At 69.5% G+C, this 49,455-nt stretch carries 49 protein-coding genes, 1 tRNA gene and 8 pseudogenes; 29 read left to right on the top strand and 29 right to left on the bottom strand.

What is annotated here, in order from left to right; translation table 11 throughout:
- Positions 1-94: 94 nt before the first annotated feature.
- Complete coding sequence (gene istA, locus ACIBTS_RS44780) at positions 95-1,516, bottom strand: IS21 family transposase (RefSeq protein ID WP_399327074.1); 1,422 nt, start codon at positions 1,514-1,516, stop codon at positions 95-97.
- A 181-nt stretch (positions 1,517-1,697) separates the two neighbouring features.
- Positions 1,698-2,177 (bottom strand): annotated as a pseudogene (gene istB / locus ACIBTS_RS44775) (IS21-like element helper ATPase IstB); the annotation flags it as partial.
- Positions 2,178-2,191: 14 nt separating this feature from the next.
- Here istB and ACIBTS_RS44770 point away from each other — a divergent pair.
- A complete protein-coding gene (locus ACIBTS_RS44770) occupies positions 2,192-3,322 on the top strand; it encodes an NAD(P)/FAD-dependent oxidoreductase (protein ID WP_399327076.1) in 1,131 nt (376 codons plus the stop codon).
- A gap of 1 nt (position 3,323) precedes the next feature.
- Positions 3,324-3,647, top strand: a complete 324-nt coding sequence (locus tag ACIBTS_RS44765) for a 2Fe-2S iron-sulfur cluster-binding protein (protein ID WP_399327072.1) — start codon at positions 3,324-3,326, stop codon at positions 3,645-3,647.
- Between the two features lie 280 nt (positions 3,648-3,927).
- Here ACIBTS_RS44765 and ACIBTS_RS44760 read toward each other — a convergent pair.
- Together ACIBTS_RS44760 and ACIBTS_RS44755 are read right to left on the bottom strand one after the other, a co-directional pair.
- Positions 3,928-4,200 (bottom strand): annotated as a pseudogene (locus tag ACIBTS_RS44760) (transposase); the annotation flags it as partial.
- Positions 4,201-4,282: 82 nt separating this feature from the next.
- Positions 4,283-4,555, bottom strand: coding sequence for a hypothetical protein (locus tag ACIBTS_RS44755; protein WP_399327070.1), 273 nt, complete (start codon positions 4,553-4,555; stop codon positions 4,283-4,285).
- A 7-nt stretch (positions 4,556-4,562) separates the two neighbouring features.
- Here ACIBTS_RS44755 and ACIBTS_RS44750 point away from each other — a divergent pair, with 7 nt between their 5' ends.
- Genes ACIBTS_RS44750 through ACIBTS_RS44735 form a run of 4 tightly spaced genes read left to right on the top strand, consistent with a single transcriptional unit; the run spans position 4,563 to position 7,585 of the window.
- Positions 4,563-5,033, top strand: coding sequence for a hypothetical protein (locus tag ACIBTS_RS44750; RefSeq protein ID WP_399327068.1), 471 nt, complete (start codon positions 4,563-4,565; stop codon positions 5,031-5,033).
- Positions 5,030-5,185 carry a hypothetical protein gene (locus ACIBTS_RS44745; RefSeq protein WP_399327066.1) on the top strand — a complete coding sequence of 52 codons (156 nt, stop codon included), beginning with the start codon at positions 5,030-5,032 and terminating at the stop codon, positions 5,183-5,185. The genes ACIBTS_RS44750 and ACIBTS_RS44745 overlap by 4 nt, the downstream gene beginning before the upstream one ends.
- A gap of 46 nt (positions 5,186-5,231) precedes the next feature.
- Complete coding sequence (locus ACIBTS_RS44740; protein ID WP_399327064.1) at positions 5,232-7,166, top strand: integrase; 1,935 nt, start codon at positions 5,232-5,234, stop codon at positions 7,164-7,166.
- Positions 7,163-7,585 (top strand): hypothetical protein, encoded by a 423-nt coding sequence (locus ACIBTS_RS44735; RefSeq protein WP_399327062.1) that lies wholly within the window; start codon positions 7,163-7,165, stop codon positions 7,583-7,585. The genes ACIBTS_RS44740 and ACIBTS_RS44735 overlap by 4 nt, the downstream gene beginning before the upstream one ends.
- Before the next feature lie 101 nt (positions 7,586-7,686).
- Here ACIBTS_RS44735 and ACIBTS_RS44730 read toward each other — a convergent pair.
- From ACIBTS_RS44730 to ACIBTS_RS44720, 3 genes and pseudogenes are all read right to left on the bottom strand, one after another.
- A pseudogene (locus ACIBTS_RS44730) lies at positions 7,687-8,215 on the bottom strand (MFS transporter); the annotation flags it as partial.
- Between the two features lie 165 nt (positions 8,216-8,380).
- Complete coding sequence (locus ACIBTS_RS44725; protein WP_399327060.1) at positions 8,381-9,619, bottom strand: MFS transporter; 1,239 nt, start codon at positions 9,617-9,619, stop codon at positions 8,381-8,383.
- A gap of 191 nt (positions 9,620-9,810) precedes the next feature.
- On the bottom strand, positions 9,811-10,728 hold the full coding sequence (locus ACIBTS_RS44720; RefSeq protein ID WP_399327058.1) for a LysR family transcriptional regulator: 918 nt from the start codon (positions 10,726-10,728) through the stop codon (positions 9,811-9,813).
- Positions 10,729-10,860: 132 nt separating this feature from the next.
- Here ACIBTS_RS44720 and ACIBTS_RS44715 point away from each other — a divergent pair, with 132 nt between their 5' ends.
- The 9 genes and pseudogenes from ACIBTS_RS44715 (at position 10,861) to ACIBTS_RS44675 (ending at position 19,725) form a co-directional block, all read left to right on the top strand.
- A complete protein-coding gene (locus tag ACIBTS_RS44715; RefSeq protein WP_399327056.1) occupies positions 10,861-11,187 on the top strand; it encodes a hypothetical protein in 327 nt (108 codons plus the stop codon).
- A complete protein-coding gene (locus tag ACIBTS_RS44710) occupies positions 11,184-12,176 on the top strand; it encodes a cyclase family protein (RefSeq protein WP_399327054.1) in 993 nt (330 codons plus the stop codon). The genes ACIBTS_RS44715 and ACIBTS_RS44710 overlap by 4 nt, the downstream gene beginning before the upstream one ends.
- Before the next feature lie 22 nt (positions 12,177-12,198).
- The gene (locus ACIBTS_RS44705; protein WP_399327052.1) at positions 12,199-13,326 is read left to right on the top strand and encodes an FAD-dependent oxidoreductase; all 1,128 of its coding nucleotides are present in this window, start codon (positions 12,199-12,201) and stop codon (positions 13,324-13,326) included.
- Positions 13,326-14,132 (top strand): annotated as a pseudogene (locus ACIBTS_RS44700) (amidohydrolase family protein). Before ACIBTS_RS44705 ends, ACIBTS_RS44700 begins: the two are co-directional and overlap by 1 nt.
- A gap of 13 nt (positions 14,133-14,145) precedes the next feature.
- A complete protein-coding gene (locus tag ACIBTS_RS44695; RefSeq protein WP_399327050.1) occupies positions 14,146-15,081 on the top strand; it encodes a VOC family protein in 936 nt (311 codons plus the stop codon).
- Between the two features lie 116 nt (positions 15,082-15,197).
- Positions 15,198-16,100 (top strand): fumarylacetoacetate hydrolase family protein, encoded by a 903-nt coding sequence (locus ACIBTS_RS44690; RefSeq protein WP_399327048.1) that lies wholly within the window; start codon positions 15,198-15,200, stop codon positions 16,098-16,100.
- Between the two features lie 113 nt (positions 16,101-16,213).
- Entirely contained in the window at positions 16,214-17,194 is a 981-nt protein-coding gene (locus tag ACIBTS_RS44685; RefSeq protein ID WP_399327047.1) for an ornithine cyclodeaminase family protein, read from the top strand.
- Positions 17,195-17,202: 8 nt separating this feature from the next.
- Positions 17,203-18,681 carry an NAD-dependent succinate-semialdehyde dehydrogenase gene (locus ACIBTS_RS44680; protein WP_399327045.1) on the top strand — a complete coding sequence of 493 codons (1,479 nt, stop codon included), beginning with the start codon at positions 17,203-17,205 and terminating at the stop codon, positions 18,679-18,681.
- 24 nt (positions 18,682-18,705) lie between these two features.
- A complete protein-coding gene (locus ACIBTS_RS44675; RefSeq protein WP_399327043.1) occupies positions 18,706-19,725 on the top strand; it encodes a dihydrodipicolinate synthase family protein in 1,020 nt (339 codons plus the stop codon).
- Here the strand turns inward: ACIBTS_RS44675 and ACIBTS_RS44670 are convergent.
- From ACIBTS_RS44670 to ACIBTS_RS44650, 5 genes and pseudogenes are all read right to left on the bottom strand, one after another.
- On the bottom strand, positions 19,703-20,593 hold the full coding sequence (locus ACIBTS_RS44670; protein WP_399327041.1) for a hypothetical protein: 891 nt from the start codon (positions 20,591-20,593) through the stop codon (positions 19,703-19,705). The two genes, ACIBTS_RS44675 and ACIBTS_RS44670, sit on opposite strands and share 23 nt — an antisense overlap.
- Positions 20,594-20,708: 115 nt before the next feature.
- Positions 20,709-20,877 (bottom strand): annotated as a pseudogene (locus tag ACIBTS_RS44665) (LysR family transcriptional regulator); the annotation flags it as partial.
- Between the two features lie 111 nt (positions 20,878-20,988).
- On the bottom strand, positions 20,989-22,617 hold the full coding sequence (locus ACIBTS_RS44660) for a bifunctional 3-(3-hydroxy-phenyl)propionate/3-hydroxycinnamic acid hydroxylase (RefSeq protein WP_189787525.1): 1,629 nt from the start codon (positions 22,615-22,617) through the stop codon (positions 20,989-20,991).
- Between the two features lie 120 nt (positions 22,618-22,737).
- A complete protein-coding gene (locus ACIBTS_RS44655; protein ID WP_189787524.1) occupies positions 22,738-23,001 on the bottom strand; it encodes a cytochrome P450 in 264 nt (87 codons plus the stop codon).
- A 13-nt stretch (positions 23,002-23,014) separates the two neighbouring features.
- Positions 23,015-23,251, bottom strand: a pseudogene (locus tag ACIBTS_RS44650) (hypothetical protein); the annotation flags it as partial.
- Here ACIBTS_RS44650 and ACIBTS_RS44645 point away from each other — a divergent pair.
- Positions 23,187-23,546 (top strand): hypothetical protein, encoded by a 360-nt coding sequence (locus ACIBTS_RS44645; protein ID WP_399327039.1) that lies wholly within the window; start codon positions 23,187-23,189, stop codon positions 23,544-23,546. The pseudogene ACIBTS_RS44650 and the gene ACIBTS_RS44645 sit on opposite strands and share 65 nt — an antisense overlap.
- Before the next feature lie 432 nt (positions 23,547-23,978).
- On the opposite strand, the gene ACIBTS_RS44640 is transcribed toward ACIBTS_RS44645, so the two are convergent.
- The 3 genes from ACIBTS_RS44640 to ACIBTS_RS44630 are packed head-to-tail and all read right to left on the bottom strand — an operon-like array spanning position 23,979 to position 26,205.
- On the bottom strand, positions 23,979-25,034 hold the full coding sequence (locus ACIBTS_RS44640) for a fumarylacetoacetate hydrolase family protein (RefSeq protein ID WP_399327037.1): 1,056 nt from the start codon (positions 25,032-25,034) through the stop codon (positions 23,979-23,981).
- A 5-nt stretch (positions 25,035-25,039) separates the two neighbouring features.
- Positions 25,040-25,324, bottom strand: a complete 285-nt coding sequence (locus tag ACIBTS_RS44635) for a hypothetical protein (protein ID WP_189787522.1) — start codon at positions 25,322-25,324, stop codon at positions 25,040-25,042.
- The gene (locus ACIBTS_RS44630) at positions 25,321-26,205 is read right to left on the bottom strand and encodes a 2,3-dihydroxybiphenyl 1,2-dioxygenase (protein ID WP_189787521.1); all 885 of its coding nucleotides are present in this window, start codon (positions 26,203-26,205) and stop codon (positions 25,321-25,323) included. The genes ACIBTS_RS44635 and ACIBTS_RS44630 overlap by 4 nt, the downstream gene beginning before the upstream one ends.
- 253 nt (positions 26,206-26,458) lie before the next feature.
- Here ACIBTS_RS44630 and ACIBTS_RS44625 point away from each other — a divergent pair, with 253 nt between their 5' ends.
- Positions 26,459-27,436 (top strand): LysR family transcriptional regulator, encoded by a 978-nt coding sequence (locus ACIBTS_RS44625; RefSeq protein WP_399327035.1) that lies wholly within the window; start codon positions 26,459-26,461, stop codon positions 27,434-27,436.
- A gap of 172 nt (positions 27,437-27,608) precedes the next feature.
- Here the strand turns inward: ACIBTS_RS44625 and ACIBTS_RS44620 are convergent, their stop codons facing one another.
- Positions 27,609-28,001 carry a hypothetical protein gene (locus tag ACIBTS_RS44620; RefSeq protein WP_399327033.1) on the bottom strand — a complete coding sequence of 131 codons (393 nt, stop codon included), beginning with the start codon at positions 27,999-28,001 and terminating at the stop codon, positions 27,609-27,611.
- A gap of 29 nt (positions 28,002-28,030) precedes the next feature.
- Positions 28,031-28,795: pseudogene (locus tag ACIBTS_RS44615) on the bottom strand (IS5 family transposase).
- A 196-nt stretch (positions 28,796-28,991) separates the two neighbouring features.
- Between ACIBTS_RS44615 and ACIBTS_RS44610 the strand changes: the two are divergent.
- The 10 genes and pseudogenes from ACIBTS_RS44610 to ACIBTS_RS44565 all read left to right on the top strand — a co-directional run bounded on the left by ACIBTS_RS44610 (position 28,992) and on the right by ACIBTS_RS44565 (position 37,009).
- A complete protein-coding gene (locus ACIBTS_RS44610) occupies positions 28,992-29,369 on the top strand; it encodes a hypothetical protein (RefSeq protein ID WP_399327032.1) in 378 nt (125 codons plus the stop codon).
- Positions 29,370-29,409: 40 nt separating this feature from the next.
- Positions 29,410-29,580, top strand: coding sequence for a hypothetical protein (locus ACIBTS_RS44605; RefSeq protein ID WP_189787561.1), 171 nt, complete (start codon positions 29,410-29,412; stop codon positions 29,578-29,580).
- A gap of 218 nt (positions 29,581-29,798) precedes the next feature.
- A pseudogene (gene aspA / locus ACIBTS_RS44600) lies at positions 29,799-30,185 on the top strand (aspartate ammonia-lyase); the annotation flags it as partial.
- A gap of 137 nt (positions 30,186-30,322) precedes the next feature.
- Positions 30,323-31,693, top strand: coding sequence for a four-carbon acid sugar kinase family protein (locus ACIBTS_RS44595; RefSeq protein ID WP_399327030.1), 1,371 nt, complete (start codon positions 30,323-30,325; stop codon positions 31,691-31,693).
- Positions 31,693-32,556: a ketose-bisphosphate aldolase gene (locus ACIBTS_RS44590; protein ID WP_399327028.1), complete on the top strand. Its 864-nt coding sequence runs from the start codon at positions 31,693-31,695 to the stop codon at positions 32,554-32,556. The genes ACIBTS_RS44595 and ACIBTS_RS44590 overlap by 1 nt, the downstream gene beginning before the upstream one ends.
- A 164-nt stretch (positions 32,557-32,720) precedes the next feature.
- A complete protein-coding gene (locus ACIBTS_RS44585; protein ID WP_399327026.1) occupies positions 32,721-33,470 on the top strand; it encodes an aspartate/glutamate racemase family protein in 750 nt (249 codons plus the stop codon).
- Between the two features lie 48 nt (positions 33,471-33,518).
- Positions 33,519-34,337 (top strand): 2-oxo-tetronate isomerase, encoded by an 819-nt coding sequence (gene otnI, locus ACIBTS_RS44580; RefSeq protein WP_399327025.1) that lies wholly within the window; start codon positions 33,519-33,521, stop codon positions 34,335-34,337.
- Positions 34,285-34,653, top strand: a complete 369-nt coding sequence (locus ACIBTS_RS44575) for a hypothetical protein (RefSeq protein ID WP_399327078.1) — start codon at positions 34,285-34,287, stop codon at positions 34,651-34,653. The genes otnI and ACIBTS_RS44575 overlap by 53 nt, the downstream gene beginning before the upstream one ends.
- Positions 34,646-36,076 (top strand): aldehyde dehydrogenase family protein, encoded by a 1,431-nt coding sequence (locus ACIBTS_RS44570; protein WP_399327023.1) that lies wholly within the window; start codon positions 34,646-34,648, stop codon positions 36,074-36,076. The genes ACIBTS_RS44575 and ACIBTS_RS44570 overlap by 8 nt, the downstream gene beginning before the upstream one ends.
- Before the next feature lie 579 nt (positions 36,077-36,655).
- Complete coding sequence (locus ACIBTS_RS44565; RefSeq protein ID WP_399327021.1) at positions 36,656-37,009, top strand: hypothetical protein; 354 nt, start codon at positions 36,656-36,658, stop codon at positions 37,007-37,009.
- Here ACIBTS_RS44565 and ACIBTS_RS44560 read toward each other — a convergent pair.
- On the bottom strand, positions 36,991-37,344 hold the full coding sequence (locus tag ACIBTS_RS44560) for a cupin domain-containing protein (RefSeq protein ID WP_399327019.1): 354 nt from the start codon (positions 37,342-37,344) through the stop codon (positions 36,991-36,993). The two genes, ACIBTS_RS44565 and ACIBTS_RS44560, sit on opposite strands and share 19 nt — an antisense overlap.
- A 125-nt stretch (positions 37,345-37,469) precedes the next feature.
- On the bottom strand, positions 37,470-38,870 hold the full coding sequence (locus ACIBTS_RS44555) for a DEAD/DEAH box helicase family protein (RefSeq protein WP_399327017.1): 1,401 nt from the start codon (positions 38,868-38,870) through the stop codon (positions 37,470-37,472).
- 175 nt (positions 38,871-39,045) lie between these two features.
- Between ACIBTS_RS44555 and ACIBTS_RS44550 the strand changes: the two genes are divergently transcribed.
- Entirely contained in the window at positions 39,046-40,089 is a 1,044-nt protein-coding gene (locus ACIBTS_RS44550; RefSeq protein WP_399327016.1) for a TniQ family protein, read from the top strand.
- Positions 40,090-40,142: 53 nt separating this feature from the next.
- Here ACIBTS_RS44550 and ACIBTS_RS44545 read toward each other — a convergent pair.
- The 9 genes from ACIBTS_RS44545 to ACIBTS_RS44505 all read right to left on the bottom strand — a co-directional run bounded on the left by ACIBTS_RS44545 (position 40,143) and on the right by ACIBTS_RS44505 (position 46,784).
- A tRNA-Met gene (locus ACIBTS_RS44545) sits at positions 40,143-40,216 on the bottom strand.
- 67 nt (positions 40,217-40,283) lie between these two features.
- Positions 40,284-40,859, bottom strand: a complete 576-nt coding sequence (locus ACIBTS_RS44540) for a transcriptional regulator (protein WP_399327014.1) — start codon at positions 40,857-40,859, stop codon at positions 40,284-40,286.
- Positions 40,860-42,410 (bottom strand): helix-turn-helix domain-containing protein, encoded by a 1,551-nt coding sequence (locus tag ACIBTS_RS44535; RefSeq protein WP_399327012.1) that lies wholly within the window; start codon positions 42,408-42,410, stop codon positions 40,860-40,862. It lies immediately after the preceding gene.
- Complete coding sequence (locus tag ACIBTS_RS44530; RefSeq protein WP_385670935.1) at positions 42,407-42,694, bottom strand: helix-turn-helix domain-containing protein; 288 nt, start codon at positions 42,692-42,694, stop codon at positions 42,407-42,409. Before ACIBTS_RS44530 ends, ACIBTS_RS44535 begins: the two co-directional genes overlap by 4 nt.
- Before the next feature lie 149 nt (positions 42,695-42,843).
- Positions 42,844-43,227 carry a hypothetical protein gene (locus ACIBTS_RS44525; protein WP_399327010.1) on the bottom strand — a complete coding sequence of 128 codons (384 nt, stop codon included), beginning with the start codon at positions 43,225-43,227 and terminating at the stop codon, positions 42,844-42,846.
- 328 nt (positions 43,228-43,555) lie between these two features.
- The gene (locus tag ACIBTS_RS44520; protein ID WP_399327008.1) at positions 43,556-45,025 is read right to left on the bottom strand and encodes a UvrD-helicase domain-containing protein; all 1,470 of its coding nucleotides are present in this window, start codon (positions 45,023-45,025) and stop codon (positions 43,556-43,558) included.
- Complete coding sequence (locus tag ACIBTS_RS44515) at positions 45,022-45,504, bottom strand: hypothetical protein (RefSeq protein WP_350819991.1); 483 nt, start codon at positions 45,502-45,504, stop codon at positions 45,022-45,024. Before ACIBTS_RS44515 ends, ACIBTS_RS44520 begins: the two co-directional genes overlap by 4 nt.
- On the bottom strand, positions 45,501-46,352 hold the full coding sequence (locus tag ACIBTS_RS44510; RefSeq protein ID WP_399327006.1) for a DUF6083 domain-containing protein: 852 nt from the start codon (positions 46,350-46,352) through the stop codon (positions 45,501-45,503). The genes ACIBTS_RS44515 and ACIBTS_RS44510 overlap by 4 nt, the downstream gene beginning before the upstream one ends.
- A 168-nt stretch (positions 46,353-46,520) precedes the next feature.
- Positions 46,521-46,784 carry a helix-turn-helix transcriptional regulator gene (locus ACIBTS_RS44505; RefSeq protein WP_266675562.1) on the bottom strand — a complete coding sequence of 88 codons (264 nt, stop codon included), beginning with the start codon at positions 46,782-46,784 and terminating at the stop codon, positions 46,521-46,523.
- A gap of 219 nt (positions 46,785-47,003) precedes the next feature.
- Here ACIBTS_RS44505 and ACIBTS_RS44500 point away from each other — a divergent pair, with 219 nt between their 5' ends.
- Entirely contained in the window at positions 47,004-47,510 is a 507-nt protein-coding gene (locus ACIBTS_RS44500) for a hypothetical protein (protein ID WP_399327004.1), read from the top strand.
- A gap of 15 nt (positions 47,511-47,525) precedes the next feature.
- On the opposite strand, the gene ACIBTS_RS44495 is transcribed toward ACIBTS_RS44500, so the two are convergent.
- A complete protein-coding gene (locus ACIBTS_RS44495; protein ID WP_399327002.1) occupies positions 47,526-48,995 on the bottom strand; it encodes an SAVED domain-containing protein in 1,470 nt (489 codons plus the stop codon).
- Between the last annotated feature and the right edge of the window lie 460 nt (positions 48,996-49,455).

Genomic DNA, 49,455 nt, shown 5'->3' with positions numbered 1-49,455 from the left:
GGACGACAAGACCCCGCGGACCCCAGACCGCAGATCGGCACCGCCAACGACGCGCCCAGGTCACACATCAGCAGAACGAAAGACGCTCAACAGCTCAAGACGATTCCTTCGCGCTCGGCTTGGTAGTGAAGGGACGGGTGCCGGTCAGTTCGTCATAGACCGACAGAGGCCGGCGGCCGACCTCAATCTGGGTGACCGCGGCCCGGTTCAGCAGGGCCGCCAGTGGCCCGGCTTGCGAGACCGGGGCATCGTGGCGGCGGGGCCGCGGCAGGCTCCCATCACCGGTAGTGACGCGGCGGCCGGCTCCCGTGGGCAGGCCGTCCCAGTGCTTCTCATCCACGATGCGGGCGCCTCGGCCGACCGCCCGCGGGTGGGCGGCCAGCAGGGTTTCGCCAGTGCGATCGGGGGCGGTGGCATGCAGCATGACCTGGGACTTCGTGGCCCTGACTTCGACCAGTTGACGGGGGCGGACCTTGCGGGCCGGCACCGAGTAGAGATTCGCGTCGAAGGCGACGAGGCAGTCCTTGCCGACGTGGCGGAGATGCCGCTGAGTGACCACATAGGGCGTCTGCGGCAGCGGGCGGAGGGCCACGTGGTCGCGGATCGCACGGAGACCGATCACCTCGCCATGGGTGCCATGCACCTTCGCCCGCCGCAGCGGCACCCAGGCGGTGAACGCAGCGTTGAGTTCCTCGACCGAGGAGAAGGCGCGTCCGGCCAGGACGTGGTCGCGGACGATCAGCACTTGCCGTTCGACCCGGCCTTTGCCGGTGGGCCGGTAGGCGGCCAGTACGTCGGGATCGAAGTCGTAGTGCCCGGCGAAGGCGACAGCCTCCGGATGCAGGGGAACGGCTTCACCTGGTGCGACGTGCCGGCGGACCACCGTTTTGGTGCGGTCGTAGACGATCGACATCGGGACTCCGCCGAAGTGGGCGAACGCCTGGCGGTGGCAGTCGAAGAAGGTGGCGAGGTCCTGGCTGGTGGTGAAGCAGCAGAATGGATCGCGCGAGTAGGACAAGGTCATGTGGAAGGAGTAGACTTTCGGGATCCCGACGTGGGCGAGGATCTTTCCCTCGTCACCCCAGTCCACCTGGGCCTGAGCCCCCGGCACCACCTCGAACCTGCGGTGCAGGCCCGCCAGTTCACTCGGGCTGATGCCCAGTTCCTGCGCGACCCGCGGGCGGGCTTCCTGCAAGTACATCTTGATCCGCTGATAGCTGCCCGTGAACCCGTACTCCGCCACCAGGCGCTCGTGGATCACGGCACCCTTGAGCAGGATCTCGGCCCGCAACATCGCGTCGATCAACGGCGCGACCTCATCCACGATCCGCCGGTACGGCTGCCCGTTGGGCGCCCTTCGCGGTGGCGCGACCGGAGTCTCGCCCGACAGATACTTGGCGACCGTGCGCCGGTTCAGCCCGGTCTCCTTCGCGATCTCCCGCAGGCTCATCGCGCCAGACTCGTACAGCCCGCGAAACCGCCTCAGCTCCAACCAGCGATGCGGATCCAAGACCACTCTCGCCGCCCTCCACCGACCCCGAACAGGACGACAGAAGACTCGCGCGACACCAACCTCACCGCATCAACAACGGTGCACTTTCATCCGTACGCAGTGGTGCACGTTCACTTGTACGCCGACAAATCTTGCCAGGGCCGTGTGAGTGCACCACCGAGTACGAAGTTATGTGCACCACTCGTTAGGCCACGTCGGTCTCCCGCTCGATGGCCTGGAGGCGGTTCTTGAGCCGGTAGCTGTTGCCGTTGATCGAGACGACTTCGCAGTGGTGCAGGAGCCGGTCGAGGATCGCGGTGGCCAGGACCTCGTCGCCGAAGACCTGGCCCCATTTGCCGAAGGTCTTGTTCGAGGTCAGGATGATCGAGCCCTTCTCGTAACGCTTCGAGATCACCTGGAAGACGAGGTTCGCTTCGGCCCGTTCCAGCGGCTGGTAGCCCACCTCGTCCACCACGAGAACGGCGGGCCGGAGGTAGCTGGTGAGCTTGCTGATCAGACGGCCCTGGTCCTCGGCGGCCTTGAGGTGGCGGACAATGTCGTCGAGGCTGGTGAAGTAGATCGAGTAGCCGGCCCGGCAGGCCGCGACCGCCAGGGCGACGGCGATGTGCGTCTTGCCGACCCCGGGCGGCCCGAGCAGAGCGACGTTGGCCTTGTCCTCGACGAAGGGCCGAACCCCACCTGCCCTACCAGCGCCCGCCGCTGTCCAAAGCGTTCCTGCACGGCAAAGCCGATCAGGTGGCACTGCGGACTCGCGCCCCGGACGCCTTCACCAACGCCGGCATCGAGATCGAACTCGACACCGCCGCGGTCGGGATCGACCGCCGGACACGATCCGTCGCCCTGGCCGACGGCCGCACGCTGCGCTACGACAAGCTGGCCCTCACCACCGGCGGCAGTCCCCGTCCTCTGCGATTCGGATCCGGCCACGTCGCAGGCAGGACTCTGCATCACCTCGACGACGCGATCGCGCTGCGTCAGGAACTCCACTCCGGTGGCACCCTACTGATCGTCGGGGGCGGATTCATCGGCCTGGAGACGGCGGCCGCCGCGGCCGACATGGGGATCGCGGTGACGCTCGTAGAGGCCCAGCCGCGAGTCCTGGCCCGGACCAGCCCACCGGCCGTCTCCGCCTTCGTCGAACGCGAACACCGCAACCACGGCGTCGATCTGCGCACAGGCGTATCCGTCCGCAGCGTCGCCCGGCGCGACGGAGCCCTCCACGCCCAGCTCAGCGATGACACCGTGATCAGAGCCGACCTGATCCTGACCGGCGTGGGGATCGCCGCGAACGACACCCTCGCCGCCACCGCGCAACTGGCCGTCGACGACGGTGTCCTGGTCGACGCCATGGCCCGGACCGAGGACCCCGACATCGTCGCCGCGGGCGACTGCACGCGGCAGTGGAACGGTTTCCTCGGCCGCAGCGTACGCCTCGAATCCGTCCAGAACGCCACCGACCAGGCCAGAACCGCGGCCCGGACCTTGTGCGGAAAACCGACCGAACGCTTCACAGCGCCCTGGTTCTGGTCCGACCAGTACGACCACAAACTCCAGATGGCCGGCCTGCCGCAGACCGGCGACACAGAAATCGTCCGCGGCGACCCGTCAACGAACTCCTTCAGCGTGGTGTATCTGCGCAACGGCATCATCACCGGCCTGCACGCGGTCAACCAGCCGCGGGATTTCACGGCCGCCCGCCAACTCGTCACGGCACGGGCCGCCATGACCGGCGACGAAGCCGCCTGCGAAGACCTCCCGCTGTCCGAACTGATGAAACGACACCAACCCACCGCAGAAAGGCGTACCTGACATGCCAGTGATCAGATTCATCGAAGCCGACGGAACACCGCACCCCGTGGAGGCCGCCGTCGGCCAGAGCCTCAAACAAGCAGCACTCGACCACCTCGTGCCCGGCATCATCGGCGACTGCGGCGGCTGCGCTTCCTGCGGAACCTGTCACGCCTACATCGACGAGAAGTACCTGCCGCTCCTGTCTCCGGCTGACGAAAACGAGGAGATGATCCTCGAGGGCGTACCGGCGCCACGCACCTCCAACAGCCGCCTCACCTGCCAAATCCCTGTGACAGCCGACATGGCCGGGATGGAGGTACACATTCCTGACACTCAGTTCTAAGGGACGGGCCATGTCCCGAGTGCCAGGGTGGCTCGGCCGGCTCGGTGCCGGGCTCACCGAGCTGAGTAAGCGGCTCGACGAGCGGCGCGCCGACGCCGACCAGGAGAGTCGAGAGTCACAGGGCGAGCAAAAAAAGACGATACGGCCCCCGAAGAGTCCGGCGCGTAGAAGCCCTCATCCCCTGCAGGCACGGACGAACACGCCCCTGTTCCTGTCCCCAACCAGGGGACAACGCGGGGGGGACCTGTCCCCGGGTGGTGGACACCTCTGAGCTTGGCGTTTAACCTCGCTGCTGTTCGTGTTCCTTGATCGTTTCGGCGCGTTTGACGGTCTTGCCGACGTCCTGGATGCGGGCCTTGTGCTGGTTGCGGCTGCCGGGTGGGCGCCCAGGTCCGGGTCTGCCCGGTTTCGGTGCGGCTGCGGGACGGGCTGTCTTCCGGCGGAGGTTGCGAAACCCTCGCCGGACGCGGGCTGGAGACAGCCGTTCGGTCTTCACGGGGCGTTCCCAGGGGTGGCGCAGGTCCTCGGCGAGGGGGCGGGCGAGGTGGAGCTGGCGCGGCGGCGGCCGCTACTTCGAGAGCCGCAACGTCACCGACGACGGCGCCAGCTCCCCGGGACGGCTGATCACCGAAGCCCTACAGGCCACCCGCTTCGCGCGTGCCGTCGTCGAGGACCTCGCGCCCGGCACCGATCTGCTGATCGTGTGGCGCTGGGCGCAGGGTGGGCACGCCATCACCACCTCCGATCACCACCCGCCGGTCGGACTCTTCCGGTTCGGCGTGATCGATAGCGCTGGCAGCGCCTGGGCCCGGGCCGAAGGACTGGCCGGTTCGCCCTTTCGCCGCGGGCGGCGCACGGTCAATGCGCTGGTGCGGCGCGAGCCCGGGCAGAACAGCCAGGCCACCCATAGACTACGTGCTGGTCGACCAACGGGTGCAGCAGGAGGCCGCGGACATCATCGCGGCCGGCGCCGAGGACGCCGCCGAGCGCGCCCGCCAGGCAGTCCTTGTCGCCGAACTCCGCGCCATTCCCGATCCCGACAACCGGCAGACCGCGACCGCAGACTGCCACGACTACGAGCACAGCCCCTTCACCGGGCCGGGCAAGGGCTGCCGCGCCTCGTTCCTGATGTGCCTGGGCTGCACCAACGCCCGCATCCACCCCGGCCACCATGCACGCCTGGCCCATCTGCACCGGGCGCTGACCCACCTGCACTCGGCCCAGCCGCTGCCGGTGTGGGAGGCCGACTGGGGCGAGGCACACGCCCGGCTTGAGGACCTCAAGCGCCGCCTCGGCGAGCCGGTCTGGGCGCAGGCCCTGGCCCGCGTCACCGACGCCGACCGTGATCTCATCGACTGCTTGCTGACCGGAGTGCTCGACACGTGACCACCGCAGCCCACCACGATCCCTACATCCTGCCGATGCCCACACCGGACACGCCCGTCGTGCTGCCGCACCTTGTCCTGCCCATGCACGCGCACATCAACGGCCGCTACGCGGACTGGATCTGGCCGCTGGCCGCTGGCCGCGCTGACTGAGAACCCCAGCCGCAACAAGGCCAGCATCCGCTGGCGTCAATGCCCCGTGGCCTTCCGGGACGAACTCCGGCTGGTTGCCTGGACCATGATCAACGGCGAGCTGCGGCCCACGTACCTCGCCGAACGCGCCACCCGGCTGCGGGCCCGCATCAGCCTGAGCGACCTGACCGAGGCGGTACGGCAGTGGATGTACCTGGCGGCCTGGCTCGAGGAACGCGGGCTGACCTCGCTCGCCCAGTGCACCACCGCCGTCTGGACCGCCTACGACCAGCACCTGCTCGCCGCCGGCTCCAACCGGGAACGCGTGCTGGACATCCTCGGCACGCTCACCCGCCTGTGGGCGTTCGACCAGCTCTCCGCCCGCCCCGCGGGTGTCTCCCGGCCGCCGTGGGACGAACTCGGTGCCGACGACTACCTCCCGGCCGCGTCCTCCGCCGGCGGTGGGGAGAACACGAGCGAGCCGATCGCCGAAGCGACCATGGGACCGCTGCTGGTCTGGGCCCTGCGCATGGTCGACGACCTCGCCGACGACATCCTCGCCGGGCACACCGACACGAAGCGGCTGGCGGAGACCGGCCGGACGATCCCCAGCACTTCTGCCGGCCAGGCCGCCCTCGATGCGTACCTGGATCCGCTCGTTGCCGCCCGGGCACCGCTGCCCGCCGTCCGGCTCAAGGGCCGCGAGGGGTACGGCTTCGCCCGCTACTACGTCGGCGGCCTGACCGGCGCCTCCCGCCACCAAGTCGCCCTGTACGTCGCGCGCCACGGCCTGGTGGCCGCGGCCGCGCAGCGGCCCGGCCCCTGCCCGCTACCGACCCCCATCACCGGCCGCATCGCCGGGCGCCCGTGGCGCGAGGCCCTCGACTTCGGCGAGACGCCGGGGCTGATTCGGCTGCTGGTCACTGCGTGCTTCATCGTCATCGCCTACCTCACCGGGATGCAGCCGGGCGAGGTGCTCGGGCTGCGCCACGGCTGCTGCCCGGATCCCGAGCCCGACGCCTCCGGCCGTATCGGCCGACACCTGATCTACGGCCACGAGTACAAGAACGCCACCGACGCGCACGGCAACCACCACTCCGCCGGACGCGAGCGCGACGTCCCCTGGGTGGCCATCACCCCCGTCGTCCACGCCATCCGCGCACTGGAGCGCATGGTCGAATGCGGCGAGCTGCTGTTCGCCCACGCCGTGCACGGCGCCATGGCCGGCCCCAGCACCGGCTCCCTGCGCTCACCCGCCCTGCGCGTGAGGATCGAGGACTTCGTCACCTGGGCAAACGCCGAAGCCGCCCGCCACCGCGTGCCCGGCGAAGTGATCCCGCCCGACCCGCACGGAGCGGTCGGCACAAGGCGCTTCCGCCGCACCCTGGCCTGGCACGTCGCCCGCCGCCCTGGCGGGCTCGTCGCTCTCGCCATCCAGTACGGCCACCTACGCACCGCGCTGGTCTCCGAAGGCTATGCCGCGCGCAGCCGCGACGGCATCCACGAACTGATCGACATCGAAACCGTCCGCGCCGTCGCCGACACCGTCGCCGACCTCAACGACGACCTCCAGTCAGGCGGCGGCCTCTCCGGCCCGGCCGCCCGGCGCGCCATCAAGGCCACCGCCCGCGCCCCGCGCTTCGAGGGCACCGTCATCAACGCCACCACCGCCCGCCGCCTCCTCGCCAACGACGACGCCATGCTGTACGACAACCCGCAGGCGCTCCTGCTGTGCCACTACAAGCGGGAACAGGCCCTGTGCCACCGCACTGGCGTCCGCGATTCCCCACGGCTCGATCACTGCATGCCCGGCTGCGGCAACATCGTCCGCACCGACCACCACGCCACATCGCTGCGCGACCGCGCCGACACCCTCGACAGACAGGCCACGCACGTGCCCCAGCCGATCAGTGAACGGCTACGCGACCACGCCGACCGCCTACGCGGCATCGCCGACACCCATGACCGCACCCGGATCACCCTGAAGGACCCCACCCCGTGAGCGGAACAGCAGACGAGCGCGACCGCATCCGCGCCGCCATGGACCGCATCCTGACCGGCCGACCCGAGCGCTCCAACGGAGCCCTGACCATCGTGGCCCTCGCCATCGAGGCCGGCGTCCCCCGCAACGCCCTCACCCAGCGCCACCTCGACCTGAAGAACGAGTTCTACGCCAAGGTCAAAGAACGCGGACAACCCACCGACGCCGAGACCCGGCTCCGCAAGCAAGTCGTACGGCTCAAGGAACTCCGCGAGAAGGACAAAGCCGAACTCGAACAACTCCGCGCCGACGTTCAAGGTCTGGTCCGGGTGGTCAACCAACTGACCTTGGAAAACCGGCAGCTGCGCGGACTGCTGTCAGCTCCCGACCCGGCCGTCCATGTCCTTCCCGTCCAGTACCTCCCGCCCCAGTCCAGCTGACATTGAGGCCTGCCGGGGTGGCACGGCTGAGAAGGCGACGGGTCAGGCCGCCTGTGTGCGGGCAGGAACCAATGACGTCAGCGAGCCCCTCCCGTATCCGCCTACCGTTCCGAGCAGCTCGGCAGGATCGCCACCGCTACGGCCGGCACTGCGGCCAGGACCAGCCAGGGCACGGCGGCCGGGAGGCCCAGATCGAGCAGGGAGCCCGTCGCCGAGCTGCCGATAAGGACGATCAGGCCGGAGACGGAGGACAGCGCGCCGGTGTAGAGGCCGATGCGGCCGTCCTCGGCGAGGTCGGGCGCCCAGGCGCGGTCGGCGGGGACGACCAGCATCTGGCCGAGGGTGAGCAGGACGACGTACCCGGCGGCGGGCAACAACCCGGCCACCCCGTCCAGTCGGCGGGCCGACGGGCACGACCCCGAAACCGGCCGCGATGAGCAGCAGCCCGCCGATCATTGAGCGGCGCAGGCCGAGCCGGTCACCTGCCCAGCGTGTGATGGGCAGGTGGGCACAGACGACCAGCAGGGAGGACAGGGCGAACAGCCAGGAAAGGGCTGCCTGGGAGCCGGTCGCACGCTATACCACCTCGTCCGGCAGGGCGAGGTATAGCTGGTTGTAGGCGAGCAGGTGGTCCGGGTTATGTCACCCTCCTCGCTCTCGACCGGAATAATGACGTCCCCGATGGCCACCCGCTCGGTGGTAAGCCGGAAGAAGCCCTGGGCGGGCGGTTCCACCCGCAACGACGCCTCGAACGCTGGGTCGACCCGGGACGGATCACAGGAAACCTGGGGCGCGCTATACGGCTTCGCCTTCACTGAGCCGTGTCGCAAGCCGACGGCGGCCGAGCAGCAACCCGCCGGCCGTCAGAGCCGAGGCGAGGCCGAGGAGGCCGACGGCGTGGGCCAGGCTGCCGGTGGCCGACTCCAGGGCGATCAGGACGAGCGGGCAGACGAACTCGCCCGCGAAGAACGCGGCCGTCCACAGTCCGGTGCCGCGGCCTCGGTCGGCGTAGTCAAGCCGGGACATCGCGATGGTGAGCAGTGAGGGCAGCAGGATTCCGGTGCCCAGGCAGTTGAGTACGGCACCGGCGATCACCACCAGCGGGCTGCTCGCCAGGGCGATCACCACGAATCCGGCCGCGCACAGGGCGAAGACCAGGGGCAGCCTGCCGGCAGGGTTGCCCGCTAGTTTGGTGAAGGCGATGGACCCCGCCACGGTGGCGGCGCTGGCGAGGGCGGTGGCCAGGCCGATGACGCCGGTGGACTTCACGCCCAGGTCGTCGAGCAGGTAGGACATCTCGACGGGCACGGTGTAGAAGACCATCGCGCCGAACACCGTGAGTGTGCAGATGCCCGCCAGCCGTCGCACGGGGAATGGCTTCTTCTCGGCCGCTGGCTCTTGGGGCACCCCCGCGCTCTCGGGCCGGGGCTTGGACAGGGTGGCGGCCATGGCGGGGGCCAGCAGCAGACCTATGGCGTACACCCAGAAGGGCGCGCGCCAGCCCGCTGAGCCGGCGGCGCCGCCGATGACGAAGAACGCGGTGGCGGAGACGGAGGCGCACATGGTCTGCAGGGCGAGGTAGCGGTCGCGCACGGACCCTGTGTAGTAGTCGCCGATCAGCGTGGTGCAGCAGGTCATGATGGCTGCCTCGGTGATGCCGACCAGCACCCGGCTGACCAGGATGGCGTCGAGCGAGTCCAGCCACAGCGGGGCGGTACCGAGCAGCGCATACACCGCCGTCGCCCAGACGAGCAGACGGACGCGGCCGAGGCGGTCCACGATGACGCCCGCGAAGGGGGCCAGCAGTGCGAGCGCGAGCGCCGGGATGGTCAGGACGACGGGGACGAGGGTCTTGGCGCCGGGTACGGCATCGAAGTGTTCCTGCATCTTCGGCAGGACCGGCGCGATCAGGACGGCGCCCAGCACTGGCAGACAGCTGCCGGCCATCAGCAGCGTGGCGCGCAGTGGGCCCGCGTTCGCGGCGCTCGGGTGGGTCTTGTCGGTTGGCGCGGGCAGGGAAACGGATCTGGACATGCCGGACTCCACGTGTGGTGGCAGGGCGGGGCGCCGTGGCGTGGGCGTGGCTGTGCCGCGCCGTGGGGCGCCGATGCACCCGAGGGATGGCGCCCAGGAACAGCGCACGTCAGGAACTGCCCCGACTATGAGCCAGCCCACTCCCGTCGCCTAGCCTTCGCGCCATCGAACTGCCGGATCCCCTCATCCGCTCAGCGGATGGTCTGCTGGTTTTGGGCCGCCGCCACGCGCGCCGCGGTCTCCCGCAGCCAGATGTGCGCGGCGTCGCGGGTGTGCAGGGGATGCCACCACAGCGCCTCCTGCAGCGGTACGGACTCGTAGGGCGGTTTCATGATCCGTACCGGTGCGGTTCCACGGAGGCGTTCGGCGAGGAGTGCGGGGATGAGGGCGATGCGGCGCGTGCCGGCCACCAGGAAGGGAAGCGTCGTGAAGCTGTCGACGGAGACGTCCACCCGTGGTTCGATGCCGAGCATGCCGAGCTGGCGGACCGCCGGTGAGTCGTAGGCGCGCAGGTACGTCACCCACGGCAGCCGGGCCACGTCGTCACGGGTGAGGTGATCACCCACCTCGCGGTTGTCCTCGGCGACGAGGAAGACCCAACCGTCCTGGAACAGCTCGGTGGCGGGGAAGCCGCTGATGATGCCATGCGGCATGATCATGCCGTCGACGGTGCTCAGCAGCGCGCCCGGCTCCTCGCTGATGCCGTTCGGGATCTGCACGAAGCGCACGCGGATGCCAGGGGCCTCACGGTCGAAGGCGCGGGCAAGGTCGGCCCCGAAGACGGTCACCGCGTAGTCGGTGGCGGCGAGGGTGAATTCCCTTGACTCTGCGGCCGGATCGAAGTCGGCCTGACTGGTGAAGAGGCGTTCCAACAGGCCGCAGGCCGCCATGGTGCGATCGAGGAGGACCTCGCCCAGGGCCGTCAGCTCGTAGTGACCGCCGACGCGGGCGAGCAGCTCGTCGCCGAAGTGCCGACGCAGCTTGGCCAGGGCGGCGCTCATCGCGGGCTGACTCAGGCCGATGCGCCGACCGGCCCGCGTCACATTGCGCTCCTCCAACAGGGCGCGCAGGGCGACGACCAGGTTGAGATCAAGACTTGCCAGGTTCACGGCGCGCTCCAGCAAAGACGACGACGATCCCGCCCCCATCAGTAGGACGGATGATCGGATCCACACAATCAATTTCTCAGATCAGGTGAGGTGCGGCCACATTAGTCCCATCGCAATCAGGAGGACACGTCCGTGAAACCCGCAGCCACGTCGGTCCCTTTCGCCGGTCCCTTCGCTCTCGGCAGCCTCTCCGCCCCCGACGGGGTCCCGTTTCCCGCCCTGGTAATGCCGGACGGCCGCGCTCTCGACCTGCGCACCGCCTTCGGTGAACAGGTGGTTACGATCCGCACGCTCCTGGAGAGCTGGGACGAGGAAATGCCCCGTCTGCGCGCCCTCGAGGCGGGCGAGAGGGCTGCTTGGCAGCCGCGGGAGGGCCTGCGCGTGCACGCCCCGGTCGAGCCCCGGCAGATCTTCCCGCTCGGCCTGCAGCGCACCCGATGTGTCGAGGAGAGCGCGTGAACCGGCATGATCCCGAGGGCGCGATCGCAGAGGCCGCCAAGAAGTACTCGAACTGGGGGCGTTGGGGCGAGGACGACGTCCTCGGCACCCTGAACTTCCTCGACGAGGCCAAGCGGCGCGAGGGAGCCGCTCTGGTGCGGCGGGGCGTGAGCTTCTCGCTGTCGCAGTCCTTCGACATGAACGGCCCGCAGAAGGGCTGGCGGCGTCGGACCAACCCGGTGCACACCATGCTCGACACCGGCACCGACGCCGCACTCGGCAACCAGGGCTTCCCGCACGGCATCGGCGGCGCCGACGACGTGATCGCGATGCCGCTGCAGTGCTCGACCCAGTGGGACGGGCTCGGGCACATCTTCGACCACGGCAAGGCGTGGAACGGGCGGGCGGCCGAGAAGGTCGTCACCTCCGACGGCGACCTGGTCACCGGGATCGAGCACATGGCGCCGTACGTCGCCGGGCGCGGCGTTCTCCTGGACGCCGGACGGGTGATCGGTGACCGTGGGGGCACCTCCCGCTCGAGCGCAGCCGAGAGTGGGGGAGAGTTGCCCGACGGGTTCGCGATCGCCGAGGAGCATCTGACCGCGACCGCCACGGCGCACGGGGTGACCGTCGGACGCGGTGACATCGTCCTCGTCCGCACCGGTCACCTCGCCCGCGCCCGGCGCGACGGCTGGGGCGACTACGCGGGAGGGCCGGCGCCCGGCCTCTCCTTCACCAGCGCCGGCTGGCTGCACGGCACGGAGATCGCCGCCATTGCCACCGACACTTGGGGCTTCGAGGTGCGGCCCAATGAGTTCGAGGGCGCCTTCCAGCCGCTGCACCAGGTCGCCATCCCCAACATGGGTCTGCTGATCGGCGAGATGTGGGACCTCGACACGCTCGCCGCGGACTGCGCGGACGACGGCGTCTACGAGTTCTGGCTCACCGCGGCACCCCTGCCCATCACCGGAGCCGTCGGCTCACCCGTCAACCCCATCGCCGTCAAGTAACCCACGGGACAAGGGAGTTCCCATGACCACAGCCCGTAGAGTCCTCGTCATCGGCGGCGGTTCCGCCGGCAACGCGGTGACGATCCTGCTCAGGCGCGCCGGCCTCACCGTCGACCTCATCGAGGCCAAGCCCGACTGGAACGCCACCACCGGCTCCGGCATCACCGTCCAGGGCAACGCCCTGCGTGTCCTGCGTGAACTGGGTGTCTGGGAGCAGGTGGAAGCCTCCTGCTTCCCCTTCGGCTCGCTGGGCATCACCGACCTGGGCGGCACCCTCCTGCACGTCTTCGAGGACATCAAGACCGGTGGGGAGGACCTGCCCGCCACTGTTGGCATGCAGCGCCCCGAGCTCCAGCAGATCCTCATCGACGCGGTCCGCGCCTCCGGTGCCGCCGTTCGCCTGGGCACCACCGCCGAGAGCCTGGAGCAGGACGCCGACGGAGTCTCGGTGCGGTTCAGCGACGGCACGAACGGCCGCTACGACCTGGTAATCGGCGCCGACGGCCTCAACTCGGCCACTCGCACGGCCATCGGCATCACGGCCGAACCCAAACCCACAGGCCAGGCGATCTGGCGCACCCCCGCACCGCGCCCTGCCGACGTCACCCGCACCGACCTGACGTTCGGCGGCCCCGCGTACACCGCAGGGTACTGCCCGACCAGCGAGACCACTCTCTACGCCTACGTCGTCGAGGCATGCCGCAGCCGTGACGCGGTCCCGCCGGAGTCGTACGCGGACGAGATGCGCCGCCTCGCCGACCATTACGGCGGTGTCTGGCCCGAGATCGCCAAGCACATCACCGACCCGGAGAAGATCAACTACACCTGGTACCACCGGTTGCTGGTCGAGGGCTCGTGGCACCGCGGCCGGATCGTCCTGATCGGCGATGCCGTCCACTGCTGCCCGCCCAGCCTCGCGCAGGGGGCGGCCATGTCGCTCGAGGATGCCCTCGTCCTCGCCGAGTTGCTCACGAGCGGACGGGACTGGGACGACGAGCTGTTCCATTCCTACTACGAGCGCCGCATTCCCCGGGTGCGGACCGTCGTCGACGCTTCCGTGCAGCTCGGCCAGTGGCAGATGGACGCAGTGCACGGCGACATGTCGGGGCTGATCGGCCGGTCCATGACCTTCCTCAAGGCGCTCCCCTGATGCGACTCACCGTAGATGTGCACGCGCACGTCCTGCTGCCCGAGGTCGAGGCCGCGGTAGCCGGCCGGCCCAGACCCGCGGCGGCCCAGGAGGTCGAGGCCCGCCGCCAGGGACCGGTCGCCCTGGCCGTCAACGGGACGATGCTGCGCGAGCCCAGGTCGCGGCCGACCGACGTGTCCGCCCGACTGGCCGCCATGGACGCGCAGGGCGTGGACGTGCAGGGCGTGGACGTGCAGGGCGTGGACGTGCAGCTGGTCAGTCCCTCGCCATCGCACTACCACTACTGGGCGGACGAGAAAACGGAACGAGGAGATCTCCAGCCACGCAACGGGACGCGAACTGTCGGACACGGTCTACGAGTCTTTCTGGTCACGAGCGGAGAAGACGGGCGCGCTCGTCTTCCTGCACTCCTTCGGCTGCACCCTCGACGAACGTCTCGACCAGTGGTACCTGTCCAACGCTGTCGGCCAGCTGACCGAGAACGCTGTCGCCCTCTCGCACCTCATCTTCTCGGGGGTATTGGACCGCGCCCCGAGCTGAAGCTGACAGCCGCGCAAGGGGGCGGCTGTCTCCCTACGCACATCGGCCGATCCGACCACGCCTGGACAGCCCGTTCCGACGTGGGCGCGGGCTGCGCCCGCCTGCATCACTGCCGCAGACGCCGACCGGGTCCTCCTGGGCTCCGACTACCCCTTCGACATGGGCACCGACGACCCCGTCGGCGCTCTGCGTGCCGCCCCCTGCCTGACGCCGACTTCGACGCCGTGCGCGGCGGCAACGCGGCCGCGCTGCTCAACCTCACCTGAGAGGACACCCACGATGAACCGCCTGCTCACCCATCTGCGGCACGTTGACCTCGCCGTGCCCGATTACGACAAGCAACTCGACTTCTACGGCGGCGTATGGGGCCTGACCAAGGTCGCCGAGGACTCTGGTATCTCCTTCCTGGCCGCCGAGGGCTCCCCCGAGAACTACGTCGTCCGACTGCGCAAGGCCGATGAGAAGCGGCTCGACCTGATCTCCTACGGTGCGGCTTCACCGCAGGACGTGGACACGCTCGCCGAGCGGCTGCTGGCCGGCGGAGTGCAACTGGTCTCCCAGCCGGGCAAGGCGGACACCCCCGGCGGCGGTTACGGCTTCCGCTTCTTCGACGTCGACGGGCGCACCATCGAGGTCTCGGCGGACGTCGAGGTACGACAGCATCGCAAGATCGAGGAGAGGGAGTCGATTCCGGTCAAGCTGTCGCACGTCGTCCTCAACTCGCCGGACCTGAACAAAACCCGGGAGTGGTACGAGACCCACCTCGGTTTCCGTCTCTCCGACACTCTCTGGCATCCCCGCATGGGCGAGGCCATGCACTTCATGCGGATCAGCAACCAGCACCACTCGATGGCCATCGCGCAGGGCCCGCACACCTCGCTGCACCACGTCTCCTTCGAGATGCGCGGCATCGACGAGTACCTGCGCGGCTCCGGCCGGGTCATCCGCGCGGGCTTCAAGAAGCTCTGGGGCCCGGGGCGGCACACGGCCGGCGACAACACGTTCACCTACTTCCTCGACCCGCACGGCAACACCGTCGAGTACACGACGGAGCTGGAGGTCCTGGACGAGGACACCTGGCACCCGCACGTCTACGACTTCTCCGATCCCGACATCGCCGACCAGTGGGGTACGGCCAACCCGATGAACGAATTCGTCGCCAAGGAGTCGTTCAACGACGTCGACCGCGGCGTGTTCGTCGCCCCGCCCGTCTGATCCTGAGTTCCGGGGGCGCGGTGGCCCTGTCAACTGCCCTGACGCTCCACGCCGCGCCCCCGGCTCACCACCCGAAGACCGCGTAGTCCCGGTAGTCCCGAAGCCTGGAGCCGCACATGCGCTTCGCCGCGTACGAACACCAACACCAGCGCCGTGTCGCCGTCGTCGGCGAGGACGGCCGGCTGCACCCGGCCCCCGGTGAGTGCACGCTCACCGAGCTGATCGCGTCCGGCGGTCTGTGCGAGGCAGGCACAGTGGCCCTTCAAGCTCCGGCCGGCCCCCATGTCTCCGAGGTGCGGCTGCTCCCGCCGCTCCAGCCGCCCACCGTGCGCGGCTTCGTCACCTTCGAGGAACACGTCGAGGGTGTACGACGGTCTGTCGACGGGGCCTCCGGGGTGCCCGAGCAGTGGTACGTGGCCCCCACGTTCTACTTCACCAACCCATACGCAGTGTGCGGCCCGCACGAAGACATTCCCATGCCGCCGGGTTCGAGCGTGCTCGACTTCGAACTCGAAGTCGCCGTCGTGATCGGCAAGGAGGGCCGCGACCTCACCCCCGAGCAGGCCCGCGACCACATCGTCGGCTACACCATCTTCAACGACTGGTCCGCCCGCGACCTGCAGTCCGCCGAGATGAAGGTCGGCCTCGGCCCCTGCAAGGGCAAGGACACCGCCACCACCCTGGGCCCGTACCTGGTCACCACCGACGAGCTGGAGAAGTACCGGGACGAGGACGGCTTCCTGCGCCTCGCCCTGACCGCCTTCGTAAACGGTGAGCTGGTCGGCGAGGACCTGCTGTCCAACATGAGCTGGACGTTCGAGGAGATGGTCGCCTACGCCTCACGCGGCACCTGGGTGCGCCCCGGTGACGTCCTCGGCTCGGGCACCTGCGGCAACGGCGGCTGCCTCGCCGAGCTATGGGGCGTACGGGGCAGTGCGTCCACCGGATCATCACCGACCTCGGCGTCCTCGATGTCACGGACGACGGCCTCGCCCTGGTGGAGACCGCGCCCGGCGTAACCGTGCAGGACATCACCACCCGCACCAACGCACCGCTGCTGTTGGAGTCCGCACACGTCGCCTGCTGACAACAGCGTGCCACCACCTCCCCTCCTCTGGCTCAAGGAGCCCTGATGACCCTCTTTATCACCGACGCCGACGTCAGAGCCGCCTTCGACTGGGCCGACGCCATCGCCGCGCTCCGCAGCGCCTACGGCGCACCGCCCGACGAGACGCGCTTCCCCTCGCGCACGATGGCTCGCGGAGACGGCCTGTGGCTGCGCACGCTCAGCGGTGTGCCCGGCGACGGTGGCCCCATGGGCGCCAAGCTGATCGCCGCCTCGCTGCGGCATCGGCGCGCCTCGTATCTGATCCCGCTGTTCGATCAGGAGAGCGTGGAGCTGACCGCGCTCCTGGACGGCCACTCGATCACGGGTTTCCGTACGGCGGCCACTTCGGCGCTCGCCGCCGACCTGCTGGCCCCCGCCGGCCCGCTGCACGTCGCTGTGATCGGCTCGGGCTTCGAGGCGCAGAACCACGTCCGCGCTCTGGCGGCGATACGCACCCTGTCGTCCGTCACCGTGTTCAGCCCCAACCCGGCCAGCCGCACCCGGTTCACCGAGGAGCTCGCGGATCTGGGGCTGCCGCTCGCCCCCGTGGAGAGCGCTGAGGCCGCCATTGCTGACGCCGACCTGGTGATCTGCGCGGCCCGCTCCCGCGACGAGCAGCCGACACTGCGGGAGGCACCGGCCGGGGCGACCGTCGTGTCGATCGGGTCCACCCTGCCCGAGCAGCGCGAGCTGGCGACCGAGGTGATCGCCCGCGCCAAGGTGATCGTCGCCGACATGGTCGACGAGGTCGCCCACGACACGGGAGACATGATCGCCGCCAAGGAGGCGGGCGTCGACTTCGCCGCAAAGGTGGTCTCGCTCGCCGACGTCGTCTCCGGCCGCACGACCGGCCGGCCGGCACACGACCCGGACGCGGTCGTGATCTACAAGTCCGTCGGCTCGGCCGCGCAGGACCTCGCCGTCGCCGCGATGTGCACCCGGCGGGCCGCCGAACTGTCCCTGGGCACCAAGCTGCCCGTCACCATCTCCCCGGTCTCGAAGTGAGCAACCCCGTGAGCAGCCCAGTGCGCCGAGAACTCGACGATCCGTCCCTGCTGAAGACCGCCGCGTACGTCGACGGCACCTGGATCACCACCACCGACTCCTTCCCCGTGCACAACCCGTCCACCGGCGACCTGCTGGCCGAGGTACCGCTCCTCGACGCCGCGCAGACCGCCGCGGCCATCGACGCGGCGCACCGCGCGCTGCCGGCATGGCGGGCACGCCCGGCCAAGGAGCGGTCCCGGCTCCTGCGGCGCTGGTTCGACCTGGTCACCGCACATGCGGAGGACCTCGCCCGGCTGATCGTCTTGGAAGAGGGCAAGCCCTACGCCGAAGCCCTGGGCGAGGTCGCGTATGCCGCCTCGTTCCTGGAGTGGTTCGCCGAGGAGGCCAAGCGCATACGGGGCGACGTCATGGAGGCGCCGGAAGCCTCGCGCAGGATCGTCGTCCTCAGGGAGCCGGTCGGCGTGTGCGCGGCGATCACCCCGTGGAACTTCCCCGCCGCGATGATCACCCGCAAGGCGGGTCCCGCGCTGGCCGCGGGCTGCACCATGGTCCTCAAGCCCGCCGAGCAGACCCCGCTGACCGCCCTCGCGCTCGCCGAACTGGCCGACCGTGCGGGCATCCCGGCGGGCGTGTTCAACGTGGTCACCGGCGACCCGCGCGAGATCGGCCCCGAGCTCACGGGCAACCCGCTCGTTCGCAAGATCACCTTCACCGGTTCCACCGAGGTCGGCCGACTCCTGCTGGCCCAGTCGGCGCAGACAGTGAAGAAGACGTCCATGGAGCTTGGCGGCAACGCACCCGTCCTCGTCTTCGACGACGCCGATCTCGACGAGGCCGTCGAAGGCCTGATCGCCACCAAGTACCGCAACACCGGCCAGGCGTGCATCAGCGCCAACCGCGTCTACGTACAGGACGGCATCTACGACGCGTTTGCGAAGAAGCTGGCCGCGCGGGTCGCCGCCCTCGCCGTCGGCGACGGCTTCGACGCCGGCGTCCAGCAGGGCCCGCTCATCGACGAGGACGCGGTGGCAAAGGTCGAGTCCCACGTCGCCGATGCCGTCGCCCACGGCGCCACCGTGTTGCACGGCGGCAAGCCCCACGCGCGCGGCGGCCTCTTCTACGAGCCGACCGTCCTGACCGGCGTCACCGCCGAGATGGCCGTCACCCACGAGGAGACCTTCGGCCCGGTGACCCCGCTGGTGCGGTTCACCGACGAGAGCGACGCGATCCGCATGGCCAACGACACCGAATTCGGCCTCGCCGCCTACCTGTTCGCCAAGGACGCCGAGCGCATCTGGCGCGTCGGCGCCGCCCTGGAGGCGGGCATGGTCGGCATCAACACCGGCCTGATCTCCAACGAGACCGCCCCCTTCGGTGGCATCAAGCAGTCGGGCATCGGCCGCGAAGGCTCGGTCTACGGCCTCGACGAGTTCCTGGAGCTCAAGTACCTCGCCTGGGAAGGCGCGAAAACCCCCCAACCCTGATCACCGAACAAGGAGCACTCCACCATGGCCCGTTACACCCGCGCCGAAGCCCGCGACTGGGCGCGCGAGAACCTCGTCGGCGTCGTCAACTGCACCATCCCGTCCTTCACCGGCGACCTGAAGAACATCAACGAAAAGGCGATCCGCCACGACACCCGGCTCGCGATCGAGCACGGCTTCATGGGCACCCTCGGCGTCTCGGAAGTCGCCATCCAGCTCCCCGAGTACCTCGACTTCCTGCGCATCATCAAGGACGAGGCCGGCGACCGGCTGCTGCTCACCCATCACGCCAGCTGGAGCACGCTGGAGCAGAACCTCGAGGCCGTGAAGGGGGCGGAGGAGGCGGGCGCCGAGCTGGTGCTGCTGTCGTACCCGCCGAACTTCTACCCCGAGTCCGAGCAGGAGATCTACGACTACACCAAGGCCGTCTGCGACGCGACGAACCTCGGCGTCATGCTCTTCCCGATGTACCTGTGGGGCTTCAGCCCCCGCATCCACCCCTCCGACATCCCCGTACGCCTCATCCGGCGCCTGATCGACGACTGCCCCAACATCGTCGCCATCAAGGCGGAGGGCGGCTTCCCCAGCATCCAGAGCGTCATCGAATGCCACCGTCACTTCGGCGACGAGGTGGTCATCTCCATGCCCATCGAGGGCGAGCTGATCCCGCTGTCCCAGATCATGCCGATCCAGTTCTCCGCCACCAGCGACCACGAGTACTACGGCCCGATGATCCCGCGCGTCTTCCAGCTGCTGCGCGAGAGCAAGTACGACGACGCCGCAGACATCTACTGGCAACTGCACCCCGCCCGCAAGATCAAGGGAGGGCTCGCACCGGCGCTGCACGGCGGGGCGTTCATCAACCGGCAGGCGTGGAAGTTCCAGGGCTGGCTCCAGGGCTACAACGGCGGCCCGCTGCGCCAGCCCACCCAGCGCATCCACGACGCGCAGATGACCGCCCTGCGCAAGGGCCTGATCGACGCCGGCCTGGAACCGAGCATGGACCCGTTCCGCGAGTTCTTCATCGGCCGCAACCCGGCCTGAGACGCCGTCGGCCTGCCGCGACGACGTAGTGACATAAGGTCAGCGGCGGGGACGAAGGTTGCTCGACGGCGCGGTGCGGTGCACCGGTCGGTGCACCGGCGAGGAGGTCCCCGGGGGCCGGCAGCTCAAGCAGGTCCTCGCCCGCTGCCCCGCCCTCGACCGACCTACCGGACAGGTCCGCGCCCTCGCCGAATCGATGAACGACCGCCGGACCAGGAACTCGGTCAATGGACAGAGCCCGTGCAACGCCACAAGGGGCCGGTGGGGATCGGGTGGGCGGCCTCGGCGCGCAGGCCGTCGAGCATGAAGGCGATGCTGCGGCGCCATGCGTCGGGGGCCGGCGTCCTGCGCCGCCTTGGTGAGCAGGGCGGTGGTGGCGAAGATCTTCTAACCCCTTTTCAGCGGGGCGATCTGATCGGGCAGTTCGGGCCACCGCCCTCAGCCCCCGCAGGACCGCCGACTGTGGAAAACGAGGTGGGCCGACGAGCGTGCGGGTGCCGTGTCGGGCAGCCTTGCGGGCGGCGCTACCGCCGTTGGCGTAGGTGATGTCCACCAGCTTCGTGCCCGCCGCAGGGGCGGTGACGCCGGTGAACGTGGGGGTAGTGGCGGTGGTGGTGTCCTCGTACGTGGAGCCGGTGGCCTCGGTGCCGGAGACGGTGAGCAGGGCCGCGTCGTTGGCGGGGACGGAGGTGGTGTAGCCGGTGGTGAACGAGCCGGCGTCGGTACGGGTCCAGGCGTTGCGTACGCCGGCGGATGCCGAGGTCAGGTCCAGGTCGGCCCAGCGGACGGTGATGTTCGCGGCGGAGCCGGTGCGGTTGAACAGCAGCACCGCGCGCTTGCCGGTGCCGGAGAGCACCTTGCCGTACACCTGCAGGCCCCGGGTGTCCTCGCCGACCTTGTCGCCCGGCAGACCGCGCGAGTCCTGGTCGACGGCGAGGACCTCGGGGTTGGTGAAGATGTCGCGCGAATCCGTGCTCGGTGTTGCCGGTACGCGAGAGCAGATCGTCGTCGAAGTGGCGGCGCAGCCGGGCCAGGGCCGCGCTCATCGCCGGCTGACTGAGCCCGACGTTGCCCGACACGGGTGACGTTGTGCTTCTCCAACAAAGCCCGCAGGGGCAGGGCGGGGTTGAGATCGAGGCCGGAGAGAGACAACGACACCCAGAACGAGGCCGCATGCGGCTGCGGCATGTGCGCCGAGGACCGAAGAACGTGCGCCGGTGTCGCGATGAGGAACCGGCGCTCACGGCTTCGCGTCGGCTGGGTTCAGGACTCGATGTGTTTCCGCAGAGCGGCCACAAGCGTTCCCACCTGGTCGGTTCTGGCCGCGGCCCCAAAGATGTAGAGATCGGGCCGCAGTACAAGAACCTGTATCCCGTTCTCCTTCATGAAGTCGGAGTAGACCCCTCCAACATCGATGACCTCGTCCTCACCGACGACCGAATCAGACGTCAGGGTCACGAAGGATGTATCCACGCTGTGGAGGAATGCCAACGCGGCAGCACCCAGGAATTCCCGGGGATCTCCCGCCACGCTGATAATGCGGAAACCCAGCGTCGGCAGCAACGCGTCCAGGTGGGCTTGGACACCCTCACGTTCCACGAACCCCTGCGGCGACATCTTTCCGGAGAGCGCCGCCTGGTCGGGGTCGTGCGGCTTCAGCCCGGTCTCCAGCGGGAACTGGTTTCCGGCGGGCGGTGCCTGGCGGCCGGAGCGATATGCCTCGTCGCGCGCAGCGGCCTCGTCCGTGTCCACGACGAAGGTCGTGTCACCGATGGCCTTCGAGGTCTCGATCCAGATCCTGCTGTGGGGAAGCCGCTCATCCTCGTAGCTGTTGAGGAACGCGTCCGGTGCGAGGCCCCGCAGCACGAGGTCCAGCTTCCAACTCAGATTCCTGGCGTCGCGTATGCCGGTGCGCATTCCCATCCCCATATGGGGAGGCATGGTGTGTGCCGCGTCGCCTGCCAGGAAGACGTTGCCCTGACGGAACTTCTTGGCGAGCCGCGCTTCGAACGCGTAGAAGGTCTGGCTCAGGACCTCGACGTCGTTCGCGGTCAGTCCCCACCGGCCGAGGACCTCCCAGCGCAACTGCTCGCTCTCGAAGTGGGCGCGGTCCTCGTCCGGGAGCAAGGCCCAGCCGAACCGCCTCCGGCTCTTGCCCATGGGCAGGGCCGCGATGTCACGTTCCGGGTCCATGACCATCCACAGATCGTGGTTGCCGAGGGCGAAGGTGCCCTCGCCGATGGTCACCGGGTGCTGGGAGAAGTCGACGTTGGAAGCGACATCGCAGTTGGCCCAGGTCCCCTCGAACCCGAAGTCGTGGCGCTCGATCCCCAGGATCTCGCGCACCCGGCTGTTCGCGCCGTCTGCGGCGATCGCGTACGTGGCGGTGAGCCGGACGATCTCCCCGGTGCCGCGACGCCGGCCGTCATCGCCGATCTCCTGTCGCTCGGCCTGGATCTCGACCCTGCCGCCGAGGTCTCGTAGGTCCACCACCTCGAATCCTCGGCGCAGTTCGACCGACGGGCAGTCGGCGACTGCGCCGTCGAGCGCCGCTTCGAGGTTGGGCTGCCAGGACTGGTAGTCAGTCCCGTAGGCGATGGAATCGTCGAAGGGGGAGGGCGCCTCGGCCAGCGGCTGACCCTGGCCGTTGATGACATGGACGCAGTACAGCGGGGTGTAGTCGTCGAAGCTCTCCCGTGCTCCGACGGCGTCGAGTAGACGCAGCACCTCCTGGTCGATGTGCGTGGCACGTGGGCCCTCATAGAGGTTCGGGTGCCGCTCCAGGACTACGACCCGGTGGCCGGCGCGGCCGAGGAGTGCTGCCGCGCACTGTCCTACCGGCCCGTAGCCGATGATCGCGACGTCGAAGTCGCCGGTGGAGAGTTTCGTCACTTGGGATCAGCTCCGTGAGAATGCTGGAGACCGTATTACGGCCGCGTTCTGGTGTCGGTATGTCTCGTGGAAGGGGACGGCGCGGTCCGGGGCCACGCGGGAAAGGCAGGTCGGACCGGGTCAGCGGTTGTGGCCGACCGCGTTCTGGAGACGGACGGGCACCCGGTCGAAGCTCCCGCCCACCAGGCCCAGGTCGTTGTGGGGCTCGCCGGCGAGCTCGATGTACGTCGTCCTGGCCAGGATCTCCTCCAGGACGACCGTCATCTCCAGGCGGGCCAGCGGGGCGCCGATGCACTTGTGGACACCGTGCCCGAAAGCCGAGGTGGCGGTTCGGACTCCGGTCGAGGTCGAACTCGTCGGCGTCCTCGAAGACCTCGGGGTCACGGTTGGCGGCGGCGAAGTTCAGCCCGACGGAGCAGGCCCGCGGAATGGCGCGGCCGTGCAGTTCCATGTCGGTGGCGGACAGCCGGCCGAGTTCGTGCAGGGGCAGGTCGAGCCGGAGCGTCTCCTCCACGGCACGCGGGATCAGATCGGGCCGCGACCGCAGTGTCTCCTGCAGTCCGGGAACGGTGGCCACCCGGAAGATCGCCGCCCCGAGTGCCTTCGCGATGGTGAAGAACCCGGCGGCGATCATCTGGACCCCGATCTCGGCGACCTGTCCGTCGGTGAGGGCGGCGCCGTCGATCTCGGCGGTGAGGGCACCGCTGATCATGTCCTCGTCGGGGATCGAGCGGTGCGGTGCGGCGCTGCGCCACGACGGCGCCGATATGTCGCGCGAAGACGCCGAACACGGCCTCGGCTCGCGTCCCGCCTCGTCGGGCAGGTGGAGCAGCGCCGCCAGGGCCTGCGTCGGCAGAGGCCTGCAGTGCGCAGGGACCACGTCGGCCTCCCCAGCGGCGAGCAGCGACTCGATGTGCTCGACGGCGTAGCGCCGGATGAGCGGCTCCAGCGCGGCATGCGGTTCGGCCGGACGTAGTGGCTGAGCATGCGCCGGAACGGAGTGTGCTCGGGCGGGTTCAACGTGATGGGGATCTGGTCGCCGAGCGACACCCCGATGAACGGGGTGACCGAGGGATCGCTGCGGAAGCGCGCCGTGTCCAGAGCTACGGCGGTGACGTCCGTGTACCGGGTCAGGGTCGCGTGTACCTCGAGGGCGTCGCTGAAAGCGACCGGGCACTCGCGGCGCAGACGAGCGTATTCCGCGTATCGCTCGGGCGAGCGGAGTCCGCCACCGCGGGAGCGGCCTTCCCGGTCCTCCTCCGGATACCAGTCCGGCTCGACATGCACCTCTGCGTCGGGCGACATGTGATCCTCTCCTCAGGCAGCTCGCGTGGTGGCGGGCCGGGCCCGCCGGTCGACGCTCAGTCGGTCTGGAAGGGGCCGTAGTGGAGCTTGCGGTCGCGTGGCTCGGCGACGCAGCGGTTGCGCTGTCTGCCGAGGTAGGTGATCTCGCTGTCGATCACGTCGCCGTCCTTGAGGAAGCGGCCGTGGTGCTTGCCGTTGCCGGGGGGTGAGCCCAGGAAGATGATGTCGCCGGGGAGGAGGTTGACCCGCTCGGAGGCGTAGGACACGAACTGGTTCGGGGCGAAGATGACGTCGTTGGTCGGCCAGTCCTGCATCACCTGCCCGCTGACCTTCAACGTCGTGCGGATGGTGTCGTCCAGGGTGAAGAACTGAGCGGGGACGACGAGCGGGCCGGCGACCTTGAAGGACGGCTGGTGCTTGCTCATCCAGTCGTAGCCCCAGGGGATGTCGGTGCGCCGGAAGATGTCGATGGTGCCGAGGTCGTTGACGATGGTGTAACCGGCGATCATGTCCGTCGCCTCGTCGGGGGTGACGTTGCGTCCGGTGCGGCCGACGACCACGCCCAGTTCCAGTTCCCAGTCGGGCTCGTCACCCAGGGCCGGCAGGATCACGTCGTCGTTGGCGCCGGTCAGCGAGGAGTGCAGGCCCGCCCAGAGGAACGGCATGCCTTCCCGGGACCGGCGCTCCATCAACTCGTAGTTCCGCTGGAAGAACTCCTCGTCCGTCTCTCCGGGCTTGCGGTTGTGCTGGTTGAACTCGTTCTTGGTCAGCATCTGCGCCGAGTGCGTCTTGTAGTTGGCGCCCGCGCCGAGGAGGTTGGGGTGGCTGAGCGGCGGCAACGGCCGCAGGCTCGCCAGCGGCCTCGTGGTACGGGAGGCGTCGGCCCACAGGTTGCCGACCAGCTGGAGGTTGCGGCCCCAGTCGTCCAACACCTCGTGCAGGTCCCGGAAGCGGTCCGACAGGTCGGTGACCGTGCCGTCGGCGCCCACCAGGGCGGGGAAGCTGCGTTCTCCGTCGGCGAAGGTGCCCAGGGCGAACGTGTCCGCGCGCAGCCCGGTGGCGGGGTCGACGGCGTACTCGGGGGCGCGGCTGGCCGGAGTGGTGTCGGTCATGGCGATCAGGTCTCCAGGTCGGTGGCGTCGAGGCCCTCGAGCTGCTCGATGTAGGCGTCGGCGAACGGATGGGTGAAGCCGCCGTTAAGGCGCAGGGCGTAGTTGAAGAGCAGGAAGGGGTGGACGCCGAGCAGGTAGAGCCCGCGGATGTCGTTCGCCGTGAAGGCGGCACGCTCCTCGTCGGTGAGGTCACGACCGGCGAAAGCGGTGTCCGGCTCCGACCTCAGCGTCTCCGCCAGGTCACCGTCGGCGGCGATCTCCCACAGGAGGCGGTTGGCGGCGTAGCTCACGCGACGTTCACCTCCGCCCGCGGAACTGCGATGCCGGCACCCCAGGCGAGGAATCCGGCGGGAGGGCCGAACCTGCTCGCGATCATCTCGGCGTAGGCGGGCACCTCACCGCCGACGGCGCCGAGCGCGAACAGGTAGTCCAGGAAACCCGGCGTTCCGTTGCCGACCGCGGCGAGGGCCTCGAACGTGCTCTCCTCCAGCAGAGTCTCGGTGTCGCCGGCCAGGAGCTGCGACCACACCCGCCGGTCCCAGGCGTTCTCGGGCTCGGTGACGAAGTCCATCATCTGCGGTCCGCCGATCGCATTGGTCAGGTGACCGCTGGCGATGATCGCCACCCGGAGGTTCGAGGGGTGCGCCTCGATCATCTCCACGACGGCGGCACCGAGGTCGAAGAAGCGGCGCCCTGTGGCCACTGGCGGGGCCATGACGTTGGTGAAGATCGGGACGACCGGCAGGTCCTGCTCCGGCCGCAGGAACTGCAGCGGCACGGTGAACCCGTGGTCAAGGAGGAAGTCATCGCTGTAGGAGAAGTCGATGCTCCGCTGGAACCCCTGCCGCAGCAAGTGGCGTGCCATGTCACCTTCGAGCGCGGAGTCCCACGCGGGCAGGCCGAACATCTGCTGCTCGTGCGGGAACGGGCCCCGCGCCCGGGCCGCCTTCCCGATGAGGAAGGTCGGCATGTTGTCGTAGAACCACTGGTTGAAGTGGTCGCCGGACACCACGACCAGAACGTCGGGCTGCGCCGCCGCCAGCTGCTCGCGCAGCACGGCGTATTCGGCGATCGTCCGCCGCAGCGGCTCGGGCGCCGCCGGTCCCTCGGCGACGACTCGGGAAAACGTCGGATCGTGCGGCACACACAGCACCTGCACTACGGAAGCCATGGATCACCTTTCACCACCGCGTCGCCCGGACCGTGCGGCGATGGACGACGGTTCGAAGAAGTTCGACCATCTTGATCAGGGGGAACTCCAGGCAGGAATAGGCAGCTGGTTATACGACGCATTGAAGCGGTGGATATTGAGCCCTCCACCTGCGGGAATCGCGCTACGGCCTTGGCACGCCGTGTGTGCTCGCAGATGATGACGCGCGAGGCAGCGCAGAGTCGCGAGGCCGGACGGCGGACGGAGAGATGCAGTGTCCAAAGAACCATCGGCGCGCGGGCCCGGAGAGGGATACGGCCCCGAGCCGTTCCTCCAGGTGCTGCGCAGCCAGGACCTCGTCACCCTGCCGGTACTGCGCGCGCTACTGATCGAGCGCAGCGTCACCCGCGCGGGAGAGACCGTCGGTCTGAGCCAGCCGGCGACCAGCGCCGTGCTTGCGCGGCTGCGCCGACGGTTCGGGGACCAGCTGCTGGTACGCGTGGGCCGGCAGTACGAGCTCACACCGCTCGCGGCCAGCCTCCTGTCCAGGCTGGAGACGGCCACCGAGGCACTGGAGCGTCTCTTCGGCGACGAGTTCGACCCCGGCACCACCACCCGGCGGTTCACCCTGGCGGTCTCCGACTACGTGGTCGCCGTGATGTCCGAGGAGCTCAACCGGATCCTCGCCACGGAGGCTCCCAGAGCCACACTGGACATCCAGCAGTTGACTGCCGCAGCCCATCTCGACGCCGACACCCTGATCCGGCACGCCGATGGCGTGGTCCTGCCGCACGAGCTGGTCCAGGGATATCCCGGCCAGCCGTTGCTGGAGGACCGCTGGGTGGGCATCGTCGCCAAAAGCAACACCGTCGTCGGCACGGAGCTGACCCTCGAACACCTGGCCACCCTGCCCTGGGTCAGCCCGCTCAGCCGAATGGACCCCGGGTCGGCCACCGGGCCGCTGCGCCGGCTGCGGTCACTCGGCATCGATCCGCAGATCGAGGTGACAACCGACAGTTTCGTCTCAGTGCCGTTCCTCGTCGCGGGCAGCAACCGGATTGCGTTCCTGCACGAGCGGCTGGCGCACCGGCTCACGCCCATCGTCGCCGTCCGCGTCCTGCCCAGTCCCGTGGACGTCAGCGTCGCGCTCTCGCTGCGGTGGCACCACCGGCTGACCGAAGATCCAGGGCACCTCTGGTTCCGCGGTGTACTGCAGCGGGCCGCCCAACAAGCGATGAGCGCCGCTGACTGATGAACAGGCGCCCTCACAGTGAGCCTTTTCCAACCTGATGTTGCAGGTCACGGGGCTGGCGTGGGACGGGGCGGGGTGCTCGGGCTGGCCGGGTCCTTGATCGACAGTATGTGATGGTCCGCCAGCAGGAGGATTGCGCCGGCACCTGGATCGTGCTGCTCTTTCGTGTGTCCTACCAGAGGGTGCCCGGTCCCGCGATGACCCAGTTGGCGGCGACAGGCTTGACCCAGAAGCTCAATGCCACCTCGATTATCTGTGCGCGGTAGGTGATCTCAACGTAGAAATGGCTGCCGGTGTCGCCCCCGTGGAAGTCTGCGAGATTAAGTTCGCCGAGCCAGGACAGATCCTGCTCCCACTCGTCGGCAGCAGGGCTTCTGCTCGCCTCGTCCCCATCGGCGCTTGCTTCGACGGACCCGGTCCACAGCGACTTGAGCACAGGACGGACCGCGCTGTGGTCGATGAGCTGTTCGGCCTCAGGGATCCTCCCGGCTCGGAGCAGGCTGAAGTAGCGGCGAACGACAGCTTCGACGTCCGCCTTGGCAGGGTGCTCCGTCCAGGTCCTCACCGCGAGATCATACGAGTTCGGTGACTGCCTCAGTCTGAGCTGGCCAGTTGGAGGGTGAGGACGGCTTGGACGATGTTCGTGATCCGGGTCGTTGAACAGCGGAGTTTGCCAAGGAGCCGCCAGGACTTGAGGGTAGCGATGGCTTGTTCGACCAGTGCCCGGATCTTGGCCTGGGACCGGTTGACGGCCTGCTGGCCAGTGGACAACTTCTCCCAGCGGCCTCGGAAAGGGTGACGCACCGTCCCGCCTGCGCCCAGGTAGCCCTTGTCCGCCCAGCAGGCGATGCCGGCCTGGGCGAGAGCGTCGATGACGCCGTGCTCGCGTGCGGCCCGTACATCGTGGACCGCTCCGGCCAGGGCCGGTGAAGCCCACAGCAGTCAACCCCTCGGATCGGCTATGACCTGCACGTTCATGCCGTGCTTCTTGAGTTTGCCCGAGAAGAAGGGCCGGTCGGCGGCGATCCGGTCGATCGGTAGAAGTGTCCCGTCCAGGATCAGGTACGCCTTCATCGACGCGGCCTGTACTGCTTCGGCGAGCGTGGGGGCGAGGGTGGCCAGGAGTTCGACGGCCTCGGTGATGTACCGGTAGACAGTGGTGGTGCCGATCCCGAAACCGGCTGCGAGCTGGGCGTAGGGCTGGCCATTGCGGAGGTGGGCGAGGGTGAGCAGGGCCTGTCGGCCCGCGCTCAGGCGCCGCCACCGGGTCCCGAGAGTGCGCCGGCGTTCCTTCAGACGGGCGACGAGGAAGCGCAGGGCAGAGCTGGACACGTTGACGCCGGACGGGTAGACAAGCATGCGAAGCCTCTGGTGGAGACGGTTCTCTTGGTCGATAACCCATCTACCAGGGGTTTCATCCGCCTGTCAGGCCAACTGGCCATCCCGCGCGGGAGGTTGGAAAAGGCTCAGTGTCTGCCTGTCTGAGTATGTTCCCAGCGGTGGGAGGAGTAGACGCCGTTTCTCTCTCGCTCTCGGAACGTTGTGGGAGGCTGCCGTGCTACAGGAGCTGCAGGACGTCATCAACGGCACCTCTGCCGAGGTCGGTGTGCCGACGTCGCTGACGGACACTCGCTTGAATTCTCTCGTTTTCGGACCTTACGACGATGCCGAGATCGATTCGGTGCGTCGGCAGGCGCTGCTTCTGCGGTCGACGCCCGAGTGTGTACGCGAGTGGTTCGGCCGCTACGGCATCGACACGGCGACGGCCCCGGTGCGTATTCCGGCGGACCCGGAACGCGAGCTGGCCAGTCGGGTCGTGGTCCCCGCCCGCCGTCCGCCGTCCGCCGCGGCGATGGCCTCCCGGACGGAGAGCCGACTGAACCGCGGTAGAGATCGTCTTATAGGGCCGCCTTATAAGCCACATCGGGATTGAGTCTTGGACGCGCTGCCCGGCCCGCTGCTGCAATCGGCCTATGACGAACCAGAACCACCGCCTCGCCCTCGCCCCCGGTGACGGCCTCCGGGCCGAGGTCCTGCCGCCCGCCCGGCGATGGCCGAAGGCGCCCGTCCCCTTCTACGGCGGCACCGCCTGGTTCCTGCCGTCCGGCGGCGCCTGCGACAAGGCGAAGGACGAGTCGTTGTGAGCCGATACCGACGGCGGTGAGAGTGCCCGGACTTTCCGCGGCGTGGCCGTGGCAAATCGCACCGCCCTGGCGGCTCGTGCTCGCTCGCCCCCCCTTGCCGCAACCCCACACATCCCGCACGCCTGAACACGCTCCGAGAGAAGGCCCGGCCTGCCATGACCGCCGTAGCGCACCGCAGCGAGCACGACCTGCTCGGTTATCGCGTCCCCGCCGAGGGCTTCGAGGTGATCGGCAACGACGTCACCATCACCATGGCCGCCGAGGCCGGGCAGCTCCAGCTCAACGCCTTCGAGCCGATCATCTGGCACTCCCTCTCGAAGAGCATCACGCACCTTCAGCGCGTGTGCCTGGCGCTGGCCGAGCGGTGCGTCGCGGGGATCACGGCCAACACCCAGGCGCTGCGGGCGGCGGTGGAGAACTCGATCGGCCTAGTCACCGCCCTCAACCCGTACATCGGCTACGAGGCGGCGACCGGCATCGCCCAGGAGGCCCTCGCCACCGGACGCGGGGTCGCCGAACTCGTCCTGGACAAGGGCCTGCTGCCCGCCGGCGCCCTCGCCGAGCTGCTCCGTCCCGAGGCCGTCGCGGGACCCGGTCAGACGTGATCAAGCGCGACCCCGACTGACGTTCCCCCCAACTACCCGTAAGGGAGCAGGAATTCGCCATGTCCCTACCCCTCCATGCCCAGACGCGGCCTATCCCCGAGGCCGCGGTGCTTCAAGGGCTTCCCCCGGTGCGTGAGGTGAGCGCCGCGGAAGTGGCCGCCCGGATATCCGGCGGTCCCCGTCTCGTCGTCCTCGACGACGATCCGACCGGCACCCAGACGGTCGCCGACGTGCCCGTACTGACGTCCTGGTCGGTGGACGACCTGCGCTGGGCGCTGCGCCAGGACAGCGCCGTCTTCTTCGTCCTCACCAACACCCGCAGCCTGCCTGCTGAGGACGCCGCCGCCCGCAACCGCGAAGTGGTCCGCGCCCTGCACGCGGCCGCCGCGGCCGAGGGCACCGGCTACGTCCTGGCCAGCCGCGGCGACTCCACGCTGCGCGGCCACTTCCCGCTGGAGACCGACGTCCTCGCCGAGGAGCTGACCGAGCTGGGCGCAGGTGCCCCGGACGGTGTGGTACTGGTCCCCGCCTACATCGAGGCGGGCCGGCTGACCGTCGGCGCGAAGCACTGGATGCGGACCACTGACGGGCTGCTTCCGGTCGGGATGAGCGAGTTCGCCCGCGACGCCACCTTCGGCTATCGCAGCTCCTCGCTGCCCGAGTGGGTCGAGGAGAAGACGGGCGGACGCATCCCCGCGGACAAGGTCCTGCGCGTCACTCTCGATGACCTGCGCGGCGGCGGCCCGGCGCACACGGCGCGGCTGCTGTCCTCGCTGCGCGGCGGACGGGTGGCCGTGGTCGACGCGGTGTGCGACGACGACCTGCGGGTGCTCGCCCTGGCCCTCGCGCAGGCGGAGGACAACGGCACGCGGCTGCTGTACCGGGTCGGGCCGTCCTTCGTCAGAGCCCGCGCCGGACAGGCCGGGCGGGCACCGCTCGCCCCGGCCGAACTGCGCCCGCTGCGCGGCAACGCACCGCACGGTCTCATCGTCGTGGGCTCTCATGTGGCGCTGACGACACGGCAGTTGGACCGGCTGCGGGAGCGAGGCCAGATCGCCGAGTACGAGCTGGACGTGGCCCTGCTGCTCGACGAGGAGCGGCGTGACGCCCACATCGCCGAGGTCGCGGCCGCGGCCGTCGGCGCGCTGGACTCGGCCGACGCCGTGATCCGCACCTCTCGCGTGCTGGTGACGGGTGCCGACGCGGACGACAGTCTGGCGATCTCCCGCCGGGTCTCCGCCGCGCTCGTTGAGGCCGTGCGCCAGGTCAACGCCACCCGGCGGCCCGCTTTCGTCGTCGCCAAGGGCGGTATCACCTCCAGCGACACCGCCACCCACGGCCTTGAGATCCGCCGTGCCTGGGCCCGGGGCACGCTGCTGGAGGGCATCGTCTCGCTCTGGGAGCCCGTGGAGGGCCCCGCTGCCGGCATCCCTTACATCGTCTTCGCCGGGAACGTCGGCGGCGTCGACGCCCTCGCCGACGCCCTCGACCTGCTCAGGAGTGCCTGATGCTGCTGCACGGAACTGATGCCCTGAAGGAGGCGGCGGCCGCCGGTCACGCCCTGCCCGGGTTCGTCGCCTACAACCTGGAGACAGTCCAGGGCATCACGGCCGCTGCCGAGGCCGCCGGAGGGCCGGTCGTCATCCAGGCGGGCTCCAGTCCCTTCAAGCACGCCGGGCGCGAGGCCCTGATGCGGCTGGCGCTGGATGCCGCCGCGCGCTCCACGGCCTCTCTCGGAGTGCACCTCGACCACAGCCGGGACCTGGACGAGATCACCGCCTGCCTGAAGGCGGGCTACACCTCCGTCATGATCGACGGCTCCCACCTGCCGTTCGCCGAGAACATCGCGTTGACGAAGGAGGCGGTCCGCCGGGCCCGCGACCACGGCGCCTGGGTGGAGGCCGAACTCGGTGCCCTCCCCGGCGACGAGGACGTCTCCACCGACGCCGTCGCGCACAACGCGGCGATGACCGACCCGCAGCAGGCTGCCGAATTCGTGGCCGCGACGGGCGTGGACGCGCTCGCCGTCGCCGTCGGCAACGTCCACGGCTTCACCCAGCACCCGGTGCGCCTGGACCTGGAGCGGCTGGCCGCGATCCACGAGGCCGTAACCGTCCCGCTCGTCCTGCACGGCGCCAGCGGTCTGCCCGTCGAGGAGCTGCACGGCGCCTTGGCCCGAGGCGTCGCCAAGGTCAACGTCAACGCCGAACTGCGCCGCGCCTATCTGGAGGCCACCCGCGTGACCCTCCCGTCCGCGTTGCCCGGCGCCGACGTTGTCTCCCTGTGGGCGGCGGGCCGCGACGCGGTCCGGGACGCCGCCCTGGAGGTCATCGGCCGCCTGAGCCCCCGCGCCGAGGGGGCAGACGCATGACCTGAACTCGTCCCCGCCGCCTGGAGCCGCACCGCACCGGCGGACACAAGACCGTCGTCCACCCTCCCGGCCGTGCGCGCTGCGCGCGGTTCGCACCACTCTGTCCCGCGCTCTCGTGCCCTCCTGGACACGCGGGCCGATACCCGCACCCTGTTGGAGACATCATGTCCACCACTGCCTCGATCGCCGTACTGCACACCAGCCTGCTGTTCGTCGACGCCGATTCGGTCATCAACGAGTACCTCTCGGAACTCGCGCCGGACGCCAGGGTCCTGCACTTCGTCGACAGCGACGTGCTCGCAGCCGTGGTGCGCGACGGCGAGGTCTCGCCTGCCAGCACGCAGCGCATGGTGCACCTGGCCCAGGCCGCGCAGGCCGCGGGCGCCGACGTCATCTTCTCCGCCTGCTCCTCGGTCGGCCCGGCCATCGACGTGGCCCGACGCCTGGTCTCCGTCCCGATCGTCAAGATCGACGACGCGATGGCCGCGTCAGCGGTCGAGACCGCGGATGCCATCGGCGTCCTGGCGACGGTCCCCACGACGCTGCTGCCGACCCGTGCCCTCGTCGAGGAGAAGGCCCGGGCGGCCGGTCGCGACATCACCGTCCAGGAGCGACTGTGCGAGGGCGCTTTCTCGGTGCTGATGTCCGGTGACCGCGACGGCCATGACGCGATGGTGCTGGACGGGGCACGGGCGCTGGCCAAGGAGGTCGACGTGATCGTGCTGGCCCAGGCGTCCATGGCACGGCTGGCTCCCGCGATCGCCGAAGCGGTTGGCAAGCCCGTGCTCTCCAGCCCGCGCAGCGGAACGGAGAACGCGGTGCGTGTGCTGCACGAGCAGACGGCTGAACCTGCCCATGCCACAGCGAGGGCCTGGGAGACCACGCAATGGCAGGGAGGCTGCGGAGCGAGGTGATTGAACCACTGACCGTGGCCGTCCCCGGCCGGAACACGAGGAGCCAGCATGCCGAGGTTCGCAGCGAACCTGTCCATGATGTACAACGAGCACGATTTCCTCGACCGCTTCGCCGCGGCCTCGGCCGACGGCTTCCAGGCCGTCGAGTACCTCTTCCCCTATGCGTACGACGCCGCCGAACTGCGCCACCGGCTCGACGACCACCACCTCAAGCAAGTGCTCTTCAACGCACCTCCCGGAGCGTGGGAGTCCGGAGAGCGCGGGATGGCGGCACTGCCCGGACGTGAGGCGGAGACGCGTTCCGGGGTGGACCGGGCGCTGGAGTACGCGGGGGTGCTGGGCTGCCCTCGGGTGCACCTGATGGCCGGGCTGGTCCGACCGGACGCGACACCGGCCGAGCGGGCCCAGCACCGCGACACCTACCTGACCAACCTGGCCTGGGCCGCGGAACGGGCCGATGCGGCGGGCGTCGACATCCTGATCGAGCCGATCAACGGCCGAGACATGCCGGGGTACTTCCTGAGCACCCAGGCCGAGGCCCACGCCGTGGTGCAGGAGGTGGGAGCCTCCAATCTCAAGGTGCAGCTCGACCTCTACCACTGCCAGATCGTCGAGGGCGACCTCACCACGACACTGCGCCGCGACCTGCCGACCGGCCGGGTCGGTCATCTGCAGATCGCGGGCGTGCCCGACCGGGGTGAGCCCGACCAGGGGGAGTTCAACGTCCGCCACCTGCTCGACATGGTCGACGAGCTGGGCTTCGACGGGTGGACCGGCTGCGAGTACCGCCCCCGCGCCGGCACGAGCGAAGGTCTTGGCTGGCTCGACGACTACCGCAGCCACCGAGCAGAAAGCGCACGAGGATGAGCGGTACGGCCTCGACCCCGACCTGGTCACCTTGGCCAAACCTCCAGCCACACAACTCCTCACCGCCGACCCGGCCGCCCGGGCCGCCGCCCATGAGGCCGTCGCCCGCATCGGCGGCGGCCGAGCGGGCGCCCGAGGCACCACCGACGTCCACGACCCGAGCCTCCTCGGCACCGTCACGGTGTCCGGGCCCGGCGCCGGCCGCACCGAGACCGCCTACGCCCTGCTGTCGGACATCATCGCCATCCACCAGCGCCACGCGGACGACGACGCCGCGCCCACGCGCCCCGTTCTGAAGGAGACCCACCGTGTCTGACACCGCCGTGCCCCCCAGCATCGAACTCGGCACCGACACCACGCCCGTGCACAACCCCTACACCGGCGAGGTGATCGCCTCGGTGCCCACCGTCGACGCCACCGCCATCGGCGGCATCCTGCAGCAGGCCAGATGCGGGCGCCGCACCGCCGCCGCGCTGTCCCGCGCCTCCAGAGCCGCGGTCCTGGAACGCGCCTCCCGCCTGATCGAGCGGCGCGCCGAGTCCTTCGCCCAGCTGATCGTCAGCGAGGCCGGCAAGACCATCACCCAGGCCCGCAAGGAAGTCGCCCGCGCGGTCAACACCCTGTCCCTGTCCGCGGCCGAGGCACGGCGCAACGCCGGCGAGGTCATCCCCTTCGACTCCCATGAGGGCTCCGAGAAACGGCAGGGCTGGTTCACCCGCGAACCGCTGGGCATCATCGCCGCCATCACCCCGTTCAACGACCCCCTCAACCTGGTCGCCCACAAACTCGGCCCGGCCATCGCCGGCGGCAACGCGGTCATCCTCAAACCGTCCGCGCTGACACCGCTGTCCGCGCTGCGCCTGGTCGACACCCTCATCGAGGCCGGCCTGCCCGAGGAGATCGTCACCGTCGTCAACGGCCAAGCCGACATCGCCGCCGCGATCGTGGCCGCCCCCGACGTGCGCATGGTGTCCTTCACCGGCGGATTCGCCACCGGCGAAGCCATCTCCCGCACGGCCGGCCTGAAAAAACTCGCCATGGACCTCGGAGGCAACGCCCCGGTCATCGTCATGGACGACGCCGACCTCGACGAGGCCGTCGCCTCCTGCGTCTCCGGCGCGTTCTGGGCCGCGGGCCAGAACTGCATCGGCACCCAACGGATCCTCATCGCCCGCGAGGTCTACGACCGCTTCCGCGACGCCTTCGTCGCCCGCACCAAACTGCTGCGCGTCGGCGACCCCCTCGACGAGCACACCGACGTCGGCCCCATGATCACCCAGCAGGCCGCGGCCGCCACCCGGGCCAAGGTCGACACGGCAGTGGCCCAGGGCGCGGTACTGCTGTGCGGCAACCACGCCACCGGCTCCCTGTACACGCCGACCGTCCTGGAAGACGTCCCGGCGACCTGCTCAATCTGGCAGGAAGAGGTGTTCGCCCCGGTCGTCGTCCTGCAGCCGTTCACCTCCTTCGAAGACGCCATCGAACAGGCCAACGCCATCGACTACAGCCTCCACGCCGGCATCTTCACCTCCCGCCTGGACCGCGCCCTGACCGCGGCCCGGCAGCTGGAAGCAGGCGGAGTCATGATCAACGACTCGTCCGACTACCGCTTCGACGCCATGCCGTTCGGCGGATTCAAGTACGGCAGCATGGGCCGCGAAGGCGTGCGCTTCGCCTTCGAGGAGACGACCCAGCCCAAGGTCGTCTGCATCAACCACATCACCGACGTCGTCCAATGACCGCCTTGCGTACCGAGCACGACTCCCTGGGCAGCGGCGCAGCCGGAGGAACTGTCAGATCCGTGGATGGTGCGCACCTGACTGTCCGTAGCATCAGCCTCAAGAATTCAGCTGGAACGATCGCCTGACGCCCTGACAGCAGAAGGCTGCCTCCCACCTGCGATGATCTGGACTGTCTAGATCAAGAAAACCGCGAGGAAGAGGCACCCGACGGGCGAAGAGTACCGACTGGGATCATCGGCTCGCCGTGCGGGCCGACGGCAAGAACCTGATCGGCCACGCGGGCATGGTGCTACTGCGGAAGGTTGCCGACCGCGTCGGCCTTGGCCACTGCCCTGAATGCGGCGTTGCCGAGGGCACCGGTCCGGGCCGGCGGGACCGGGGCACGGCGCTGGTTCAGCCGACCCGCGCAATCATGCTCGGTGCGACGAACATCTCGGAGGCCGAGCAACTCCAGTACCACTGGCGGGCGGTGTTCAGCCGGCCGGTCTCGCAGAGCACTTCGCGCCGCGCTCTGGCGGCGATCGACGCCCACGAACGCGGGCCCGGATCGAGCGCGCCCGCGCCGCGATACGCCGCGTGGTGTGGACGCTGCTCGCCCTGCGACCCGGCGGCTCCCCCTGGATCTCGGTGTGCGGCCGCGAGCCGGCCAACTGGTACGTCCTGGACCTGGACGCGACCGTCGTCACCTGCACCAGCCGCAAGGAAGACGCGGCGGGCACCTTCAAGGGCAGCTTCGGTCACATGCCGCTGAGTGCGTGGGTGGCCGACACCCGTGAGTGCGTCGCCATGACCCCGTCGCTGAGCCGCATTTCTGCCATAGCGCGGTCCCAAGGGCATCGAGGACATGTGTCTACTGGGCAGGTTGACCTCGCGAGAGGTCCCGACGCCGATCGTGCCCTGCGGCATCGGCGTTACGACACGGTCAGGTAGATCTTGCGCACGGTTTCGATGGTCTTCCAGACACCGACGTAGCCCGGCTTCATGACAAAGCTGTCGCCTGCCTTGTAGATCACCGGCTCGCCGCCTTCCGGGGTGAGTTCGACGACGCCGGAGAGGATGTGGCAGAACTCGAAGGTCTCGCCCTTGATCGAGCGCGTCTCGCCGGGCGTGGCTTCCCAGACACCCGTGTTGATCGTTCCCTCACGGGCGGTGTCCTGGGCCCAGGTCCTGTACGTCGGGTCGCCGGAGATCAGGCGTTCGGGCAGTGGGCCGGACTCGCTGGGTGCGAAGGAGGGATCGGTGTCGATGGTCTTCAGGAGCGACATGCTTTTTCCTCTGTTGGTTTCGGGAGCGATGCGAATCGAGAACGGACATACCAAGCGTCACCGGGTCGAGTTCGACCAGGCTCAACGTGCATCTGGGACCAGGGCCTGACGGCTGCCCTCCAGGGTCACGGCGCGCAGCAGGTCGGCGAGCCTCTCGGCGGGCAACAGGCCCTTGTGCTGAGCAGTTGGGCCACGCACGGTCGGCGGCGAGGACCTCCTTGGCCTCCGGCGCTGCCCAGGCCGGCTGTCGACCGGTCAGCGGATGCGGTCCAGCGTCTTGTAGTAGGCGCCCGCGAAGGGCAGGAACCAGGCGGTGCCGTTGTAGAGGGGGATGCGGGGCGGGGCGATGTCGCGGACGGGGAGTCGATGGCGGGAATGTCGACGCCTTCGGCGCAGCAGCGGCAGTTGGTGAGGACGGCCCGGCGGGGCGGCTGCTGTGAGGTGGGAGTGTTCAGTGGTGTGTCGGCGAAGGCGGTGAAGTTCTTGTGGCGTTCGAAGGGGGTCTGCCGGGAACTGACGGTGCCGACCTGCAGCGGGGTGCGGTAGGCCGCAGGCATGAGAGCTGCGGTCTCGTGGAGCGTTTCCGCGAAGACTTCCGCCGCGTCGATACAGGGGTGGAAGGTCAAGGTGCGGCGCAGGTCGTAGCGGTGCTGCGCGACCAGCAGGGCGACTTGGGCGGCTGCGGCACGCAAGGCTTCGCCGGTCCAGGTGTTGGTGGGGAGCCGTTTCAGAAGGCCGCGCAGGTCTTCGTCCCTGATGACGACGCCGGCGATGCGGTAGTCGGCCAGGAGCCCTTCGTCGATCGCTTCTCTCAGGGAGATGCGGTAGACGACGGGCCCGTAGATGCTCACGTCGTCCATGGAAGCGATGATCGTGTCGGTGCTGATGCCTTTGGCGCGGGCTTTTTTCTCGTCGAAGACGCGGGGCGTCGCGGTCATGTAGAGGCGGTGGCGGGCGGGGAGCTTGTCGTCCTGGTGGACGTGGGCCCATGGTTTGTCGTAGTCGCCGGCGGTGCGGTGGGCTTCGTCGGCGACCACGACGTCCCAGCGGGGCAGGTGGAAGTCGCGGTGGGCTTCGACCACCTTGTCCAGGGAGTCGTAGGTGCAGAACACGTTGAGCGGTCCGTGAGTGTCGGCTGCCTGCAAGGCCAGTTCGTCACCGGTGTGGACCAAGGTGAGGATGCCGGCCAGGTCCGGGTCCGCTGGTTTGTCTGAGGAGCAGACTCCGAGGTAGCGGCCGGGACGTCCTTCGCGGTGCCATACCGCGGCGGTCTGCTCGAGCAGTCGCAGGGAGGGCACGACTACCAGGGAGACGCCTTCGGGCGCGGTTTCCTGGACGGCGTGCAGGGCCACCAGGGTCTTTCCGGTGCCGGTGGCCATGACGACGGTGACGCGGCGATAGCCTTCGATGAAGCTGCTCACGCAAGCGTCTGCGGCGCTCTGCTGACGTCCGCGCAGGCGCGTCTTCAGGCGAGGGGCAGTGGCAGTTGCTGTCGCAGCTGGGCGGATGCGCGTCGTCGTGGCCATGGTCCTCCCCCGTGTGACGGCATGCGTGAGCACCTGGTTCACAGGGTGGAAGGGGTGTGCGGGGCTGCGGCAGGACGTTCGCCTGGGTTCACCCGAACGAGTGCTGGCGTCCTTGACCGCGCGCTGCCGGGCCGGTCACGGTGCCGATAGTGGCGGCTTCGGCGGAAGGACACCTGTGCTGGACGATCCCGGCCTGTACGGGCCTCGCAGGGCGCTGCCGTTGCGTGTGGGGCCGGTGGCGGGTGAGTCGACGGGGTCGTTCGTGAACCGGCTCGCGCATGGCAACGGCCTGGGTCTGGCCGATTTCCTCGACCGGGTAGGGCAGGGCGAGTCATCCGCGGATCCCGAGCGGGTGGAGAAGTATCCGCAGTGCACCGAGATGTACGTGAACGAGGCGGGGCTGCGCTTTCTGGGCGTCCTGGCTGACCGGGCGCCTGGTCTTCTGCAGCGGGATCTGCCCAGTCTGGGCTCAGGCCGGCTGCTGGCGGGCGGGCAGGGGGACGCGGCGCAGTGGAGGTGGCCTTGGGAGCCGCTGGCGGGGCATCTCGTGCGGTACTGCCCGCCGTGCGGTGATGACCTGGGTGTCGGGGAGGCGGTGTGGCTGATGTCGTCGGACAGCTGGCAGGTCTGTCTGCGGCACGGTTCCTGGTCGGACGACTCCCGCGGCCGTGGTCCGGACTTCGTGCGGCTGGCCGAGCTGCCCGAGACGATGACGGCGCACCGCGCGCGGCAGGCCCTGGCCGCACGGTGGGGGCGGGCCGGTGAGGAGTTGTTCGCCGATGCCTTCCAGGTGGCGGTGTACTGGTGGACGCGGATGCCGGACACCGTGTGCTGGGTGCGGCGGGCCTGGACCGCTGGGCTGGACGCGCGGGAGATGAGGGCGGCCCCGCTGGTGATCTACCCGGAGGCGGCGGAACTCGCGCGGGCCATGGTGGACTTCGAACGGGCGGGGCAGCGGGATGCGGCGGACCGGGCCCGATGGCTCGCGGGCGTGGAACGGTTGATGGCCGGGTGGGGGGTGGACGTGGCGGAAGGACGTCAGGCGTTGCTGGTGTGGCTGGGGCGCCACCGTATGGGGCCGCCCGCGCCGGCCCGCCCAGCGGGGCGGCGTCACCTCACGCTGGCGTTGGGGCACTACCGGATCGTGTCCCGGACTGGTTCGGTTCACCAGCGCTCGTGCCTGACCTGGCAGTTGGGTATGTCGGCCGCCGATATGTAGGCCACATACGAGTGGGGCCCAAAACCATACGGTTCTGGGCCCCCACTCTGCAGTAGCGGGGACAGGATTTGAACCTGCGACCTCTGGGTTATGAGCCCAGCGAGCTACCGAGCTGCTCCACCCCGCGTCGGTTCGCACCACGCTACGCCATGGCGGCAGGCGTTGAAGACCATTTTTCTGCCGGTCGCCGGCTGCTACGCGGCGAAGCCGATGTGTTTGACGTACTCGTACTGGCCCCACTGGGAGCCCAGGTCGGGCAGGACATCGGCGGTCCAGGCGTCGTCCAGGCCTTGGTGGTCGCCGGCCGCCCAGGATCCGACGATCTTGTCCCAGCAGCGCACGTTCATCGTCCGGTGTGCCACCACCCGCTGGAGCTGGCGCGCCACGCCGGACTGGTCGAGGGGGTGGATCTCCACGCGAGTGCCGCGGCCCTCGCGGTTGAGGCGAGCGGTGAGGTGGCGGGCGACGTTGCGGCGCCGCACCGCCCGGTAGGCGGCGTCGATGCGTTCCAGATTGGCCTTCGACGGACGGCGTGTGCCCTGCATCCACGCCTTCAGCGTCCGGTCGCTCACGGTCAGTCCGGCATCCTTGGCTGCCTGCCAGGCCCTGTCCGACGTCGTCAGGTAGTGCAGGCGTGCCATCAGGCCGCGCTTGGCGGTCACCGGGGTGGCGATATGAGCGGCGAGCCGGTCGAGCTGGCGGGCGACGGCTTCGCTGCTCTTGATCCCGCTCGCACCGAACTTCCCGAAGTCGATGTTCTTCTCCGGCATTTACTGCTCCTGCCCCGTGCTGGCTTCGGTGCCGGTCCCGGCGGTGTACGTGTCCTTGACCTTGACCTCGGTAACCGAGCGGCCTTCGGGGAAGACACGGCGCCAGTCGCCGATGACGTGGAGTTCGTCGGTGCCCATCGCCCGTACGACCGTCAGTCCCGCGTCGTGGGCCTTGAGCGCCTTCATCCAGAGGTTGGCGAAGGCCTGGGAGCGGATGATGTGCATCCAGTCCGGGCGGTAGAGCTCCCGGTTGTAGTTCGATTCCCCCATCGTGGACACGAACTTGGAGTACATCGCCTTCACGTACTCCAGCGTCAGCTCGTCGCCATCTGCGATCGCGGTGTCGCGGGCGTCCTTGAGGGCGATCCGGAACTTCTCCAGGAGGTTCTCGGTGGCGCCCGAGGTGTACGACTCGTGGATCTCGGGCGGCTCACACAAACGGTGCCTCGGGCCGGACAGGCGCAGCAGCAGGCGCAGGGTCGGTTCGGTGACCCACAAGGGGCCCGGTTCGTCGCGCTGGCCGATCGGGTTGGGCAGCACCGCGTCGTGCTTCCAGGTGGGCGGGGTGATCAGGTGGACTCCGGCGCGGCGCCGGTCGTGCGCAAAGCCAGTGGAGTGTTCCAGCTGGCCGAGCGGAAGATGGGTCTTGAGGGCGCTCAAATAGGCGCCGTTGATGTCGAGCGCGGTGACGTCGTGCTTCCCGGGCGGCAGTCCGGGCCGCGTCCACTTGGGGCGGGCTTCCCAGATCTGGTCGGCGCCCTTGGACGTCAGCTTCTTGAGGATGTCGGGGATCCAGGGGTGGGCGATCACGTCGTAGCGGGCGCCCTTGCGGGTCTCGTCCAGCAGGCGCATCGCGTCCGGGATGACCCGCTTCAGCAATGCGGCGCTCGCGGCTTCGACGTCACCCTGGTGCTCGGCGAGCGCGGCGTGCACCGCTTCGTGGATCAAGTCGGCCGGCCCTGACGGCTCCTGGAACGCCCGCCCGCGCAGGGGCGCACCTTTCCCGCCGACCGGGCGGGGCGGGCGTACTCTACGCGGCTCGTGGGCCTGGGCAGACGGCGCGGCGGGCTCGCGTTTCGGGGTTTCGCCAGGGGTCGCCTGGCAGTCGGAGGGGTCCAGGTGCTGAGCGAACCCCGCCACGCATTGTTCGGCGGGACGGCCGCACAGCACACACGGCTCGGGCACGGCGAGCAGCTCCACCTCGTCCTCGTCCTGGCCGGCTTCCGGCGAAGACGCAGAGGTGACGGCCGCCGCAGCAGCGTCTGACGCCATGGGCTGCTCGGCCAGCTCCGCCCTGTTCTCCGTATCGGTGGCGAGCTTGGCGTTCAGCCCGTCCAGCAGATATGCATACTTGGCCCGGGCCTCGCCGGCAGGGTCCCGGCCGCTCTCCCATCCACTGAGGGTGGACGGGCTCACGCCGAGCGCGCGGGCCACCTGCGCCTTGGACAGCCGGGCCCGCTCCCGCAGCTCGCGGCGCACCTGGCAGGGCGGAAGTTGGGCCTGCGGCCCGACGGCGTCGAGCAGCGAGTCGATCGCGTCGAAGTCACTCACCGGCTCGTCCCCTTCGCCTCGGCCCGGGCGGAACGGCGCCTGTCGGCGGGCAGCACCTCACACGCCCTGGTCGGACCCGCCAGCAGGTCCAGCGCGCCGATGCCGTAGTGCTCGGCCAGGACATCGACGTCACGCAGGCTCCACGAGACGGCACCCGACTGTCTGCGCGACACCTGTGTCTGCGTCAGTCCCAGCACCCCCGCAACCGACCGCTGCGAGTCACCCGTCACCTGCATCAACGCGGCCACCGTCAGCCGCAACGACTCCTCCAAGGCCAATCCCACACCCCCAGTGTACCCGATTCGATGCAACTTTCGCATCATGAATAGTTAATTGCTATCAGCGATGCATAGAGGCTTCACCTGCTCGGAGCCGAGGGCCCTCGCTATGGCGGTCTCTCACCCGGGCCGACAGGTCAGCGATGAGGACCGCTTTACTCACGCGGAATCCGGCGGGCCGCGCGCCGGGCGTCCCGCCTCGCCTGGCGGGCCTCTTCAACCGCCCGATCGGACAGACACCGCGGGCACACGAGGTCCAGGACACGGCGGCGCAGGGCCCGGCGCAGCCGGGGCCCGGGAGGCAGCGGCCACCCACGGCAGTGACGGTGCACCGTACGCGTGCGGGTGCCCAAGAGTGCAGCGACCACGGAGGCGTTGCCGGCGTAGGCGGCCAGGAGGAATGCCATCTGGGCCTGGTGGCCGGCCGGGAACCGCGCGGCGGACTCGGCCTGCTCCTCCGGGTGGAGGAAGGCGTCGTGGCGCTCGCAGCGCGGCGCCTTCCTGCTGTTCCGGGCGATGCCCGGCGCGCTGATGTTCATGACTTCAGGAGCCTGCCCGGGGCCGCCTGTGGACAGCGGACGGCCTGGAAGCCTACTGCAGTTGGCGGACCACGCCGCCCAAGTCCACCCCCTCCCGCCCGCCGTCGTCTTGCGCGGGTAGCGCGTTGGGCCTGTCCGCGGCACCGCTTCAGTCGGCGCCCCGGTTGCGGAGGACGCCGCATACGCCACGCTCTCCCGCGTTCCGCCAACGGGCGGGAAGGAATAGCGGCTTCCAAGGGGATGTCAGCCCACGGACCAGGCTGATGTCCTTCCGCGCTTCTACTACGTGTTCGCCCGCGCCAACAGCTCCCGTTCTGCCGCAGGACGGTCAGCGTGCCGGCGGGTTCCCATCGGGGTGCTCGTGGATCCAGGAGAGGCCACCGAGGTCGAGGCGCCGGCGGGCGCGGGTGACGGCGACATAGGCGAGACGTGCTTCGCTGTCGCTGATCGGTCCGGGGACGGGGCGGCCGGTGTCGTCATGCTTGTCGGTGTCCTTCGGAGGGGTGAAGTCGTCGGCGATCTTCACGCAGGGCCATTCACGGCCTTTGGCCTTGTGGGCCGTTGACACGGTCACCTCGGCCTGTTGCTCCGGCGTGAGGTGAGCGAGGGCGGCCAGAATGGTGTCGGTGCCGTGGGTGTCGACGAGGTCGACCAGCGGCTGCAGGTCGCGTCCGGCCGGATCGTGGGCGGCGTAGTCCTGCAGTTCGCCCCAGGAGGGGAACAGCACCAGTTCGGGGTGGGAGGTGCGGCGGCCCTCCTTGAGATCGCGGGCGGCTAGGGCCAGGGCGCGCAGGCTGTCTCCTCCCCCGGCCAGTCCCACGCGGTATCCGGCGGCCAGCAGGTCCATGACGTGGGCCATGGCGCCGACGTTGGTGCGGCACAGCACAGCGTCGGGGCGGACTAGGTGCCCGAGTTCGGTGGGCACAGCGGGGGTGCCGGCCAGGCGGATCGGCGCCTCGGCGATGGCCAGCCAGCGGTTGGCCTCCTGAGCCAGGCAGGGACCGAAGCGGAAGGACTGCGACAGGACGAGCTGGGTTCCCTCAAAGCCGGCCATGATGTCTTTGGCGCCGCGCCAGTGGTAGATGGCCTGGGCGGAGTCGCCGACCATGACCAGCTGGGCGTGGCCGCGCTGTTCAAGGAAGATTCGCTCGACGACCGGGTTGGTGTCCTGAGCCTCGTCCAGCAGCAGGAAGTCGGCATCGATCTTCGGCTGCCTGAGAGCCCAGATCTTCAGGTAGTGGTCGTGGTCGAAGCGCACGGCCCCGTCGTCGGGGTGCTGCAGGTCGGTCCAGGCCTTCTCGGCGAACGGCACGATATGGGCGGCGAGTTGAGTGTGCAGGTCCTTGTCTTCCAGACCGCGCAAGCGGGGGACGTGATGGCGGGTGATCGTCTCATCGGCGGTGTGGCAGAAGCCGGCCACGGTGCGCAACGTGGCGTTGGAAAGGGTCTTTTGTGAGAGGTCGCGTTCGCCGATGCGGATCGGCTTGGTGATGCCGAGGGCCTGCCCGGTCTGCCAGGCCGGGCGGCGGGGGGCGTTCAAGCGGCGGGTGTAGCGATGGCCGACGGCGGCGTAAGCCAGGGCGTGGGCGGTCTTGCACTGCACGGTGTCGGGGAAGCGGGTGCGTGCGTCCTGGGCGATGGCCCGGTTGTAGGCGAGGTAGCGGCCGCGGCGTTTGGTGGTGCGGGCGAGCAGGGTCAGAGTGGTGGTCTTGCCGGTACCCGCGCCGGCCTGCAGGGCGAGGTGCTGGCCGGCGTGGAAGGCGTCGGCCGCGGCCGTCTGTTCGTCGGTCGGGTTCATGCGGGGGCTGCTCCGGGGGTGCGGGTCAGGGCGTGGCCGACGGCTGCCAGGAGGTGTGCGGCTGTGGTGCCGGCGAGCAGGTGCTGCACGGCCCGGTCGAGCCGGTCGGCCTCGTCACTGGCGTGCTGGGCAAGTGCGCGGTGCAGGGCGAGCTTCACGAAGAGTTCCGGGCTCTGACCCGTTTCATGGGCGGCGTGGCGGATCGTGGCGTGGACGGCGGGCGGGAAGGCGAGGTTGAGCAGGACCTGCCCACCAGCGTCCGGGTAGTGGGTGGTGATCACGTCCACGGGGAGCCGAGTGGCGAGGTGTCGGCGCAGCCGGTGTGCGGCGCGGCCGGGGGTTTTGGCACGTACGAGGGTCATGAGGCGGGTGGTGTCGTGGTTGGTCGCGAGCGGCAGCACGTGGGCGGCGTCACGGAGCTCAGCCGGGACCAGCGGGCGGGTCAGGAGGACTTCCAGGGCGTGGTACGGCATCGTCACCTCTCTTCACTGCCGTGTGCCAGCGGGTACGGCAGATCGGAACGCAGGTGCTTGGCATGCAGGAGGGGATCGAAGACCTGCCATCCGGCCAGGGCCAGGTCGGCGGCGCCGTCGGTGGTGGCGTGCGCGGGGCAGCGCTGGATGCGCCAGCGCCGTTGTTCGGCATGGGGCAGCTGGCTGAGGTCGTAGACGGCCGCCGTCTGCTCGGACAGGGCGAGTTGGCTGTATCGAGGGCCGATCGGCAGCAATCTCCAGGATCCGGGCGGAGCGTCCGGGGCCAGGACGGGACGGGGGCAGCGGGTTCGGTGGCTCGTCTGGGCCACGCAGCGGATGGCCTCCACGGGGCCGTCCGCGAGGTAGTGGCCCAGCAGCATCCGCACGAGGGGGCGGTCGGGGCCGTCAGGCGCTGCACGGGTGGGGGCAGCCGTGGGGGTGGTGAAGACGCCGGTGTCGATCAGGCGACGGGTTCGTACGGCAAGTTGGCGGCGCACCGACTCGAGAGGCGGGCTGATCCGGCAGATGGGCGTGCGGTGCGGGCAGAGCACGGCGTGCGGAATGCGGCACCAGGCGCTGCCGTCGCTGTGCGGGTGGGCGATGCCGGAGCTCAGGTGCCAGTGACAGGAGGCAGGGGCGTGGGCGGTGGCCATTTCGGCAGGATGCAGGGCGATGGGATGTCCGTCGGCACGCGGGTAGAGGTCGATGCGGTTGCCGCAGTGGCGGCAGCGGCCGCTCTGACCGGTGCGCAGCAGGCGGCTGGGGCTGGTGGCGGCCACCCGCAGCGGACGGCGCGCCGGGGCGTTGCGAGGGCTGCCGTCCCAGTGGCAGCCGGGGATGGAGTTGGGGCGCATGGCGAGGACCGTGCCAGGCGACACGCCTCGAGGGCGGGGCTGGCGGGCCGGCAGTCCCCCGGGCGGCCCAGCCCTACCGAACGGTAATGCGAGTGGACGAGTCTGCGTTCCATGCGTGCTCGCCGGTTCGGGTGATCTGCGCGGCGCGCCAGGCCCGACACGACGAAGTCAGGCGCCCTTGGGCCCGGGTGGGGTGTGGCCCTGGCAGAGCGAGCCGAGCAGCTGCTCAATGGGGACATCGAAGGCGTGCGCGAGGGCGTGCCAGGTGGTGACGGTGCCGGCGGCCCGGCCGTGCTCGAGGTCGATCAGCGTGCGCCGGGCCAGGCCGCTGCGGCCGGCGAGTTCATCGAAGGTCCACCCGCGCGCGTTCCTCAGCCGCGCCAGCGTCACACGCAGGGCGTCGCGGTCCGGATCGGGCGGCAAGATCGTCACCCCACCATCCGACGGTGCAGACACCTGCCCTGTCAGTGCGGATTTCTGCACTATCAGCCCAGGTGGGCGCGCAGACACTCACACTGCGCGAGTGCAGAGATCTGCACTACGGTGCGGGCGGCTCCCGCGTACGTACCGGGAGGCCATCGCGCGAGGCCGACGCAGACCAGACCGGAGGGACAACGAGCCGATGCGGCTTGTCAGCACACACGCCGCGGTGTGGCGGCCCCCACGCGCGGCCATCCGCAGCTCGTGGAGATACCCGCCGCAGCCGGACAGCAACGTCACCGGATCGCGCTGATCGTGCGTCTGGCGTCGGCTGGCTCCATGATCGATGACGCACGCCACGTGGCGGTGACCGGGCAGGATTCCTACGGGCCGGGGCACCACACCGGCTACCGCCTCCCACCCGTAGGTCCCGGCGGCACGGACGGCCCGTGCGGCGCCTATCTCGTCATCGACACCGGCAACGCGTACCTGCCCGACGATTCCGGTGTCTACGCCGCGGTGACCACGTATGTCTGGGAGTGCTGGCAGGCTGGGCGGCAGGAGTGGGCGCAGCGGCTCGGGGGCGCCACCGCGGTGGAGGGGCTGCTGTTCTTCCACGGCCCGCTGCCGATCGCTGTCGCGCTGGGCTGGCTGACGGCCCGCGACCGCCTCACTCTGGTCCACCACGACCTGCGGCTGGCACAGGGCACGGCGCCGCCTTCGGCAGCGGGATCGTAGTGGCGTGCCGGGTCCTCATGCGTCGATGACGAACGCCTTCTCGTACACCTGATGCGCGTTGACGTCTTCGTACACGGTGGTCGGGCGCAGCCGGTTCCACCGGTTGCCCAGCAGCAGGGACAGGCCCATGGGGCCGGCCTGGAAGAGGTGGATCGCGGGATGAGTGCGGCAGGCACGGCGGAGGTGTTCCCGGATGCCGACGGCGAGGGCGTTGGCCGTTGCGGCATCCGGGATGGAGTTGTCCTTGGCCCCGCCGGGCGGGCGCAGCACCAGCAGCCGGGAGACAGGGATCTGCTGCTCAGTCAGGAAGTCCAGCACATCCTGCGCCAGGTCGGTGGCGACCGCGATGGCGACAGCGAGGTCGGGCCCGAGATCGAGGGCGTGCTCGTCGACGGCTGGCGGCAGCGGGGTCTCGTAGGGCTCGGCCGATGACCACAACTGGCCGCGCTGGACCACGGCCAGGTCGGCGCCGGTCACCATGCGGAAGGCCGCACCGACCATAAACGCGGGTGCCAGACGCAGGCTGCCGGTGACGGCAACCGCGGTGGTGCCGGGCGGCATCCGATACGGTGCGGCTTCGATGTCCTCCTGCAGTTGAGCCCAGGTTGCCGGGGCCAGCGGGCGCCTCTTCAGATAGGCCGAGGCGCCCTCGAAGCGCTCCGTCCAGTCCACCGCGTAGTCGGCGTCCTCGGCCATCGGGTCCGGCTTCAGGGTGGCGATGGACACCACCGCACGTGACGAACCCGCCGCAAGCCGCAGAGCCTGGATCGCCTCCCGGATGTCCGCCAGGGACAACCGGCGCTGCCCGTCGGCTACTTGGCGGGCGACCCAGTCCGCACCGGCATGCATGGCCTCCTCATCGAACCGCAGGCCGGCTGCGAACATCAGCATCTGCAGGTGCTCATGAAGATGCATCACGTCCCGCGCCAGATCGAAGCGCAGCACCCGAAGCAGGTCCAGCAGCATCTCCTCGCTCAGCCCGGCGCCCTCGGCCCACCGCGTCCGTGCCTGCCCCTTCTTCGACTTCGGGCCCTGCTGGGCCGCCTTCGGCACCAGCAGTTGGGTGCGGGAGTCCCTCAGCGAGACCAGCGGATCCTCCGAGTCCGGGGACCGGTTGCTCAGCAACGCAAGATCGACCGGTGCACCGTCCTTGGTGAGCTGCTGCCAGGCCTGCGCCATCTTCCGCAGGATCGACGGGCCACCGCGATCACTCGGCTTGAGCAGATAATCCTCCTTGACCGGGGTGGAGCTGTCCGCCACGTACTTGACCTGCATGCAGGTGTGCGGTGGTGCCTGCCGGTACAAGACGACGTCGTCCAAGTTGCCCGCGTCGTCGACCTCGACGCCGACCGCCACCACCGGGTTGGGCGCGCGCAGCGCCGCATCGCGTACTGCGGCGACACACCCCTGCCAGGCGACCAGCCACTGGTAGCGGTCCCCTGCAATACGGACGCCCGTCGAGCTTGGGGCGGGTAGGTCAGGCACTGAAACAATCTCCCAGGCGTCGGGGCACCACACGCGCGTCCATCGGCACGCTCAGCAGATCATCGCCGCAAGCGGGGCCGAGCCGAAAGCTCTCACACCTACCGGTCGCCGGGCGGCGCATAGGCTCTCGCGCCACCGGCAGAGCAAAGGCCCCCCGAAAACCCTCCCCGGTCGCTGCTCTATACCGCGTCCGAGAACAGTTGATGTGTGTCCGGACTGAGTTGCTGCGTACTAGCTCAAAGGGCCTTCAATCAGAGAAGTAGCAGGTCAGAGGTTCCAGAAAGTTGTCCGGCTCTAGTCGAGATGCCGCAGGCCAGGGGCTCTCAAGCAGCTGACACAGGCCTCGCATACTGCTGGTCGTGACAGCCCAGAACGTCCCGCACTCCCGGCGGCCGGCCGCCACGCCGGCCTTCACGATGTCGCCCCGCCCAATGGTGCAGCAGCCGCTCACGGGCGTGAA

The organism is Streptomyces sp. NPDC050121 (genome assembly GCF_044460385.1).
GTDB lineage: Bacteria > Actinomycetota > Actinomycetes > Streptomycetales > Streptomycetaceae > Streptomyces > Streptomyces soliscabiei.
Note: the sequence above shows the minus strand (reverse complement) of the source record. Positions and strands in the feature narration are given on the sequence as shown.

Coding starts and splice junctions, on each gene's coding strand:
- ACIBTS_RS44555 (WP_399327017.1), bottom strand. CDS start 38,870: ATGGCCACGACGACGCGCATCCGCCCAGCTGCGACAGCAACTGCCACT.
- ACIBTS_RS44510 (WP_399327006.1), bottom strand. CDS start 46,352: ATGCGCCCCAACTCCATCCCCGGCTGCCACTGGGACGGCAGCCCTCGC.
- otnI (WP_399327025.1), top strand. CDS start 33,519: ATGCCGAGGTTCGCAGCGAACCTGTCCATGATGTACAACGAGCACGAT.
- ACIBTS_RS44540 (WP_399327014.1), bottom strand. CDS start 40,859: ATGCCGGAGAAGAACATCGACTTCGGGAAGTTCGGTGCGAGCGGGATC.
- ACIBTS_RS44695 (WP_399327050.1), top strand. CDS start 14,146: ATGAACCGCCTGCTCACCCATCTGCGGCACGTTGACCTCGCCGTGCCC.
- ACIBTS_RS44630 (WP_189787521.1), bottom strand. CDS start 26,205: ATGGCTTCCGTAGTGCAGGTGCTGTGTGTGCCGCACGATCCGACGTTT.
- ACIBTS_RS44675 (WP_399327043.1), top strand. CDS start 18,706: ATGGCCCGTTACACCCGCGCCGAAGCCCGCGACTGGGCGCGCGAGAAC.
- ACIBTS_RS44765 (WP_399327072.1), top strand. CDS start 3,324: ATGCCAGTGATCAGATTCATCGAAGCCGACGGAACACCGCACCCCGTG.
- ACIBTS_RS44560 (WP_399327019.1), bottom strand. CDS start 37,344: ATGTCGCTCCTGAAGACCATCGACACCGATCCCTCCTTCGCACCCAGC.
- ACIBTS_RS44590 (WP_399327028.1), top strand. CDS start 31,693: ATGCTGCTGCACGGAACTGATGCCCTGAAGGAGGCGGCGGCCGCCGGT.
- ACIBTS_RS44755 (WP_399327070.1), bottom strand. CDS start 4,555: ATGGGTGGCCTGGCTGTTCTGCCCGGGCTCGCGCCGCACCAGCGCATT.
- ACIBTS_RS44520 (WP_399327008.1), bottom strand. CDS start 45,025: ATGAACCCGACCGACGAACAGACGGCCGCGGCCGACGCCTTCCACGCC.
- ACIBTS_RS44690 (WP_399327048.1), top strand. CDS start 15,198: ATGCGCTTCGCCGCGTACGAACACCAACACCAGCGCCGTGTCGCCGTC.
- ACIBTS_RS44640 (WP_399327037.1), bottom strand. CDS start 25,034: ATGACCGACACCACTCCGGCCAGCCGCGCCCCCGAGTACGCCGTCGAC.
- ACIBTS_RS44685 (WP_399327047.1), top strand. CDS start 16,214: ATGACCCTCTTTATCACCGACGCCGACGTCAGAGCCGCCTTCGACTGG.
- ACIBTS_RS44705 (WP_399327052.1), top strand. CDS start 12,199: ATGACCACAGCCCGTAGAGTCCTCGTCATCGGCGGCGGTTCCGCCGGC.
- ACIBTS_RS44585 (WP_399327026.1), top strand. CDS start 32,721: ATGTCCACCACTGCCTCGATCGCCGTACTGCACACCAGCCTGCTGTTC.
- ACIBTS_RS44605 (WP_189787561.1), top strand. CDS start 29,410: ATGACGAACCAGAACCACCGCCTCGCCCTCGCCCCCGGTGACGGCCTC.
- ACIBTS_RS44525 (WP_399327010.1), bottom strand. CDS start 43,227: ATGAACATCAGCGCGCCGGGCATCGCCCGGAACAGCAGGAAGGCGCCG.
- ACIBTS_RS44725 (WP_399327060.1), bottom strand. CDS start 9,619: ATGTCCAGATCCGTTTCCCTGCCCGCGCCAACCGACAAGACCCACCCG.